The 57,671-nt window shown below is 61.7% G+C and carries 45 protein-coding genes, 2 tRNA genes and 1 pseudogene (1 of these 48 running past the window's edge); 31 read left to right on the top strand and 17 right to left on the bottom strand.

Translation table 11 applies throughout. From position 1 onward, the window contains the following. Positions 1–71: 71 nt before the first annotated feature. From cmoA to A6D6_RS11720, 3 genes are all read left to right on the top strand, one after another. Positions 72–803, top strand: a complete 732-nt coding sequence (gene cmoA / locus A6D6_RS11710) for a carboxy-S-adenosyl-L-methionine synthase CmoA (protein ID WP_236564090.1) — start codon at positions 72–74, stop codon at positions 801–803. Beyond that, positions 803–1,771 (top strand): tRNA 5-methoxyuridine(34)/uridine 5-oxyacetic acid(34) synthase CmoB, encoded by a 969-nt coding sequence (gene cmoB / locus A6D6_RS11715; protein ID WP_159660829.1) that lies wholly within the window; start codon positions 803–805, stop codon positions 1,769–1,771. Before cmoA ends, cmoB begins: the two co-directional genes overlap by 1 nt. Before the next feature lie 91 nt (positions 1,772–1,862). Beyond that, positions 1,863–2,174, top strand: coding sequence for a hypothetical protein (locus A6D6_RS11720; protein ID WP_159660830.1), 312 nt, complete (start codon positions 1,863–1,865; stop codon positions 2,172–2,174). A gap of 229 nt (positions 2,175–2,403) precedes the next feature. On the opposite strand, the gene A6D6_RS11725 is transcribed toward A6D6_RS11720, so the two are convergent. Next, complete coding sequence (locus A6D6_RS11725) at positions 2,404–3,159, bottom strand: hypothetical protein (RefSeq protein ID WP_159660831.1); 756 nt, start codon at positions 3,157–3,159, stop codon at positions 2,404–2,406. A gap of 296 nt (positions 3,160–3,455) precedes the next feature. Between A6D6_RS11725 and A6D6_RS11730 the strand changes: the two genes are divergently transcribed. From A6D6_RS11730 to A6D6_RS11740, 3 genes are all read left to right on the top strand, one after another. Further along, the gene (locus A6D6_RS11730) at positions 3,456–4,676 is read left to right on the top strand and encodes a DUF445 domain-containing protein (protein ID WP_133493547.1); all 1,221 of its coding nucleotides are present in this window, start codon (positions 3,456–3,458) and stop codon (positions 4,674–4,676) included. Positions 4,677–4,678: 2 nt separating this feature from the next. Continuing rightward, positions 4,679–4,963: a hypothetical protein gene (locus A6D6_RS11735; protein ID WP_236564091.1), complete on the top strand. Its 285-nt coding sequence runs from the start codon at positions 4,679–4,681 to the stop codon at positions 4,961–4,963. 119 nt (positions 4,964–5,082) lie between these two features. Next, on the top strand, positions 5,083–5,532 hold the full coding sequence (locus tag A6D6_RS11740) for a phasin family protein (RefSeq protein ID WP_133493548.1): 450 nt from the start codon (positions 5,083–5,085) through the stop codon (positions 5,530–5,532). A gap of 718 nt (positions 5,533–6,250) precedes the next feature. Here A6D6_RS11740 and A6D6_RS11745 read toward each other — a convergent pair. Next, complete coding sequence (locus tag A6D6_RS11745; RefSeq protein WP_133493549.1) at positions 6,251–7,120, bottom strand: SDR family NAD(P)-dependent oxidoreductase; 870 nt, start codon at positions 7,118–7,120, stop codon at positions 6,251–6,253. A 128-nt stretch (positions 7,121–7,248) separates the two neighbouring features. Between A6D6_RS11745 and A6D6_RS11750 the strand changes: the two genes are divergently transcribed. Beyond that, positions 7,249–8,193, top strand: a complete 945-nt coding sequence (locus A6D6_RS11750) for a LysR family transcriptional regulator (protein WP_133493550.1) — start codon at positions 7,249–7,251, stop codon at positions 8,191–8,193. 249 nt (positions 8,194–8,442) lie between these two features. Next, positions 8,443–9,231 carry an acetolactate decarboxylase gene (budA, locus tag A6D6_RS11755; RefSeq protein WP_159660832.1) on the top strand — a complete coding sequence of 263 codons (789 nt, stop codon included), beginning with the start codon at positions 8,443–8,445 and terminating at the stop codon, positions 9,229–9,231. 8 nt (positions 9,232–9,239) lie between these two features. Here the strand turns inward: budA and A6D6_RS11760 are convergent, their stop codons facing one another. Further along, on the bottom strand, positions 9,240–10,415 hold the full coding sequence (locus A6D6_RS11760; RefSeq protein WP_133493552.1) for a C4-dicarboxylate TRAP transporter substrate-binding protein: 1,176 nt from the start codon (positions 10,413–10,415) through the stop codon (positions 9,240–9,242). A gap of 192 nt (positions 10,416–10,607) precedes the next feature. Between A6D6_RS11760 and A6D6_RS11765 the strand changes: the two genes are divergently transcribed. Next, entirely contained in the window at positions 10,608–12,233 is a 1,626-nt protein-coding gene (locus A6D6_RS11765) for a class I adenylate-forming enzyme family protein (RefSeq protein WP_159660833.1), read from the top strand. A 70-nt stretch (positions 12,234–12,303) separates the two neighbouring features. Here the strand turns inward: A6D6_RS11765 and A6D6_RS11770 are convergent, their stop codons facing one another. The 8 genes and pseudogenes from A6D6_RS11770 to A6D6_RS11805 form a co-directional block, all read right to left on the bottom strand. After that, a complete protein-coding gene (locus tag A6D6_RS11770) occupies positions 12,304–14,133 on the bottom strand; it encodes a long-chain-acyl-CoA synthetase (RefSeq protein WP_133493555.1) in 1,830 nt (609 codons plus the stop codon). A 367-nt stretch (positions 14,134–14,500) separates the two neighbouring features. Further along, positions 14,501–16,453, bottom strand: a complete 1,953-nt coding sequence (locus tag A6D6_RS11775; protein WP_159660834.1) for an acetyl/propionyl/methylcrotonyl-CoA carboxylase subunit alpha — start codon at positions 16,451–16,453, stop codon at positions 14,501–14,503. Positions 16,454–16,704: 251 nt separating this feature from the next. Continuing rightward, on the bottom strand, positions 16,705–17,508 hold the full coding sequence (locus A6D6_RS11780) for an enoyl-CoA hydratase/isomerase family protein (RefSeq protein ID WP_133493557.1): 804 nt from the start codon (positions 17,506–17,508) through the stop codon (positions 16,705–16,707). A 193-nt stretch (positions 17,509–17,701) separates the two neighbouring features. Beyond that, positions 17,702–18,859, bottom strand: coding sequence for an acyl-CoA dehydrogenase family protein (locus tag A6D6_RS11785; RefSeq protein WP_159660835.1), 1,158 nt, complete (start codon positions 18,857–18,859; stop codon positions 17,702–17,704). A 176-nt stretch (positions 18,860–19,035) separates the two neighbouring features. Then, positions 19,036–20,646, bottom strand: a complete 1,611-nt coding sequence (locus tag A6D6_RS11790; protein WP_133493559.1) for an acyl-CoA carboxylase subunit beta — start codon at positions 20,644–20,646, stop codon at positions 19,036–19,038. A gap of 27 nt (positions 20,647–20,673) precedes the next feature. Beyond that, entirely contained in the window at positions 20,674–21,546 is an 873-nt protein-coding gene (locus A6D6_RS11795) for an SDR family oxidoreductase (RefSeq protein ID WP_159660836.1), read from the bottom strand. A gap of 247 nt (positions 21,547–21,793) precedes the next feature. Continuing rightward, positions 21,794–23,561, bottom strand: a pseudogene (locus A6D6_RS11800) (acyclic terpene utilization AtuA family protein). Between the two features lie 154 nt (positions 23,562–23,715). Continuing rightward, positions 23,716–24,675, bottom strand: a complete 960-nt coding sequence (locus A6D6_RS11805) for a LysR family transcriptional regulator (protein ID WP_159660837.1) — start codon at positions 24,673–24,675, stop codon at positions 23,716–23,718. A gap of 166 nt (positions 24,676–24,841) precedes the next feature. Between A6D6_RS11805 and A6D6_RS11810 the strand changes: the two genes are divergently transcribed. The 18 genes from A6D6_RS11810 (at position 24,842) to A6D6_RS11895 (ending at position 45,936) form a co-directional block, all read left to right on the top strand. Beyond that, on the top strand, positions 24,842–25,930 hold the full coding sequence (locus tag A6D6_RS11810) for a CaiB/BaiF CoA transferase family protein (RefSeq protein ID WP_159660838.1): 1,089 nt from the start codon (positions 24,842–24,844) through the stop codon (positions 25,928–25,930). A gap of 71 nt (positions 25,931–26,001) precedes the next feature. Continuing rightward, positions 26,002–26,874, top strand: coding sequence for a TauD/TfdA dioxygenase family protein (locus tag A6D6_RS11815; RefSeq protein ID WP_055100733.1), 873 nt, complete (start codon positions 26,002–26,004; stop codon positions 26,872–26,874). 202 nt (positions 26,875–27,076) lie between these two features. After that, positions 27,077–28,999, top strand: coding sequence for a TRAP transporter permease (locus tag A6D6_RS11820; protein WP_159660839.1), 1,923 nt, complete (start codon positions 27,077–27,079; stop codon positions 28,997–28,999). A 28-nt stretch (positions 29,000–29,027) separates the two neighbouring features. Then, positions 29,028–30,059, top strand: coding sequence for a TAXI family TRAP transporter solute-binding subunit (locus A6D6_RS11825; protein ID WP_159660840.1), 1,032 nt, complete (start codon positions 29,028–29,030; stop codon positions 30,057–30,059). 156 nt (positions 30,060–30,215) lie between these two features. Then, the gene (locus A6D6_RS11830; protein ID WP_159660841.1) at positions 30,216–31,394 is read left to right on the top strand and encodes a porin; all 1,179 of its coding nucleotides are present in this window, start codon (positions 30,216–30,218) and stop codon (positions 31,392–31,394) included. Positions 31,395–31,606: 212 nt separating this feature from the next. Further along, complete coding sequence (locus tag A6D6_RS11835) at positions 31,607–33,232, top strand: GMC family oxidoreductase (protein WP_159660842.1); 1,626 nt, start codon at positions 31,607–31,609, stop codon at positions 33,230–33,232. 34 nt (positions 33,233–33,266) lie between these two features. After that, positions 33,267–34,745, top strand: coding sequence for an aldehyde dehydrogenase family protein (locus A6D6_RS11840; RefSeq protein ID WP_159660843.1), 1,479 nt, complete (start codon positions 33,267–33,269; stop codon positions 34,743–34,745). A gap of 224 nt (positions 34,746–34,969) precedes the next feature. Beyond that, on the top strand, positions 34,970–35,581 hold the full coding sequence (locus tag A6D6_RS11845) for a TetR/AcrR family transcriptional regulator (RefSeq protein WP_159660844.1): 612 nt from the start codon (positions 34,970–34,972) through the stop codon (positions 35,579–35,581). Beyond that, positions 35,578–35,778, top strand: coding sequence for a hypothetical protein (locus tag A6D6_RS11850; RefSeq protein WP_133492458.1), 201 nt, complete (start codon positions 35,578–35,580; stop codon positions 35,776–35,778). The genes A6D6_RS11845 and A6D6_RS11850 overlap by 4 nt, the downstream gene beginning before the upstream one ends. Before the next feature lie 129 nt (positions 35,779–35,907). Continuing rightward, positions 35,908–35,983 (top strand) — tRNA-Val (locus A6D6_RS11855). Between the two features lie 46 nt (positions 35,984–36,029). Beyond that, positions 36,030–36,106 (top strand) — tRNA-Asp (locus A6D6_RS11860). Positions 36,107–36,668: 562 nt separating this feature from the next. Further along, positions 36,669–38,009: a coiled-coil domain-containing protein gene (locus A6D6_RS11865; RefSeq protein WP_133492459.1), complete on the top strand. Its 1,341-nt coding sequence runs from the start codon at positions 36,669–36,671 to the stop codon at positions 38,007–38,009. Between the two features lie 232 nt (positions 38,010–38,241). After that, on the top strand, positions 38,242–39,312 hold the full coding sequence (locus A6D6_RS11870) for a cyclic nucleotide-binding domain-containing protein (RefSeq protein ID WP_159660845.1): 1,071 nt from the start codon (positions 38,242–38,244) through the stop codon (positions 39,310–39,312). Between the two features lie 43 nt (positions 39,313–39,355). Continuing rightward, the gene (locus A6D6_RS11875; protein ID WP_133492461.1) at positions 39,356–40,243 is read left to right on the top strand and encodes an NAD(+) kinase; all 888 of its coding nucleotides are present in this window, start codon (positions 39,356–39,358) and stop codon (positions 40,241–40,243) included. 235 nt (positions 40,244–40,478) lie between these two features. Beyond that, on the top strand, positions 40,479–40,760 hold the full coding sequence (locus tag A6D6_RS11880; RefSeq protein ID WP_133492462.1) for a YeaC family protein: 282 nt from the start codon (positions 40,479–40,481) through the stop codon (positions 40,758–40,760). After that, positions 40,760–43,387, top strand: coding sequence for an aminopeptidase N (gene pepN / locus A6D6_RS11885; RefSeq protein WP_159660846.1), 2,628 nt, complete (start codon positions 40,760–40,762; stop codon positions 43,385–43,387). Before A6D6_RS11880 ends, pepN begins: the two co-directional genes overlap by 1 nt. Further along, positions 43,387–44,736, top strand: coding sequence for a DUF1329 domain-containing protein (locus tag A6D6_RS11890; protein WP_133492464.1), 1,350 nt, complete (start codon positions 43,387–43,389; stop codon positions 44,734–44,736). Before pepN ends, A6D6_RS11890 begins: the two co-directional genes overlap by 1 nt. Positions 44,737–44,919: 183 nt before the next feature. Then, entirely contained in the window at positions 44,920–45,936 is a 1,017-nt protein-coding gene (locus A6D6_RS11895) for a quinone-dependent dihydroorotate dehydrogenase (RefSeq protein WP_159660847.1), read from the top strand. Between the two features lie 21 nt (positions 45,937–45,957). Here the strand turns inward: A6D6_RS11895 and A6D6_RS11900 are convergent, their stop codons facing one another. Further along, positions 45,958–47,745 (bottom strand): hypothetical protein, encoded by a 1,788-nt coding sequence (locus A6D6_RS11900; RefSeq protein ID WP_080530827.1) that lies wholly within the window; start codon positions 47,743–47,745, stop codon positions 45,958–45,960. Between the two features lie 204 nt (positions 47,746–47,949). Then, complete coding sequence (gene rmf, locus A6D6_RS11905) at positions 47,950–48,156, bottom strand: ribosome modulation factor (protein WP_022994432.1); 207 nt, start codon at positions 48,154–48,156, stop codon at positions 47,950–47,952. Between the two features lie 415 nt (positions 48,157–48,571). Between rmf and rlmKL the strand changes: the two genes are divergently transcribed. Beyond that, positions 48,572–50,662, top strand: a complete 2,091-nt coding sequence (rlmKL, locus tag A6D6_RS11910) for a bifunctional 23S rRNA (guanine(2069)-N(7))-methyltransferase RlmK/23S rRNA (guanine(2445)-N(2))-methyltransferase RlmL (RefSeq protein ID WP_159660848.1) — start codon at positions 48,572–48,574, stop codon at positions 50,660–50,662. Continuing rightward, positions 50,659–50,895: a glutaredoxin family protein gene (locus A6D6_RS11915; RefSeq protein WP_159660849.1), complete on the top strand. Its 237-nt coding sequence runs from the start codon at positions 50,659–50,661 to the stop codon at positions 50,893–50,895. The genes rlmKL and A6D6_RS11915 overlap by 4 nt, the downstream gene beginning before the upstream one ends. 208 nt (positions 50,896–51,103) lie before the next feature. Here A6D6_RS11915 and A6D6_RS11920 read toward each other — a convergent pair whose 3' ends face one another. The 3 genes from A6D6_RS11920 to lexA all read right to left on the bottom strand — a co-directional run bounded on the left by A6D6_RS11920 (position 51,104) and on the right by lexA (position 53,361). After that, entirely contained in the window at positions 51,104–51,991 is an 888-nt protein-coding gene (locus A6D6_RS11920) for a TatD family hydrolase (protein ID WP_369412881.1), read from the bottom strand. Continuing rightward, positions 51,988–52,386 (bottom strand): DUF1499 domain-containing protein, encoded by a 399-nt coding sequence (locus A6D6_RS11925; protein ID WP_159660850.1) that lies wholly within the window; start codon positions 52,384–52,386, stop codon positions 51,988–51,990. The genes A6D6_RS11920 and A6D6_RS11925 overlap by 4 nt, the downstream gene beginning before the upstream one ends. A 360-nt stretch (positions 52,387–52,746) precedes the next feature. After that, entirely contained in the window at positions 52,747–53,361 is a 615-nt protein-coding gene (gene lexA, locus A6D6_RS11930; protein WP_022994437.1) for a transcriptional repressor LexA, read from the bottom strand. 400 nt (positions 53,362–53,761) lie between these two features. On the opposite strand from lexA, the gene A6D6_RS11935 reads away from it, so the two are divergent. Continuing rightward, complete coding sequence (locus A6D6_RS11935) at positions 53,762–54,412, top strand: cyclic nucleotide-binding domain-containing protein (protein WP_133492469.1); 651 nt, start codon at positions 53,762–53,764, stop codon at positions 54,410–54,412. A 66-nt stretch (positions 54,413–54,478) separates the two neighbouring features. On the opposite strand, the gene A6D6_RS11940 is transcribed toward A6D6_RS11935, so the two are convergent. Then, positions 54,479–54,937, bottom strand: coding sequence for a universal stress protein (locus A6D6_RS11940; RefSeq protein ID WP_133492470.1), 459 nt, complete (start codon positions 54,935–54,937; stop codon positions 54,479–54,481). 260 nt (positions 54,938–55,197) lie between these two features. On the opposite strand from A6D6_RS11940, the gene topA reads away from it, so the two are divergent. Next, a protein-coding gene (gene topA, locus A6D6_RS11945; protein WP_159660851.1) for a type I DNA topoisomerase crosses the window boundary here: on the top strand, positions 55,198–57,671 show its 5' portion. Its footprint extends 253 nt past the window's final position; only the first 2,474 of its 2,727 coding nucleotides appear in the window; the start codon lies at positions 55,198–55,200; its stop codon lies beyond the right edge, outside the window.

The following is a 57,671-nucleotide window of genomic DNA, read 5'->3' on the forward strand; positions in this document are numbered from 1 at the left end:
GTCCGGCGTCCGACTTTCGACCCTCCCGCGCTTCCGTCATAATGCGCTCCCCGAACGGCCGGGAGCGCCCCATGACCGAGCAACGAGACGACATCTACGCCCAACAGCGCGAACGCATCGAACGGTTTTCCTTCGATGAGCGGGTGGTGCGTGTCTTCCCCGACATGATCAAGCGCTCGGTGCCCGGTTACGCCACCACCATCGACATGATCGGGGTGCTGGCGGCACGGTACGCCCAGCCGGATACCTGCCTCTATGATCTGGGCTGTTCCCTGGGGGCCGCGACCCTGGCCATGGCGGCTCTGACGCCGCCGGATAAAGGCACGCTGGTGGCGGTGGACAACTCCCCGGCGATGATCGAGAAGGCGCGGGACCTGTTGCGGGATCAGGGCTTGCGGGACCGGGTCCAGTTGCGCCAGACGGATGTGGCGGGGATGAGCTTCGAGCCCACCTCGGTGGCGGTGCTCAATTTCACTCTGCAATTCATTCCCCTGGAGCAGCGCGATGGGCTGATTCAGCGTCTCGCCGATGCCACCCGCGAGGGCGGCATTCTGGTGCTGTCGGAGAAAATCCGCTTCGAGGACGCCGCCGAGAACGCCCTGCAAAGCGAGTGGCATCATGCGTTCAAGCGCAACAATGGCTATTCGGATCTGGAAATCAGCCAGAAGCGCAGCGCCATCGAGGACGTATTGTTGCCGGAAACTCTGGCTGCCCATGAAGAACGGCTGCGCCGGGCCGGTTACCATGAAGTGCGGGTCTGGTTCCGCTGCTTCAACTTCATGTCCCTGGTGGCGATACGTTGATGCGGACTTATCTGACCGTGTTGGGCGAGGCCCTGGAGCAACACCTCGGTGAAGCGGCGGAGTCGGTGTTGGCGCTCAGCCGGGAGCGTCTGGTCGAACGCCCCCACGGGGATCTGCCGCGCTGGCTGACGGCGCTGGAGCGGCTGCCGCCGGGGCCGGCACCCTGTGACTTTGCCCGGGATACGGTGACCATCGGCGAACCCGGCGCGGCCGGGGATACCGAGGCCCTGCACCAGGGACTTACCGGTCTGATCCCCTGGCGCAAGGGCCCTTTTTGCTTCTTCGGCGAGCATATCGACACCGAATGGCGGTCGGACTGGAAATGGCAGCGAGTGGCGCCGCACCTCAGCGACCTGCGCGGCCGGCGCGTGCTGGACGTGGGTTGCGGCAGTGGCTACCACGGCTGGCGCATGATCGGCGCCGGCGCCGACTGGGTACTCGGCATTGATCCCACCATCCTGTTTCTGGTGCAGTATCTGGCCGTGCGCCGCTACGCATCGGCGGCGCCGTTCTCGTTCGCGCCGTTGCGGATGGAGGAATTACCGGCGTCTCTGCAAGCCTTCGACACGGTGTTCTCCATGGGGGTGCTGTATCACCGCCGTTCGCCGCTGGATCACCTGCTGGAATTGCGTGATGCCCTTCGTCCCGGTGGCGAACTGGTGCTGGAAACCCTGGTGGTGGAAGGCGATGAGCGTACCGTACTGATCCCCGAAGGTCGCTATGCCGCCATGCGCAATGTGTTTTTCCTTCCCAGCACCGCTCAATTGTCGACCTGGCTGCGACGCACCGGCTTCGATCAGGTGCGCTGTGTGGATGAGTGCGTCACCACCACCGACGAGCAGCGCGCCACAGAGTGGATGCGCTTTCAGTCGTTGCCGGATTTCCTCGACCCGGACGACCCGTCCCGTACCCGCGAGGGGCTGCCTGCACCGCGCCGGGCAGTGATGATCGCGCGGCGAGCCCCCTGACCGCCGCTCTCGGCCGAGCCGTCCCGGCAGCCATGCCGGCGGCGGAACACAGGAGTATCATGGCGCTATTCACCCGGGGTGCGAGGTTGCCATGTTGTCCGTTCTGATCGTTGCGTTGTCCAGTTCCGCCCTGACGCTGATCGTGGTGTCGCTGTGGGGGCATTTCTATTTTCAGCCGAAGCTGCGCCAGACCCTGGAAAAGGATATGGAAAAACAGGCCCGCCAGGCCGCCGAAGTGATTGGCGAAAGCGTGGAAGCGGCGGTCAAACGCGGCCTCGCCGACGGCCTTCGCAACCTGCCCACCCGTGAAATCCTGGAAGAAACCAGCCGCAGCCTGGCCCGCTCCGGCAGCGAGATCGTCGGCGAGCGATTGGGGAAGTTCTTTGGGAAGAAGGAACGGTGAAGATAGTTGACAGTTGATAGTGGACAGTTGGCAACGGAAAGAAATGCGGAAGTGCAAAAACCATTTGCGTATCAACAAAGTCGACTCATGCCTTTTCTGTGGGAAGCTTGCTTGCAAGCGAATGTCGCCAAGCGCTTGAACGAACCCCATTCGCTTGCAAGCAAGCTTCCCACAGCGGCTAAAGTCCACCTGTTTTTGTTTTCCGCTGTCAACTGTCCACTATCAATTGTCAACTGTTCCTGTTTCCCCACAGCCTGCCCAGCAGCAGGGCCAGCCCCAGGCTGAGCAGGGTCAGGGACAGGTAGTCGTGGGACAGGGTTTGCCAGAGGCCGTGCCAGTCCCCCTGGACGCGTATGAACGCGGTGCTGATCAAGCCCAGGCCGATCAGCAGAAAAGCCAGGTCCAGCCGGCGTGACCGGCGCAGTTCCTGGCGCATTTGCCGCAACTCATTCAGCAGGTCTTCCTGCAGCAGCCGCTGATCCGCCAACTGAGCGGCCAGTTCGCCGACCTGGGTGGGAAGGGTGGCCAGGCGTTCCAGCCAGGCCGGGTCTTCCCGGCGCAGCAAGGCGAGCAGATCGTGCAGGCGCACGTGATCATCGAGCCAGTTCCGGACCAGCGGCCACAGGCTGAATTCGCTGATCATTTGCTCGAGCCGCAGCAGCAGATCCTCGGGGCCGGTGATGCGCAGTTCCTCACTGCTGCTGTTGGGGGCCAGCAGCCAGTGGAGCAGGGCGCCGAGAGGGGCGCGGATACGCACATCCACCTGGCCTTCATAATCGGTGAGCAGTTCGATACCGTCGGCGTAGATCAGCACATACAACACCCAGCGCGGTTGATCGCCACGTAAACGCACCACGGTGCCGTCCAGCGCCGCCAATTGATCACGGCCGCGGCCGTGGGCGGTGAGCACCTGATTGAGCAGGGTTTCCAGGGTGCCGTAGAGCAGCAGTCCGGAAAGTCCGGCGGTGGTGGGTGAAGCGGGCATGCCTGTCCTTATAACGTGTGCCTGATGGTATTGGGGAGAACCCCCGACAATGCAGTATGGCTTGTCGGCGGTGGAGTTGCCAAAAATTACGCGATAGTGGTGTCCGGAACGACCCTCGTGCCTATACTAGGACCTGTTCCCGGGACCTTAAACAGGCTTTTCGGACATCACATTGGCTGTTTTGACTCGGTACGGCGGTTACACGAACTGTTCGCCGGGAAGCTTGATCGTTAGAGTACTCCAGACTGGCGCCCGCCGTGCCGTTGGTAACCGATGCCAGGGGAGTCTTTACCCAGATGTTGGATTCTTTCTTTTCCCACCCGGACTTCTGGAAGTTATTCAGTATTCCGTTTATTGCCGGGGCGGTCGGTTGGATCACCAACTGGGCGGCCGTGCAGATGACGTTCTACCCCCTTGAGTTCATCGGTATCCGTCCAATCTTCGGCTGGCAGGGCATCATTCCGTCCAAGGTGGAGAAGATGGCCGGCATCGTGGTGGAGAAAACCCTGCAGAAGCTCGGCAGTCTGGATGAGTTCTTCCGCGAGATGGAGCCGGAGAAAATCGCCGCCCACCTGACCAAAAGCATCCAGGCGCGAATGGAGGAATACGTCGACGAGGTGATGACCGAGCGCAACTCCGTGCTCTGGGAGAACCTCCCCCTGGTGGTGCGCCGCCGTGTTTACAGTCGTGCCCGGCGAGCCATTCCCGCGGTGATGGACAATGTGGTCGAGGACATTAGCCGCAACCTGGAAAGCCTGGTGGACATGAAGCACATGATCGTCAGCCGCATGCGCGAGGATAAGGCGCTGATGGTGCAGATGTTCAAGGAAGTGGGTGAGCCCGAGTTCCGCTTCGTCACCAACTCCGGCTTCTATTTCGGTTTTCTGTTCGGTTTGATCCAGGTGCCGGTGTTTATTTTCGTGCCCGGCAACTGGGTGCTGCCGTTGTTCGGCTTTATCGTCGGTATCGCCACCAACTGGTTGGCCCTGAACGTGATCTTCCGGCCGCTGAATCCGGTTCGGGTGGGGCCATTCCGGGTCCAGGGGCTGTTCCTGAAACGCCAGAAGGACGTGGCGGAATCGTTTGCCCGGCTCACCACCGAGGAACTGGTGACGCTGCGCAATATTATGTATCAGGTGGTCAATGGGCCACGTGGTGACCGCACCAAGGCGTTGATCAAGCGTCATCTGAAGCCGCTGCTCAGTGGCGGCGTGGTGCGTACCGCGGCGCAGCTGACGGTAGGGCCGGGTGGCTACGCCGACCTCAAGCGCGCGGTGGAAGACAAGGCGGTGGATCTGGCGGTGGAGCCGTTCGAGGACGACAACTTCAACCGCGAACGCAGCTCCATCATCGAGCGCCTGATGTGTGACCGGATGCAGGCGCTCAGTTCCGAGGAATTCCAGGATCTGCTGCGCCCGGCCTTCCAGGAGGATGAGTGGATCCTGATTCTGGTGGGGGGGTTCCTTGGCGCCATGGCCGGGTTGGCGCAGTTGATCTTCGTGTTCGGGGTGGCCTGATCATGACCTCCCTGAGCCTGACTCCGGCGACCCTGGCGATGCTGCTGGTGGGCTGTGCCCTGATCTCCTCCCTGATCACGCTGAGCGTGGTGGGGCTGGCGGTGAAGTTCCGTCTCTGGCCGGCACTGGAACGTCATATCGACCGGCGCCTGGAGCAGGCGGGGCAGCGGCTGGAAGAGCGTCTGCGCCGCCGTGTCAGCGGCCTGGCCAAGGATCTGGCGAAGGGCGTGGGCGGTCTGGTGGTGGGGCGTCGGTCCCGCGAAGACGATCCCGGTCCGGACGCCTGAAGACGCCCTCTGTAGGACAATTCCCCCCGCCTTCCCAAGTGCTTTCCCTTATACTGTAAGGCGTTTTTCACAGCGTGCCGGTGAAGACCAGGGCGGTGCGCGCTTTCGGGAGAAGCATCATGTCCGATCAATCCAAGGACAATAATCAGGAAAAAAAAGACGAACGCGGCCCTCTGCGCAGCCTGTCCGGTGCTTCCCGGGATCTGCGTAAATACACCCATCAGATCTGGCTGGCCGGGCTTGGCGCCTTTGCCCGTGCGGAGGAAGAAGGCAGTGGTTTTTTTGATGCGTTGGTGGAAGCCGGTCGTCAGGTGGAAAAGCATACCCGTGAGAAAGCCCCGCGGGTGGAAGACATCAAGGAGCGGGTTCGTCATCACACCGGTGAGACCATGGACCGCATGGAAAAAGCCTTTGATGACCGTCTGAGCAAGGCGCTGTCGCGATTGGGCATTCCCAACAAGCGGGAAGTGGAGGCGTTGCAACGCCGGGTCCAGGAGCTGACAGATGCGCTGGAACGGATGGATGACGAGGAACCAGAGTCCGAATCCAAACCCCGGGACCCGGAATAAATCGTGTTCCCGGGATTGCCGTAGTCCCCCAAATTAGCGCCGTATTCGCTGGCAGGCGAGCTTCCCAGAGGGCTTATGGAACCGCTGTGGGAAGCTGGCTCGCCAGCGAATGGATTGGCCAGTGGATTGACTGTAAGCCGGTCATTCCAAACCGGGGACAGCCGCACGGCTCTTTTCCCCCGTCTATCGCCAGCTTATTCACATAGTTATCCACAGATGCGTTCGGTGTGCTTCACAAGGACGCGGCGAGTTATGAAAAATAACGCTTTTCAGCCACAGGGATGACCTGGAACAGGGCGGGGGCGAAAAATCGGGACCTTGGCGTCTGTTCACTATTGACATCGGCAAATCGGTCCGAAACTGTGCACAGCTCGTGGTGGGATGAGAAAGGCGGTAACAAAGCCGCCCAGAAGGTCTAAAGTGCTTAAAGATGGCCTTATAACTAATTGAAAAATAAAGAATTTCTTTAATTGGTCAAAAAAACGTCAAATTGCGCAACCTCCCCTTATTAAGCTGTCATGGGGTGTTTTCCTCACTTTCTCAACAGGGTTATCCACAGTATCTGTGGAAAACCAGTATGGCCGTTCCAACTCTCTGATTTTTCCTCCGCCGGGACGGTCAAAATCACACCAATAAACAAGTAGTGGCGTACTGTCTGGCATGTGAGTCTTCGCGCACCGGTTATGCACCGGATTATCCACAGAAGCTGTGGGTAATCTCAAGCGAAGCCGCTGAGTAATCCCCCGTCCACCAGGAACGATGTACCGGTGATGTAGGAAGCCTCATCGGAGGCCAGCCAGACCGCCACCCTGGCCACTTCCTCCGCCGAGGCAATGCGACGTACACCACGAACCAACTGATTGGCCCGCGCCACCGCTTCCGGGTTGCTGCCGGTGGCGCGCCGGAACATGGGCGTATCGGTGATGCCCGGCGCCACCACGCAGGCGCGCAGGCCCTGGGCGGCGTAGTCCAGAGTGGCGCTTTGCGCCAGCGCTTCCAGGGCGGCCTTGCTGCTGGCATAAGCGGCGCCACCCGGGCGCGTGGCATAGGCATGTTGGGAAGAGGTGATGATGATGCGCCCGGCGCCGCTCTCCAACAGTGGCGGGATCTGATACTTCATCGCCAGGAACACGCCGCGCAGATTGGTGTCATGGATGCGCTCCCAGTCCTCAAGCGTCAATTGATGCAGGGGTTTGAACAGCACCTCGCCGGCGTTGTTATAGCCCACGTCCAGACGGCCGTAGTGATCCAGGGTCTGCTCGATGAAGGCTCGGACCTGTTCCGGCCGGGTGACATCCGCTTCTATATAGAGCGCCTCGCCGCCCTGTCGGGTGATGTGTCGCTGTACTTGTTCGCCCAGCGCGGTGCGCCGGCCGCAGAAGGTGACCCGGGCGCCTTCGGCGGCGAACAGGCGGGCGGCGGCGGCGCCGATGCCGGAGGTGGCGCCGGTGATGGCGACGACCTTGCCGTTGAAACGGCCTCGCTGGCGCGGCGGTGTCAGGGGGGAGTCCGCCAGGGCGGAGCCGGCGGAGAGGGCGGCCAGTCCGGTGGTACCCAGCTTGAGAAAGCGGCGACGATCCGGGGTCATCGATTCATACCTTCGTGATGGTCAATGGGGTTCTCACTTTGCCCCTTGGCAAAATGGGGATAAATCGGTCCGTTCGCATGGTATTTTTGACGCCGAGTCATTAATGCGTGTTTGGCAAGGCGGTCTTCATGTCCCTGGAAACCACGGAAATCAGTGTCTTCGTCAGTGTGGTCAGGCTCGGCAGTTTCGCCCGCGCCGCCGAGGAGCATGGCATGACGCCATCCGGAGTGAGCCGTGTGGTGTCCCGTCTGGAGGAGCGGCTGGCGGTGCGTCTGTTGCAGCGGTCAACACGACGGTTGTCCCTGACCGAGTCTGGTGCCGCCTTGTTCCGGCGCGGCCAGCGTGTTCTGCATGAGCTGCAACAGGCGGAAAGTGAGGCCACCGCCGCCAGCCGGCATCCCAAGGGGGTTATCCGCGTCAACGCACCGGTGGTGTTTGGGCGGCAGCATATCGTGCCGTTGCTGAAGCCGTTGCGTGACCGCTATCCGGAGCTGTCGATCGAGCTGGAGTTGAGCGATCGCTTCATTGATCTCATCGACGAGGGGGTGGATCTCGCCATTCGCATTGGCGCGTTGGAGGATTCCCGTCTGGTGGCGCGCCGGCTGTGCTCTAACCGGCGTTTGCTGGTGGCCAGCCCGGCCTACATCCGCCGCCATGGCGCACCCCGCGAACCGAGCGAATTGAGCGAGCATCATTGCCTGATTTTCACCGCGCTGGAGCGGCCCCGCCAATGGCGTTTGTCGGGGCTGGAAGGGGTGGTGTCGGTGCCGGTCGCCGGCCCCGTGGTCTGTAATAACGGGGAGGTGCTGACCGAGGCCGCCAAGGCGGGGCTCGGTATCGCCATGGGGGTGACGTTCTCCATTGCCGACGCGCTGCTTTCCGGTGATCTGGTGCGGGTGCTGCCGGAGTATGAATTCGAACCCTCGGCGGTGCATGTGGTTTACCCGTCGGCACGGCAGCTCTCGCGTAAAGTGCGGGCGGTGGTGGACTTTCTGGCGGAGTCCTTGCCGGGGCCGCCGTCCTGGGATCTGGCGTTGCGCGGCAAGGTAGTGGGCTTCGAGCCGGCGCCCTGAGTCGCGATAGGTTCAACGACCGCCTGTTCTGAAGGCACGAGTGTGTTCTGCATTCGCTGCCAAGGCAGCTTCCAACAGCAGCTTCGTAGTTCCCTTTGTGGGAAGCTGCCTTGGCAGCGAATGGTGTGCCGGCGGATTGTGAGATAAAAGATTAATGAGCCTCCGGCAAGAATGCCTTGAGGTACTGGGGCTGTTTCATGGTTCCGCCGCCGCCTAGTCTGGGACCTCATGAACCTGGAGGAGAAACGGATGAGAAAAGCGGCGGGTATTTTTCTACTGTCGACAGGGTTGGCAACGGGCGCCCGGGCGGAATTGGCGCCGGAAGATCTGGTCTATCAGTTGGCGCCGACCACCGCGTTGAGCGCCGGTCTACTTGAAGGTAATACCCGCTTCAGCCGCATGCTGGCACTGGGGGACTTTGGCCTGGGCGCTTTGAGCCCGGTGGAAGGCGAGATCATCGTGCTGGGCGGCGAGGTGTATCAGGCTGATCCGGAAGGCCGTATCAGAGCCGTGTCGGATCAGGAGCAAACCCCGTTTCTGACGGTAAAGCGGTTTACCCGGGATCAGCGCTTCACTTTGTCGCAAGTGCGGGGAATGGCGCACCTGGCCCGTGCTCTGGATGCCCGGCTGCCATCGGCCAACGGCGTTTACGCGGTGCGGCTGGACGGGCGGTTTGAGACTCTGAGGTTGCGCAGCGTGCCCCGGCAAAAGCCGCCGTATCGGCCCATCGATCAGGTGGTGGCCGGGCAGAATCTGTATGAGCTTACCGATGTGGAGGGGACGCTGGTGGGATTCCGGTTGCCGGCTTACCTGGCGGCGGTCAGCGGTGCCGGCTATCACTTCCACTTCATTGACCGGGCGCGTCGCCGGGGCGGTCATCTGCTGGATTTGCGAGGCGAGGCGCTGACCGTGTCGGTGGACCAGGGAGCCGGAGTGACGTTGCTGTTGCCGGAAGACGAGGCCTTCGCCGACGCCGACCTGCGTTTGGACCCGCAAAGCACGGCCCGCTTTCAGCGAGCCGTGCGGGGGGAGAAGTAACGACGCGTTTATTGGCCGTACTGGCTGACATCCACTTTTGAGTAAACCTCGTCCCAGTACAGGTCCGCCAATGCGTCGCTGCTGTCCACGTCCTTGACCAATGTCATCCATTTTTCCAGCAGAGGGCGGAAGGTGGCGATCATCTCCGCGGCATCGTCCACGCCGTATTTCTTCTGGTAGTTGGTGGCGATGGTTTCCATGTCTTTTTCGATGAACTGTTCGGCGGTGCTGACCAGGGCATCGTCGGCCTCGTGCATGGCGATGCCTTTTTCTTTCGCCTGTTTGAGTGCGCGCTCGTCATCCACCCGGTAGTTCCAGGTGGTGTGTGCGTTGGAGTCGGCGGCGGCGTGCAGCAGCGCTTTACGTTGTGTCTCGGTGAGCCCCTGCCAGACTTTCCGGTTGGTGCTCAGGGACAGGCCGCCATAGATACCAAGGGGCGCGCCCAGGGTAATGTCGGTGGTGACCTCCATCAGGTTGAAGCTGATCAGCTCCGCGGCCGCTTGCATGGTGCAGTCCACTGCACCCTGGCTCAGGCCCTCGTAGATCTCGTTCACCGACATGGTCACCGGCGTGGCGCCCAGCGCTTCGGCCGCCCGGGCCCACTGCGCGCCGCCCACGCGGACCCGCTTGTCGCTGAGGTCCTTGAGAGTATCCACGGGCTTGTTGCAGAGAAAATAGTAGGGAGACGCCGCCGAGCCGCCGCTGAACACATGATCGTGAGCTTCCCATTCCGCGACGCATTCCGGGCAGTGCTCGAAGACGAACTCGCTGACCGCGCCAGCGTAGGCCAGGTTGGACAGGGATTTCGGGGCGCCCATCAGATCGGTGAGCATGGTCAGTTCGGCCACCAGATTAGTGCGCGGATACTCGGACGGGAAATAGGGGTAGATCATCGAGCCGATGTCGGTCATGCCTTTTTCCACTCCGCCGGACATCTCCGCGAAGCTGAGCAGCGACATCATATAAACCTTGGCGGTGAGATCGCCATCGGAGTATTCCTTCAGGGACTTGGCGAAATGTTCCGCCGACAGGCCGCCGATGGAGTTGGGCGCTGATCCGGTGGCGAAACGCAGCTGTTCCGCGTTGGCGCCGGAAGTCAACAGCAGGGCGGCGAGCGTGACAAGCAGGGTGGGGAAAGCGGGGCCGCGACGGGAGGTCGCGCCCCATGAACGAAATACCGACATGGGAATGTTCTCCTTCTTATATGACCCGGGATGGGCCTTTCATCCTGTCGGTGGAGAGAGGCAATTAACGTCGTCGGAATGGACGATTATCCGGCTCTGGTGACATCCGCGCCGACATCGTTCGATCCGACGATGGTCACGGCGTGGCCAGGGGGTTTAATGGGACAGGCAGGGCAATAACAAGGACAAGTCATGATTTTGCATTCCCGGCAGTGGATCGATCACTACCTCGATGAGGGGCGTTGGGGCCAACGCACCTTATTGGAGCAATTCGACCAGAACCGCGCGGCCAACCCGGATCGTGAGGCGGTGGTGGATCCACCTGACCGGCCGGATCTGGTCGGTACGGCGGCCCGGTCATTGAACTACCGGACGTTTGGCCGGGCGGTGGACGCCACCGCCGCGGAACTGGCCCGGCGTGGACTTGGAAAGGACGATATCGTGGTGGCCCAGCTTCCCAATGTCTGGGAACTGGCCATGCTCTATCTGGCGGTGGCCCGCGCCGGTGGGGTTCTCACCGCACTGCCGTTGCAATGGCGAGCCACCGATGTGGGCTATGTGCGGGAGCTTACCGAAGCCCGCCTGTACATCGCCGCCGATCACGCCAAGGGCTTTGACTACATCGCCATGGGCAGGACGCTGGGCTTCGAGCAGTGTCTGTCCCTGGCGGAGCTGACCGCCATTGCCGAAGGGCCGGTGGGGCCGCCGCCGCCGGTGACGGTGGACGCCAATGATATCTTCACCCTGTGCTGGACCTCCGGGACCGAGTCGCGACCCAAGGGCTGTCCTATGAGCCACAACAGCTGGTTCTCCCATATCGGTCCGCTGATGCGGACCTCCGGGCTGCGGGAAGGAGACCGGCAACTGTGCGTGGCGCCGCTGGTCAACATGACCGCTCTCGGTGTCAATTACGTGTCCTGGTTGGTCTCCGCCGGTACCTTGGTGCTGCATCATCCTCTGACCATGCCGGTGTTGTTGGAGCAACTCTCCGAGCAGGACATTCACTTCACCATTCTGGTGCCGGCGGTATTGAACATGATCGCCAAGCTGCCGGACGTGGACCGGATTGATCTGTCCTCGGTGCGCGCCATCACCACCGGCTCGGCGCCGCCGTCACTGTGGACGCTGCGGGAGTTCAAACGCCGCTGGGGCATTGAGATCATCAACATCTGGGGGCAGAACGAAGGCACCTGCCTGATTGCCGGACCGGCGGATGTACCGGAATTGGAGCGGCGGGTGGATCACCTGCCGTTCTGGGGCAGGGCCGGCTGCCACTGGCCGTCCGGCGTGGATGGGGTAAGCGTCAAGCTGCTCGATGACGACGATCGGGAAGTGACCGGGCCGGGGGAGATCGGTGAATTGTGTTACCGGGCCCCCAGTTTGTTCGCCGGTTATTTCAAGCGGCCGGATCTGACCGAAAAAGCGTTCACCGACGATGGTTACTTTCGTACCGGTGATCTGTTCATGATTCGGGATCGGTCCCATGTCGGTTTCCATGATCGAAAGAAGGACATGGTGATTCGGGGCGGCTTCAATATTTCCAGCGCTGAAGTGGAGAACGCGGTGCAGGCGCACCCGGCGGTACTGGACGCGGCGGTGATTCCGCAACCGGATGAAGTGATGGGGGAACGGGTATGTGTCTGCGTGGTGCCGCGGGAGCCGGCGTCGCCGCTCTCCCTGGAAGACATCCGCGGTTTCCTTCGTGAGTCCGGGATGAGCCTGTACAAGCTGCCGGAGGCGTTGCGCATCGTCGATGCGATCCCCCGCAATCCGGTGGGCAAGATACTGAAACGACAGTTGCGGGATGAGGTGGGGTAGGGACGGCGGTTGTTTTCACCCTCTCCCTTGAGGGGTTAGGGAGAGGGTGAAAGAATAACGACAAACAGACTCAGAAACGATATTCGCCGCCGTCGATGCCTTTCTGCGTGTCTTCGTTGAGGCGCTGGTAGCAGCTCTCGCCGGGCAGCAGCACGTAGACCGGATCGCTGTGCTTGCCGAGATCGTACTTTTCGTCCTTCAGCTTGTTTTTCTGGTGTTTGAAGGTGCCAGTGGTTTCTACTTCGTGATCGGTGATGCGCAGAAACACCGGAATGGCGTAGGGCGGCAGCTCGCGTTTGAGGTAGTCGCACAGAGCCTGGAAGTCCACGTCATCATGGGGGCGGTCCAGACGCAGCTCGGCCATGCCGGCGCGGCCGTTGGTGTCGGGGATTTCCACGCCGTACACCACGGACTCGACGATGGACTCAAAGCCGTCCAGTATCTGCTCCACTTCAGTGGTGGAGACGTTTTCCCCTTTCCAGCGGAAGGTGTCGCCGAGGCGGTCCACGAACTGGGCGTGTCGGAAGCCGATATCGCGCATCATATCGCCGGTGTTGAACCAGGCGTCGCCTTTCTTGAACACGTCGCGGAAAATCGCCTTTTCGGTTTTTTCCTTGTCGGTGTAGCCGTCGAACGGGGTCTTGTCGGTGATCTCGCCGAGCATCAGGCCGGATTCGCCCTTGCCCACCTTGATCATGAAGCCCTTGGCGTCGCGCATGGGCTGGTCCGCTTCCTTGTCGTACTTGACGATGGCGTAGCTGACCGGGGAGAAGCCCACGGTGTTGTCGAAATTGAATACGTTGGTGAAGGCCACGTTGCCCTCGGAGGAAGCGTAGAACTCCTCCACGCGCTCGATACCGAAACGTGCCTTGAAGTCTTTCCAGATACCCGGACGCAGACCGTTGCCGACAATGGTATGCACGCGGTTGTTGCTGTCGTCGGCTTTGCGCGGCTGTTCGTGCAGGTAACGACACAACTCGCCGACATAGCCGAACGCGGTGCAGTTATGCTGACGGATATCGTCCCAGAAGCGGCTGGCGGAGAACCGGCGTGCCAGCACCAGGCCACCACGGGCGGCGATCACCGAGGCCCAGCAAATGACCATGCCGGTGGCATGGTAGAACGGCAGGGTACAGTAGAGGCGGTCGTCCTTGTCCAGGCGCACGGCGGAATAGCCGAAAGCCCCGAACGCCTTTTGCCAGCGGCCGTGGTTGAAAACCACCGCCTTCGGCAGACCGGTGGTGCCGGAGGTATAGATGTAGAACAGCGGATCCTTGAGGCGGCTTTGATTGGTGCCGGCCGGGTTCTCGCTGGAGCAGTTCTGGATCTCGGTGGCCAGGTTCTTGTAGCCCTCCGGCGCTTCGCCCGGGTTCTGCAGGGTGTCGGCATCGGCCAGGTAAAAGAAGTTGGTTTTCAGATCCAGCTCGTCGCGGATTTCCTCGACGGCGTCGATCAGTTCGCCGCCGATGATGGCGGCCTTGGGTTCCACCAGATTAATACTGTGGGTGAGGACCTTGCCACGCTGGGAGGTGTTCACCAGGGCGGCGCAGATGCCCAGTTTGGCGCAGGCCAGCACCGTGGCCACCAGTTCCGGACGGTTCTCGATATCCACCACCACGGTGTCGCCTTTCTTCAGGCCAATGGAGGCGAAGTAATCAGCGATACGGTTGGCCCAGGCGTTGAATTGCCGGTAGGTGAGTTCGGTGTCCTGATGGATAACGGCAATGCCGTTGGGGTTGGCGGCGGTGGCGGCCTCGAATTCGACACCCAGCCCCAGCGGCTTGGTGGTGTCGGTGATCTTGCTCATTTTTGAGCCCTTCAACAGCCCGGGCAGGTTGGCAAGGATCTCGGGAACCTTCGACAGAATCTTCGGCAACGTAATGACGTCGGCGCTGCTCATGGCATCTCCACTCTCTGATTCTCTAATGTTCTTGGAATACCCGGGTCGCGCCGGGAGTCCACTACCAGCAAAGGGCTGAAAAGGGCTTCTCCGAGGGCGCGCGGCCGCCTTCTCCGGCGATGGAGGAGGGGGCTCGTGATAACTCGGAGATGACCAAATATTCGCGGCGAACAATCGTAAGTTGACCGCTAATGGGGGCTACCATAACCGGCGCTCCGGAGGCGGGCAAGCAGTGATCGAACGGACCCGCCGGTCACCGCGTTGATTGGTTAAAACTTCACCAAACATGGCAAGGAAACCCCACGCCAGTCGCCATTCAAACACAGCCCGCGGATCAGAGCATTTGCCCGACCGCCGGGCAACCGCGTCAGGCCGGGCCGGTGTCCGCTTCCAGGAGCACCAGCAACTGCTGGCGCCGCACCTGATCGCCCATCGCCACCGCTACCTCGGTCACGGTGCCGTCGCAGTCGGCCTTGAGCACGTGCTCCATCTTCATCGCCTCCATCACCGCCAGCACCTGGCCGCGCTGTACCCGGTCGCCAACGCTGGCGGACAGGCTCACCACGGCGCCGTCCATGGGCGCGCTCAGCCGGCCGGAGCCGGGGCCGTCCAGGCTGGCGGCGGGCAGGTGGGTCAGATCCTGGAAGGACGCTTTGTCGGCGCCCTGTTGCAGCCACAGTTGGTCGCCGTGTTGGCACCATTGGAAGCGGCGGCGGATGCCATCCACTTCGGCGATCACGGAGTGGTCATTCACCTCCCGCGGAATCACCGTCATTTCACCGTCGACCCGGTCCCCGCGAAGCGTGAGGGTCCGGCTGTGCTCGCCACATCCCAATGTCAGCGGCTGTGCGCCAAGGATACTGGATTGCCAGCCACGGCCGGGCCCGGCCGGGCGCCGGTCCTGTTGCCGGGCGAGCAGTAGTGCCGCCACCGACCACAAGGCATCGCCGGGCGTTGTCGGCGTGAGACTGGGGTCGTCGGCGAAATCGGCGCCAATAAAGGCGGTGGTGGCGTCACCGGCGGCGAACACCGGGTGGCGTAAAATGGCGGCCAGGAACGCGCGGTTATCGTTGACGCCGGCCAGCACCGTGTCTTCCACCGCCCGCAGCAAGCGGCGCCGGGCTTCGTCACGGGTGGCGCCGTGGGCGATGATCTTGGCCAGCATCGGGTCGTAGTGGCTGCCCACCTGATCCCCTTCACGCAGGCCGTGATCCACCCGCACGCCTTCGCCACCGGCGGGACGCCAGCGTCGTACCGGGCCGGTCTGGGGCAGGTAGCCCTGGGCCGGGTCCTCGGCGTAAAGGCGAACTTCCATGGCGTGGCCGTTCAGAACAACCTGATCCTGGGTCAGCGGCAGGCTTTCCCCGGCGGCCACTTTCAATTGCCAGGCCACCAGGTCCTGGCCGGTGACCAGTTCGGTAACCGGGTGTTCCACCTGCAGACGGGTGTTCATCTCCAGAAAGTAGAACTCACCGTCGGTGCCGAGCAGGAATTCCACTGTGCCCGCGCCCACATAGCCGCAGGCGCGGGCGGCGTTGACGGCCGCGTCGCCCATGCGTTGCCGCAGGGCGTCATCCAGGGCCGGGGAAGGGGCTTCCTCCACCACTTTCTGATGACGGCGCTGTACCGAGCAGTCCCGTTCCCCCAGATGAATGACGTTGCCATGGCGGTCGCCGAACACCTGAATTTCCACGTGTCGCGGCGTGCTCACCGCCCGCTCCAGAATCAGCTCGTCGTTGCCGAAGCTGTTGCGGGCTTCCTGGCGGGCGCTGTTCAACTGCGCCGGAATCTCCGCTTCGTCGGTGACCACGCGCATGCCACGGCCGCCACCGCCGGCGCTGGCCTTGATCATCAGCGGCAGACCGATCCGCCGCGCTTCCCGCAGCAGCGTCTCGTCGCTCTGGTCCTCGCCCTGGTAACCGGGTACACAAGGCACACCGGCTTCTTCCATGGCGATTTTCGACAGCCGTTTCGAGCCCATCAGCCGGATCGCGGCCACCGGCGGGCCGATGAAGGTGATACCGGCGTCCTCGCAGGCCTGGGCGAAGTCGCCGTTCTCGGAAAGGAAGCCGTAACCCGGGTGTACCGCATCGGCGCCGCTGCGGCGGCAGGCATGGAGCAGAGCGTCGATGTTGAGGTAGGAGGCGGTGGCATTGGCCGGCCCGATACAAAGCGCTTCATCCGCCAGCCGTACATGGAGGGCATCGCGATCCGCCTCGGAATACACCGCCACCGTGCGATACCCCAGAGCCTGGGCACTGGCGATGACGCGGCAGGCGATTTCGCCACGGTTGGCGATCAGAATTTTGTCGAAGCTCATGGCGTTGGTTTCCTTTGCTTTATGTCATCGCGGTTCTTTCTGGTATGGAGAGGAGCGCTGGTGTCTGGTAATTCGCTTGCACGCAACACGCAACACATAAAAAGACATACTGGGGCAAAGACTTGTGGTTGCCCGGCGCTGCCGAGCAGTGTGTCGTTTCCAGGCCCGTATTCGCTGCAAGTATGGCGTGAAAGCGTGTTGCGTGTAGGCGTGCAAGCGAATTGCAGGCCCTGTGAACCGCTCGTCCGGCATCACGTCCAATCCGGTGCCCGTTTCTGCACGAACGCCAGTGTGCCTTCCTGGCCTTCCTCGCTGGTGACGGCGTCGGCGAAGTCCCTGGCGGCCTGATCGAGCACCGCGTCGAGGGGCCGCTCCTGCACGCTCAGCACCAATTGCTTGGTCACCCGGTTGGCGTGGGGGGCGCAGCGAAGGATTTGTTCCAGGGTATGCCGCAACCGCTGCTCCAACTCCTCGGTGGAATCGGCGACTTCATGCACCACGCCCAGGGCCCGGGCGCCGTGGCCATCAAAGCGTTCGCCGGTGAGTGCCAGCCGGCGGGCCTGGGTCAGGCCGATGCGGCGTACCACGAACGGGGCGATCTGCGCCGGGATCACGCCGAGGCCGGTTTCCGGCAATCCGAAGCGGGCATCACCGGCGGCCAGCGCCACGTCGGAAACGCAGGCCAGACCAAAACCGCCGCCGAGCACGGCGCCTTCCAGCACGCACACCAGGGCCGCTGGCAGCCTTTCGGCGCGGCTGACCATGGCGCCGAAACGCCGGTTCAGGGTGAAGAACGCCTGATCGTCGCCGGCCGCCGCCTGCTGACGGGCGCCGGCCATGTCCTTGATATCGCCGCCGGCGCAGAAATGGCCGCCGGCGCCACGCAACACCACGGCGCGAACCTCCGGATTGGCTTCCACCCAGTCGAACGCCGCCATCAGCTCATCGACCATGGTCAGGCTCATGGCGTTGCGGCTTTGCGGCCGGTTCAGGGTGACGAACAGGACAGAGCCGTCAGGGTTCAGGGTGATCGTTTCGGTTTCAGGTAGCGTCATAGTTGGTCTCGTTCGTGGGTTATTCTCTTGCACGCATCACGCTTGCACGCTGGCACGCCATACTTGCAGCGAATACGGGCCTGGAAACGGCACATCGCTTGGCAACGCCGGGCAACCACAAGTCTTTGCCCGAGTATGTCTTTTTGCGTGTTGCGTGTTGCGTGTAAGCGTGCTGCGTGCAAGCGTGTCCCAATCAGCGTTTCTTGCCCGGCAGCGTATTCATGGTCTTACAGATGATGCCCAGCATGATCTCGTCGGCGCCGCCGCCGATGGAGCCGAGCCGGCCGTCGCGGTACAGCTGGCTGGCGGGGTTGTCCCACATGAAACCGTTGCCGCCCCAGAACTGCAGGCAGGAGTCCGCGACTTCCCGGGCCAGGCGGCCTACTTTCAATTTCGCCATGGACGCCAGCTGCAGCACATCCTTGCCGTTGATGTAGAGCTCACAGGCGCGGTAGGTGAGGGCGCGCAGAGCTTCCACCTCGGTTTGCAGTTCAGCCAGGCGGAAGTGCACGGTCTGATTGTCCAGCAGACTCATGCCGAACACCTTGCGCTCGCGGGCGTACTCGATGGTTTCGTCGATTACGTGTTCCATGCCCTTGAGGCTGTTGGATGCGGCGAACAGACGCTCTTCCTGGAACTGCATCATCTGCATCATGAAACCCATGCCTTCCTGGCCGATCAGATTGCGTTGCGGCACGCGCACGTTGTCGAAAAATACCTGGGCGGTTTCCGAGGAACGCATTCCCAGTTTGTCCAGTGGTTTGTCCACGGTGATGCCGGCGGCGTCCTTGGGGACCACGATCAGGGATTTGTTGATGTGCGGCTTGTCATCGGAGGTGTTCGCCAAAAGGCAGAAGAAATCGGCGCTGGGCGAATTGGTGATCCACATCTTGGTGCCGTTGATGACGTAGTCATCACCGTCTTTTTTCGCCGTGGTTTTCACCGCCGCCACATCGGAACCGGCCTGCGGCTCGGAAACGGCGATGGAGGCCACCATGTCACCGGCGATGGCGGGAGCGAGATAGTCCCGACGCAATTCATCAGAGCCGAAGCGGGCCAGGGCCGGCGTCGCCATGTCGGTCTGCACGCCCACCGCCAGCGGCACACCGCCGCAATGCACCGTGCCCATCTCCTCGCTCATCACCATGCCGTAGGAATAGTCCAGCCCCATGCCGCCGTACTCCACCGGCTTGGTGACGCCGAGCAGACCCAGGTCGCCCATTTTCTTGAACACGTCATGGATCGGAAAACGGCCCGCCGCCTCCCATTCCTTTACATGCGGGTTGATTTCCTTGTCGACGAATTGGCGTACCGTGCGGCGCAGTTCTTCATGTTCTTGACTGAATTTCATGACACACTCCTGCTATGTGTTCTATTCGATTTGACTGACGTCCAGGCTGATTCTTTAGCCACTGTGGGAGCTTGCTTGCAAGCGAATATCACTAAACGTCCGAGCGAACCCCATTCGCTTGCAAGCAAGCTCCCACAGCGGCTCATTAACTATTCACTGTTAACTGTCAACTTCATTCATAGTCTTGCCACGCCAAAGGTGTTGCCATTGAGCTGGCGGTGTTCCGCCTGACGGCAAATATCCAGAACATAGGCCAGCACCCGGCGGGTATCGCGCGGATCGATGATGCCGTCGTCCCATAAGTGGGCGGTGCCATAGAGCGCGGTGGATTGCGCGTCCAGTTTCTGCGCGGTGCTTTGCTGCAGCATCTCCAGCACTTTCTCATCCGGTTCGATACCGTTGGCCCGCTGTTTGGCTTCGGCGACGATGCGCAGCACCATGCCGGCCTGCTGGCCGCCCATCACCGCCACGCGGGAATTGGGCCAGGCGAAAATAAAGCGCGGATCCAGGCCCCGGCCGCACATGGCGTAGTTGCCGGCGCCATAGGAGCCGCCGATGACAATGGACATTTTCGGCACCCGGGCGTTGGCCACCGCCTGGATCATCTTCGAGCCGTGCTTGATCACGCCGTTGCGTTCGGCGTCGGTACCGACCATGAAGCCGGTGGTGTTGTGCAGAAACAGCAACGGTCGACTGCTCTGGTCACACAATTGAATAAACTGGGCCGCCTTGGCCGCGCCGCGCGGCGTGATCGGCCCGTTATTGCCCAGTACGCCCACGGGTTGACCTTCGATAGCGATCCAGCCGCATACGGTGGCGCCGTCCCAGTCGTTCTTGAAGTCGACGAAGTTGGAATCGTCGGCGATCCGTGCGATCACTTCGCGTACGTCGTAGGGTTTCTTGGCGTCGCTGGGCACCACGCCCAGCAGTTCCTCTTCGTCATAGCGGGGCGGTACCCAATCCCCGGCGGCCGGCGCATCGTCGCGCCAGCCGAGTACCCCCATCAGGTCCCGCGCCTGACGGATGCCGTCGGCATCGTCATCGGCCAGATATTCGGCGGTACCGGCCACTCCGGTGTGCATTTCAGCGCCACCCAGCGCCTCGTCGGTGGCGATCTCACCGGTGGCGGCTTTCAGCAATGGCGGGCCGGCCAGGAACATCTTGGCGCGGTCACGGACCAGAATGACGTAGTCGGAAAGACCCGGCTGATAAGCGCCGCCGGCGGTGGCGTTGCCATGCACCACGGTGATTTGCGGAATACCGGCGGCGGACAGCCGGGCCTGGTTGGCGAAGGTCCGCGCGCCTTCCACGAAGACCTCGGCGGCGTAGTTCAGATTGGCGCCGCCGGATTCCACCAGACTCACCACGGGGAGTTTGTTTTCCAGAGCGATACGTTGCAGGCGCAACGTTTTGTTCAGGCCGGAAGGGGTAATGGTGCCGCCCTTGATGGCGGAATTGGAGGCGGTCACCAGACAGCGCACGCCGGCCACATAACCGATCCCGGCAATACTGCCGCCGCCGGCCTCGGTTCCGTCCTTGTCATCGTGCATGCGATAGCCGGACAGATTCATCAGGCTGAGAAACGGCGAGCCTGGATCGAGCAGACGGGCGACCCGCTCATGGGGCAGCAACTGGCCCCGTTTCTCGAATTTAGCGCGCTTGGCTTCCGAGGCGTCCACCACGCCCTGCTCGATGGCGCGGAACTCCTCCACGGCCTTTAGCATGGCCTCCCGGCTTTCGCGGAAGCTGTCGCTGTTGACGTCCAGGCTGGTTTCCAGTACGGGCATGATCGGGTCCTGTCAGTATTCGCGGATTCAGTCTTGTTTGAAAATGGCGGGCGTGATGGCGCGGTGGAAGCCGTCGAAGGGCTCGCTGCGCTTATGTTCCGGCAACGGGAAAATCGCCACGTTGCCCTGGCTGGCGCCGCCGTCGATACGCAGCGTGTCGCCACTGATGAAGGCCGCGGCATCGCTGAGCAGGAAGCAGATCGCCGAGGATACTTCCGCTTCCACGCCCATGCGTTTCAACGGCACCGCGGAGCGCAGCGTTTTGAGAATGTTCTGGAACGCTTCTGGATAAGTGTCCATGCCAGAGGAGGCAATCCATCCCGGGGCTACTGCGTTCACCCGCACGCCGCAGCATCCCCATTCCACCGAGGCGGTCTTGGTGAAGTTGTCCATGCCGGCGCGGGCGGCGCCGGAGTGCCCCATGCCGGGCATGCCGCCCCACATGTCGGCGACGATGTTGACGATGGCGCCGCCGTGTTGGTTCATACCTTGCGTGAACACTTCCCGGGCCATCACGAAGCCGCCGGTGAGGTTGGTGCGGATCACCGTTTCCCAGCCTTTCTGGCTGATCAGCGCCAGCGGTGCGGGAAACTGGCCGCCGGCATTGTTGACCAGACCATGCACCTGGCCCACCGCCTGGTAGATCTCCGCCACCGTCGTGCGCACCCGTTCCTCTTCCCGGATGTCGCAACTGAAATACAGGGCTTCGCGGCCGGTGTCCTGCTGTATTTCCTCGGCCACCTCGCGCAACTTGTCTTCGCCGCGGCCGATCAGTACCACCCTGGCGCCGAGCGCCGCCAATTCATGCGCGGTGCAACGACCAATACCGGAACCGCCGCCGGTGACAATGATGTTGCGGTCGGCGAACAGGTTTTCCCGAAAGACGGAACGGTAGGGCATGGGTAACAGTCCTTTATAGCTGTGTGGTCGGCTGAAATGTCACTGCGCTTGGCGCTGGGCTGGGCCAGACGCCAGGCGCTAAAGTCAAAACCCGGAGCTGCTGGCGTTGCGGAAATAACAAAGCGTTTTCGTGCTTGCCAGGGCATTGGGGCTGGTTTTGCATTATCGGCGTCCGGCGTCCCTAATATTCCCTGGGCCGGCGGCAGGCGCGGACTCTTAGCGGCCAGCGAACCTTGAAATCGCCCGCTCATGACACCCGCCTTGCTATTTCTTCACTGACCGCCACCGGCATGTCCAGCAACTGCTGCGCGAACGCCTTGCCCTGCGGATCAATGCGCAGACTGGCGATGCCGCCGCCGCCCAGCGCGTTGCGCAGCGAAGGCGTGCATGCCGGGCAGCTCCCAGCGGCTGACCGAGCCGGTTTCCGGATCGAGCACATGCCGCATGTAGTCCGCCACCGCGGCCTCACTCAGCGCCGCGCGTAAATAGGGCAGGTAAACCGGGTCCCGGGCGATAACGCCGATGTTGGCGTGGTTGCCCTTGTCGCCGGAGCGGGCCCAGGCCAGTTTCACCAACGGCACCTCGGTGTCGCCGGAGGCAGTCTCGCCGTCCGTTTGCGGGGCCGGTTTCGTCAGCGGCTCGCCGGCGGGAATGGCCACCGGCAGGGTTTCACCGTTGACGTCCACCGTGACCGGCACCTTCTGTTTACCGATAAGGGTGGAATAAAGACGAATACGGGGCATCGGCTTGGGCCGGCCGCCGACCAGACCGGACAAGCCCGGGGCCATGCCGGTGGCGGCCTGGGCGATTTCCCGGGCGAACAGACCCAGGGCCTTGCGGTCGTCGTGCAGGGCGGCGATTTTCACCACGACTTCGCGGCTGTCCTGGCGGCGCGCCTGGTTGCCGTAGGTGGCCTCGCTGCCGAGGATTTCCACGCTGACATCCCGGAAGGGCGCCAGCCCCGCCTGTTTGAACTGCGCCGCCACCTTGCCGAGGATGGCGTCGGCCACTACTTGGCCCTTGGCGGGGGCGTCGATGCCGCCCATCAGGAAAGAGGCGGTGATGCGTTGGCCGTCGGGGTAGGTAGCGGACACCTTGTAAGTGTCGGTGGGGGGCAGCCCGCGCGCGCCGCTGACTTTGACACGATCCGGCCCGTCCTGGGTGAGAGTGACGTTGGTGAAGTCGCAGACCACGTCGGGAAGGATGTACTGGCGCGGATCGCCGATTTCATAGAGCAGTTGCTCACCGACGGTGGCGGGGGTGACCAGTCCCCCGGTGTCCGCCGGTTTGGTGATCACCACGGTACCGTCCCGGTGGCATTCGGCGACCGGGAAGCCCATGTTGTCGAAGCCGGGCACATCGCGCCAATCGGTGAAGTTGCCGCCGGTGCATTGGGCCCCGCACTCGATCAGATGGCCGGCCAGGGAGCCTTGGGCCAGCCGGTCATAATCGTTGTCGGCCCACTGGAACTCATGCAGCAACGGGCCCAGCACCAGAGCGGAGTCGGCGATACGGCCAGTCAGCACCAGGTCGGCGCCAGCGTCCAGAGCGGCCTTGATCGGCAGGGCGCCAAGGTAGGCGTTCATGGTCACGGTAATTGGCGGCAAGGCCGCGCCGGTGTCCATTTCCCGGCAGTCGGTGAACTCGGCCCGGCGCGGATTAAGATCGTCGCCTTCCACCAGGGCGATGTTCAGCTCGACGCCGGCCTCGGCGAACACCTTGCTCAGTGCATCCCGGCAGGCCCTGAGATTCACGCCGCCGGCGTTACTGATCACCTTGATGCCCTTGTCCTTGATCTCCCGGGCCAGCGGCGCCATCACCTGGGTGACAAAATCGTGGGCGTAGCCGGCGTTGGCGTCCTTCATGCGCGCCCCGGCCATGATCGACAGGGTGACCTCGGCCAGATAGTCGAACACCAGATAGTCGATATTGCCCTGGCGGACCAGTTGGAAGGCGGCGCTGTTGGTGTCGCCCCAGAAGCCGGCGGCGCAACCGATGCGGGTGATGTCGCTCATGATTGTAGGGGCCTGATTCCCGTTGCTTTGGATGAGTTCGTAAGCTACCAAGCAAGCGCTTGGTTTGGCAAGTAGGGAAATGCCTTGATGATCCCGTGCGAGAGCGGGTTCCATGGCCTGGCCATGACTGGCCATGAAGAGAAGCGTGGCCGGTTCACTTAGGCAGGTAGTTTGCTCCGTGCCGTTTAAAGGCATCCGCCAATACGCGCAGGCCCGCCATCCTGGGACCTTGTTTGTGGGTAATGAAGAAAACCTGATTGTGTAATGGCGCGGTTTTCAGGACCAGGGCATGCACTTGCCCTTCTTTTTCTGATCGCCGTACTGCTGAGGTGGGGGCCATGGTGAGCATGGAGGTTGCATTGACGATTGCCAGATTGGCGTAGAACGCGGAAGACTCCAGTTTCGCCTGTGGCGGTGGCAGCTCCGCGGCCAGGAACATCCCCTCGACCATCCGCCGGGTATGAGTGCTGTGCTCAGGCAATATCCATTCCTCGGCCAGTAGCTCCTGCAACCTGACGTTGCGGCGTCTCGCCAGAGGGTGATCCGGAGCACAGGCGACAAGCAGCCCGTCGGTAGTGATGTATTCGAAGTCAAGGTCGGCGAATCGCTCGGATTCGATGGTCCCGGCATTCAGCACCCCGAGAACGCAATCCAGTCTGCCGCGATGCAACAGTTCCAACATGGATCCGGCGGAGGCCTGGTGGAAAGACATGCGCGGCAGAGTGCCTTGTTCCTGCAGGTCTCTTACCACGGCGGGCACCAGAGAAATAGAGGTTACCGGCAGAACACCAATGCGGATCAGCGGCTCCACCACGCTCGCGTTGCTGGCGGTAACCGCCGCATCGAGGGAGGCCAGGGAATGACGCAATCGCTCCAGGGCCATACGGCCGGCGGCGGTGAGGCGGGCACCGCGGGTGGTGCGTTCAAAAAGGGTGGCATTGAATGCCGCTTCGAGGTCGTGGGCCATCCCGGTCACAGCAGGTTGGGTGAGGGATAGCCGATTGGCGGCGGCGGTCAGGGAGCCCGTCTTATCGACCAGTTCGATCAGCCGTAAGTGCTTGATTCTGAGGTGGTCGAGTCGCGACCCGCGTTCAGCCGTGGAAAACTTTGACATAACAATCTCTTATGAATCCATATAATCATCCTAATTTACTCTGATGTCCGGGCTTCGCACAATGCGACACAAGCTTGATCGGGCGGACTCTTTGAATCCGCCCCGGGCAAGGCCATTGAGAATAGCGCCGACTTCGCCACCGGCCGCCAAGAACAAAGGAGACAATATGGAATTTATGCCCCTGAAAGGGATCCGGGTGCTTGATTTTTCGCATGTGATCGCCGGCCCCTTCGCTTCTCACTATCTCGCCCAGATGGGGGCGGATGTCCTTAAGGTGGAAAACGTCAACGGTGGCGATGTGATGCGTCGTAATGCCAAGGGTCCCAGGTCCTACCTGGCCTTTAATGCCGGCAAGAAGCATCTGGCGCTGGACATCACCGGCGAAGAAGGTCGTAAGCGAGTGCTCGATGAGGTGGCACGAGCGGATATCCTGCTGGATAACCTGAAACCCGGCACCCTGGAAAAAAATGGTTTCGGTCCGGACGACTTGAGCAAGATCAACCCGCGTTTGATCTATTGTGCGATTTCCGGATTTGGTCGCGAGGGCACCTGGTCCAAGCGATTGGCCTATGACCATGTGGTACAGGCGGCGACCGGCATGATGCTGATGGCGGGTGGGGAAGGTGACCCACCGATCAAGACCGGATTTCCGGTGATAGATACGGCCACCGGCATTATCGGAGCTCTGGCTATCGTCAGTGCTTTGCACGAGCGCGAGCGGACAGGCAAGGGCACCTTTCTGGATGTTTCAATGACCGGTGCCGCCATGCAACTGATGTATCCATTTGCCTGTGAGGCCATGACAACGGGGGAGTCACCGTCCCGCGTGGGGAATCAAGGGTACTCCGGCAGCCCGGCCGCGGATCTGTTCTCAACAGCGGATGGGCGTATCGCTTTGGGCGTCAATACCCCCAAGCAGTTCCTGGCTCTGCTTGGTGTTCTGGGAATGCTCGACGCCGCTGAAAATCCAGACTTCTTCGAAATGCCCATTGATGCTTCGGCACCGGCGTCTTTTTTACGGTCCAGGGATCCGGCGGCGCTCAAGGCGGCGCTCGCCGAGCGAATTTCAGTCTGGAGCGGAGAGCAGCTGGAGCGTGAGCTCATGGAGGTCCAGGTGCCCGCTGCCCAGGTACAGCGTATCGGTGAATTTGCCGAGCAGGCACTAAGACAAGGTGGCCTTGCCAGAGTCCGGCTTGAGGAGGGTGAGGATTATGTCCATAGCCCCGGGCTTGGCTTCCGCACCAGACAGCTCTAGAAGCAACCCTTCGCCATTTCGATCGACCACCACGATTTTGCCTGTAAGGTTACAGCCGGGAGGAGAACACAATGACCGCTAATGCCCTGCCCATGGAATTAATTGATATCGAAAGCCGTTACCAGCACATCAAGCCGGTACCGCGCATGCCCAATTTCGCCGCCTGGATCGAAGGGGTTGATTTGACCCAGCCTTTGAGTGAGCCAGTGAAGGAAGAACTGCGCCAGGCCCTGAATGATTTTGAAGTGATCTTCTTCAAACCGCAGAAACTGACAACGGAACAACACATCGAATTGGGTAAAGTGTTCGGGCCGATTTCCGACGGGTCGTATTTCGACAGGCATGCGGACACCCCGGAAGTGGAAGTGCTTGAGAACAACGCGGATCGCCCGCCGACCATCGATAACTGGCATAGCGATATTTCCTGGAAAGAAAAGGCGCCCCTGGGCACCGCGATCCAGATCACCGTGACACCGCCGGCAGGCGGCAATACCTGCTGGTCCAGTATGAGTAAGGCCTACGAGTATCTGTCTGAGAATATGAAAGCCTACCTGCGGGACCTGCGTGCGGTGCACACCTGGGAAATCGGCCCGTTCCGTGAGTATCTGGCGTCGCAGGGAGAAGAAAAGCTGTTCTGGGCCTTGCGTAACTTTCCTCCGGTGGAACACGACGTTGTCAAGGTCCATCCCGAATCCGATCGTCACTGTCTGTACGTCAACAGTGGATTCACGAAACGCATTGTCGGGCTGGATAAACGGGAAAGTCAGGCCATCCTGCAGTTTCTTTTCAACTGGGTACAGCGCCCTGAATTCATGGTTCATCACCAATGGGAAGCGCATGGCATTGCCATTTGGGATAACCGGAGCACCCAGCATTATGCGGTAGCGGACTATTGGCCTTATCACCGGATCAATCAGCGCGTGACTTTTGACGTTCCCGAATAACGGGAACGGATTGGTGTGAATGCGTGATCCGGGACCAGGCCCTGTGCGCGGCGCGACCGATTCCGCCAACAAGCCGGTGGAATGCGGATCGGCGTTGCTCTGAAGTGGGCCTGGATTTCCAGGTTCATTCCTGTTTCGGAAATGATGTGCCCGAGGCACACAATAAAAATAGCAAAGGCCGCCAGCGCGGCAGGAGGAGAGTGTGTTTGCAGCGTCCGTCCGTCAGATAGGACTGACCATGGGCATCATCTTGTCCCTGGTTACTCTCTACACGTCCCTGACAGGTATTTTTGATCCCAGCTACCAGCGGCCGCTCACCTTCGCCGCCTGTATTCTGGTAGCCGTTCTGGTGAAGCCTCTTGCCTCACGTTATCCCGATGGCAGCCGGAGTCTGAAGGCCCTGTGCTGGCTGGTGGATGCGTTGTTGCTGGGCCTGATTCTTCTCGCGGTGCAACGGTTCGTGGCCCAGTCGGCGGGTATGGAGAACATGCTCGTGGACTACAGCTTCGCCGATCAATGTATTGCCTTGGCCGGATTGATCGCGTTGGTGGAATTGACCCGCCGTGAGTTTGGGCTCGGTCTGTCATTGTTCGCCGGTATCACCCTGTTGTATTGCCTGTTTGGACATTACCTGCCGATGGGGTTGCCTGAGTCCGGGTTCACGCTGGATCAGGTAATGCAGGGGACCTGGTATGGATTCACCGGCGTTTTTGGTCAGCCAGTGGCGGTGATGATCAGCCTGCTTTACATCTATATCATCTTCGGCGTGATACTGGAGTTCACTGGGGCCGGCCCGGCGCTGGTTCGTATGGCTATCCGCGCCACGGGCTGGTTGCCCGGCGGGCCGGCTCACGCGGCAATATTTGCCAGCATGTTGTTTGGTACCATGTCGGGCAGCGTCGCGGCCAATGTGGCCGGCACCGGCGCTTTTACCATTCCGATGATCAAGCGGCGCGGTTTCAGTCCGGCCTTCGCCGGCGCGGTGGAAGCCGCGGCGTCGACCGGTGGACAAGTCATCCCTCCGGTTATGGGCGCCGCTGCCTTCATGATGGCCCAACTTACCGGCACGCCCTATCTGTTGATTTGTCTGGCTGCGCTATTGCCGGCGTTTTTCTATGTCGCGGCACTGTTCGTGGCGGTGTACTACGAGGCTCGCCGTCTCGGTATAAAGCCCACACCAAAGGACGAACTGCCAGAGCTGACCCGCGCTGACTGGTATCGTTCACTGATGTTCGTTGTTCCGGTACTTACCGTGATCGGGGTATTGGCATCCGGGCGCTCGCCGGCCATGGCGGGTGGATTGGCGACGGTATCGGCGCTGATCTTCGGCTTTATCAACCCGGAAATCCGCCGTGCCCCACACAAATTGATTGGTGCCCTGGCCCATGGCGGTGTCGCCGGCGCCCGAATCATGATCGCAATCGGTGCTATTGGCATTGTTATCGCCGGTATGGATCTCACCGGCCTGGGGCTGTCCTTCGCTCAGTCCGTAGCTTCGTTGGGCGACAGCAGCCTGTTCCTGAGCCTGTTGTTGACCGCCGCCGGTTGTCTGGTTCTGGGGATGGGGATGCCGACATTGCCGGCCTACTTGATCATCATTCTGGTGATGGGGCCGGCATTGGAAAGTTTTGACGTGCCGGTTATCGCGGCCCATCTTTTTGTGTTCTATTTTGGGGTTCTTTCTGCGAATACTCCGCCAGTCGCGATTGCCGCTTTCGCCGCCGCGCCTTTGGCGGGCGCGAACCCTGTCCATATCAGCCTGGTTTCGATACGCCTGTGCCTGGTCGGATTCATTGTTCCGTTCCTGTTCGTCTTCAACCCTTCACTGCTGCTCATCAACGCCCATTTCGATCCAATGGAACTGGCGTTGGGGGTTGCCCGTATCCTGCTTGTGATATGGGCTCTGACTACCGGTTTGGCGGGTTTTGGCGCTGTCCGTTTGAGCACCCTGGGGCGCGCCTTCAGGATCTGTCTGGCAATTCTGCTGATGGCAAAGGGAACCTGGTTCGCTTATGCCGGGTTCGCGTTGGCGATTGGCACCTTGCTGGCGGGTTGGTGTTGGCCGCGACAGAGCAGGGCGGAGAAAAATGGTGTCACCCTCGGAGTACACGAGCAAGGCTCCTGATTATCCCAACAAAATGGAGAACTCATCAATGAACAGACGTTTCTTTAAGGCCGGGTTCATCGCGCTTGTCGCGATACTGGCTTCATTGATCACGACCCCGGCCCGAGCCGAGACCACGATTCGGATGGAAGCGCCCTCTCCAGGATCATCGCCTTACGTCTTGCAGGTCTCCATGCAAAGCGTGTGGCAGAAGTATCTCCCGGTGAAGGTCAATGTCACCTCCAACATGGCCTCCTCCCGATCCGCGTTGAACGCGGCCAAGGGGAATGTGGATTTCTATCTCAGCTCCCCCACGGTGAACCGGTACATGGCGTCCGGAACGCAAATGTACGCGGGTATGAGTAATGCGCCGGAACTCTACAAGAACCTGCGAGAGGTATTTCATTTTCCTTTGGGGAAATACCATATCGTGGTTCACGCTGACTCCGACATTACTTCTCTCAAGCAGATCAAGGGTAAGCGAGTGTTTCTCGGGCCTCCGGGCGGGGCGGCTACCGATACGGCGATAAAGATCGTCAAAGCCGTCACCGGATACGAGCCGGGCACTGACTATCAAATGGCCAGGTTGGACTGGCAGTCCGGCAACCAGGCGTTTCAGGACGACCAGGTCGCTTTACTGATTGCTCCTCAACAAGTTCCCGGACCGAGCTTTCAACAAGTGGCGTTGCTGCATAAAGTCCGTTTCCTGCCGATCCCAGAAGAAGCATTTGAACATCCGGAACTGAAAGAAGTCCTCAATGCGACCGGCTTTAGCCGGGAACAGATACCGGCCGACGCCTATGGTGACAATCAGGTAAACACCACCCCGGTGGACACGATTGGATCCTGGGTGGGTATTGGTACCAGCAAATTCGTGGATGAGGAGCTGGTCTATCAGTGCACGAAGACCATCTTCGAGCATATCGACGAAGTACAGGCGCCCGCCAAGTTTCTTGGTTCGGTGAACATCGAGAACGCCCTTAAGCAAATGAGCACACCCTTGCACGCCGGCGCGGTGCGTTACTATCGGGAGAAAGGTATTTCCATTCCTTCGAATCTGATTCCGCCGGAAGTCGACTAACCGGCAGGGCCGGCTCCCGGCCTGTCTTTCTTGGCCCATGTTTTCTTACCCAAAGCCCGATGAGGACTTTGGTGGGAGGCTTGTGCCCTGAAAAGGCGAAGGGGCGCCACTTACTTATCAATGAGATAACAAAAAGCGGATTATCAGGTGATTATCATGACAAAAAAAGCACGCTACTTCTCTGTCCGCGCCGCCGCGATGAGTTGCGCCGCATTGTTTCCGATCACGGCTCAGGCCGCGACGCTGGCGGCTGTTCCGGAAGGCCAAAGAGGGGCCATGGAGTCCTTGAACCAGGCGATCTCTCCGGAGCAGGCGATTCATCAGCGCATCGAGCTGTATGGCGCACTGCGATTCTCCGTGGACTACGCGGATTCCGATGTCAGCAAAAGCGAAGCGGATACCAGCTCATTGTTGTCCGATGGCGATGTCAGTGTATCCAGTAACACCAGCATGATCGGATTTCGGGGCATGATTCCGATCAATGATCGATATCGGGCGATCTGGCAGTACGAGCAGCAGGTGGATCTTGACGACACCGACGCCGGCGATGTCTGGACCACTCGTGACAGCTTTCTTGGTTTGGACAGCCCTTATGGTGTTTTCCTGATCGGCCGGGTGAACACGCCGTTCAAGAATATGGGCGTGGCCTATCTGGGGTACTTCAACACTACCGTCGGCGACTCACATGCGATTCTGGGGGCGGCATCCAATAGTACCGGGCGCCTGGATCTGCTGGGCTCGAACGCTCTGACCTGGCGTTACAGCAGCGGACGCCTTTCAATGCAGGCACAGTTCGCCGCCGATCAGGCCGGCTCCATTCGTCAGGTGGACGACAACGATCGGGCCAGTTACAGCGCTTGGGTGCGTTGGCGGCCGGGGCCACTGGATCTGAACGCCGCCTGGATCAAGTATGCGGAGTATGGCGGTATTGATGAGGTAGAGGCTTATCGGGCCTCGGCCAAATACAGCGTGGGTGGCGTCACCGTGGGTGCCTTGTACGAGAACATCGATACCGATGGTGCCACTCTCGTCGGCCTTGATCGGCCGGCTTATGGCGTTCAATTGGAGTACAACATTCTGCCGCGCTGGACCACCGTGGCGCAGTGGAACCATGCGGAAGAGAGCGATATCGGCAATGACGAAGCCGATCAGTACAGCGCGGCGTTGTTCCACTCGATTAACCGGCAACTGTTAGTGTATGTGGCCTACACCATGACCCGAAACGACGGCAACGCGGCGTATCGGGGGGTGGATTACGCCCATGGCGATCATCTTGGCACCTTGCCAGGCCGGAATCCACAGGCCATTTCCGTGGGCGCGCAACTTAAGTTCTGAGTGATCCGTGGCCGATGGTCGCGCGTTCTTCATGGCCGGCCTGCATTCCAGGCCGGCACTCTGGCAGTGCGAACGTAACGGAGATCAGCCCGGTTCTGATTCGCCAAAGGTGATGGCGCACGGCCCTTCTCGATCCGGAATCACGATCCGACGCCATCGGAACCGAAGATGGCGAGGATGGCGCGGCGGGATACGAACGGAGAGTTTACAAGATGGAGAGTTTTGATTTTGTCGTCATCGGCGCGGGATCCGGCGGTTCGGCCGCGGCGAGCCGTTTGTCGGAGAGTGGCAAGTACAGCGTGTTACTGATCGAACCCGGAGGTAAGACCGAAACCTTTAATCACCGGCTTCCTCTTGGTGTCGCCAATCTGGTTCGTGACCGCCGCTATAGTTGGCAGATGAAAACCGGGCCGGAGAACGCGTTGGGTGGATATGACGTGTTTTCGCCGCGTGGTCTTGGCCTGGGGGGCTCTTCGGCCATCAACGGCATGATCTGGTCGGTCGGGGCCGCCGAGGGTTGGGATGAGTGGCTACGTCTCGGACATGAGGGCTGGGGGTGGAAGGACATTCAACCGGTTCTGCAACGTGTCGAGAGTTTCGCCGAGGGGAAGCCCGGAGAGCGTGGGCATAATGGGCCGATACATATTGAATGGCAACGTCCGGAAGCTCTGGGTAAAGCCTTTCTTGCCAGTTGTGAGCAGGCGGGGTTTCAGGCCGCGATAGACTACAATAATGGCCAGGCTGAAGGCTTCTCACCCCTACAAACCAACACCCGCAATGGCTGGCGCTGCTCCGCCTATACCGGGTATCTGAAACAAGCCGCCCGTCGCTCGAATCTGGTGATACGGACCGGCCTTTACGCTCACAGGCTGATTATGGAAGGGCGCCAGGTCACTGGTGTGCGATGCCTGTTCCGCGATGGGGAGCGTGAAGGCGGAGTACTTGATGTTCGTGCACGGCGAGAGGTGATCCTTGCCGCGGGAGCCTATCACTCGCCAATGCTGCTGGAACGCTCCGGCATTGGCGATCCGGTTATTCTCAATAAACATGGCATTAAAGTGCTGCACGCCAACGCTCATGTCGGTGCGAATTTGCTGGACCACATGCGGCACTGTATCTGCTATCGGGTGAATGGGGCCCTGACGGTTAATGACATCGCCACCGGGTTTACGGGCAAGGCCCGTGGCGCGGCGGACTTCTTTTTGCGCCGCCGTGGCTGGCTGCGCACCGCCAGCATGAACGCTCAGCTTATTACACGCTCGGGCGTGGACGGTGACAAGGCGGATCTCAAGCTTCAACTGAACGGCGTCAGTAATGACTTCTCCCGGCACGGACAGCTTGGCTATCCGTATGAGAGTCAGCCGGGTCTGTCGCTGCTCAGTTTCCCGATCTACCCGCGCTCTCGCGGCCGGATCCACATCACCGGAGACAGGCCGTGGGACCACCCGGAAATCCACACCGGATTTCTGGAGCACGAATACGATCAGGCGGTCACCGTGGAAGGATTTAAGCTGGCGCGCCGTATCGGTGCCCAGCCCGCCTTTTCCCCATTCCTTGTCGACGAAACGTTCCCCGGCGTTGATGTGCGCTCGGATCAGGAGTTGCTGGATTACGCCCGTGGTACCGGGCTCACGGTGTATCACCCGGTGGGAACCTGCCGCATGGGAGGAGAAGGGGAGGGGGTCGTGGACCGGCGTCTGAAAGTCCATGGCATCGATGGTTTACGCATCGCCGACGCTTCCATCATGCCGACGTTGCCGGCCACCAATACCAATGCGCCGTCGATCATTATCGGCGAGCGCGCCGCTGAATGGGCGTTGCAAGACAACGGCCGTTGAACGAATCGACCATAGCAATGGAAGAAGACGCATTATGAGTAAAATTGATATTGAAACCGGATATTTGAATCGCGCCAACCATTTCATTGACGGACGTTGGCAGGCCGCCGACGGTCAGCAACGTCGCGAGTTGGTGAACCCTTATGATGAGTCCGGATTCGGCTCGGTGGCTCTCGGCACCGCGGAGGATGTTGACGCCGCCGTGAAGGCAGCTCGGGCGGCACTGCCGTCCTGGTCGGCTTTGCCCCGCCACCAGCGCGCGAAGTGGTGTTACGCGATCGCCGAGGCGCTGAAGGAAAAGGCCGAGCTGCTGGCGCGCCTGGAAAGCCTCAATGTGGGTTCTCCGATCAGCTTTTCGCGTATGGCACACGCACAGGTGGCGGTGGCCATTACGGCATCTTATGGGGAATTCCTGGAACGGGGGGGGCACGATGAGGTGATCGGTAACTCCCGCGTTGTGCGTGAACCCATCGGGGTGGTGGGGGCGATCGCCGCGTGGAACTATCCGCTGATGCTGTTGTTGGGTAAAGCGATTCCGGCTATTGCCGCCGGCTGTACCGTGGTAGCGAAGCCCTCTGAAGTGACGCCACTGACTTCCATGGTCGTGGCGGATGTGCTTCAGGAAGTCGGCTTGCCTGCCGGGGTGATCAACATCGTCAATGGCGATGGGCCCACGGTGGGTGAGGCACTGGTTAATCATCGGGGCGTGGATATGGTGAGTTTCACCGGCTCCACGGCGGTGGGGCGGCGTATCATGGCCAATGCCGCGACCCAGGTGAAAAAAGTGGCTCTCGAACTGGGGGGTAAATCCGCCACGGTCGTGCTTGACGACGCTCCGCTGGAACAAGCGGTACGTGGTGCGGTGCGTGGAGCCTACCCGAATGCGGGGCAGACCTGCATCGCGTTATCACGGCTGATCGTACCCGGGAACCTTATCGACCAGGCATTGGACATCGCCGCCGACGAAGCTGGTCGTTTCATTGCCGGGGATCCGATGGATGAGCGCACGACTCTGGGACCCCTGGCTTTTGCCGGCCACCATCAACGGGTTGCCGAGTACATTCGCCTTGGTCAGCGGGAAGCGACACTGATCGCCGGTGGGGAAGGCCTGCCCGATGGCGTTGAGCGCGGGTTTTTCGTCAAGCCCACGGTATTCGGGCGGGTCGATCCGCAGGCACGGATTGCCCAGGAAGAGATTTTCGGACCGGTGCTGAGTGTTATCGCGGCGGGTAGTGAGGAGCAGGCCATTGATATCGCCAATGGCACGATCTATGGCCTCAACGGCGCGGTGTGGTCCGCGGATCCGGAGAGAGCGGTGCGGGCCGCCCGTCGCATGCAATGCGGCAAGGTCGACATCAATGGCGGCGGTTTTAACCTGGACGCGCCAGCCGGAGGCTTCAAGCAGTCGGGAATCGGGCGCGAGCGAGGCCATTATGCGCTGGAAGAATATATGGAGGTGAAATCCCTGCAGTTTGCGGATGCCGATCTGGCCCGTGCTTCGGCTTTGGAGTAGCACCGGAAGGGAGCGACAGACACCGAAAAAATGAGGCCCCGCCACACAGGGAGTGCGGCGGGGTTCGGTGTGGGCGGCTGACATGTCGTTGATTCGATCGTTATGATGCGAAAGAGTCAGGCGGTGTGGAGTATGCCTAGCAAGCGCTTGGTATGTTACTGTTTGGCCTGTAAAGACCACATTCACTGCCAGAACACCCAAGTCCGCTTCAGGAGATCAGTCTGATGCCCCAAAGCATAGCCGTCCACGGTATCGATAACTCGCCCCGGGGACGTCTCCTCAGCGCCGCCGCCCGGTTGTTCCGTGACAAAGGGTACGAACGCACCACGGTTCGGGATATCGCCGCGGTGGTGGGCATCCAAAGCGGCTCGATCTTTTATCACTTCAAGACCAAGGAAGACATCCTGTTCGCGGTGATGGAGGAGGTGATCCACTTCAATACCGAGCGTCTGCGCGCCGCCATCGCCGCCGAGGAGCGGCCAGTGGAGCGGTTACGGGCGCTGGTGCGCGCGGAACTGACCGCCATTGTCGGTGATACCAGCGAGGCGATGACGGTGATGGTCACCGAGTGGCGCTGCCTCAATACCGACAAACAGCGCGAGGCGCTGGCCCTGCGGGATATCTATGAGCAGCTCTGGTTGGATGTGCTCACTGATCTGCACCAGGAAGGCCGTTTCCGCGCCGACCCGTTCATCATGCGACGGCTGATCACCGGCATGACCGGGTGGACCCATAACTGGTTTGATCAGTCCCGCAGTCTGTCGGTGGAAGGGTTGGCGGATCTGATTGTCGACCGGGTGGTGGGTGAGGATGACGGCGAGGAGGGCGCGGCGTGATCGGTAACGGCTTCGCTTGGGGGCGCACCGGCTACACCATCATGGAGGAAGGGGAGCTGGATCCGGCTACCTGGCAATTAAAGATCAGTCATTACCTGGTGGCCGAGCCCAGTGGCCACACCGTGCCCGGGCGCTTCACTCTGGAGCAGGCCAGGGCCTGGATCGAAGAGCGCGAATCGGAGGCGGATTCCGGCTGAAATGCAGCCAAAATGGGCGTTTATTCGACAGTGCGACGAAAATATGAACGAACGGCAGGTTTTTTCGCAGAAAGCCGTTGACACTCCGGGGCCAATCCCTAAAATGGCGCCCACTTCGCAACGCGATGCGGGTGGTTAGCTCAGCTGGGAGAGCATCTGCCTTACAAGCAGAGGGTCGGCGGTTCGATCCCGTCACCACCCACCAGTTTCCCGAAAGGACGGCGTATAGGCCACCCTTTCACGGAAAGTTCGGAGCGGTAGTTCAGTTGGTTAGAATACCGGCCTGTCACGCCGGGGGTCGCGGGTTCGAGTCCCGTCCGCTCCGCCAACATTTTTCATGATCTTAGCCTTTTTCCATGTATTAAGGAGCCGCATCGAGTATTTCGATGCGGCTTTTTCTTTTGTGGCGCCGGGCCACCGCGGAACTTCCCCCTCTCCTGATGTTCTTATCCTGTAAGCGCCTTTTGACCCCTGTCATGAAAGGGTCACCAAGGGGACGCTAAAGTTGATCCGACAATCTTTGATTTGAAAATACAGAATGAAACGTAAAGGAGAATAACCATGGATCATTACTTCGAAGAACGGATGCAGGAAAAGCTCTGGCTGGAGACCCTGGAAGAGCTGGTGGAAGGCGACTGGGAAAGCGATGACGACGGTGTGGAGCTCTGATCCCCCGTTGTCCCCCCTCCGGCCCGATGGGCCAACCCCTCCCGATTCTGTGAAGCACTCAGCGTTCTGATTACCTTTCCCGAGCAACCCCTTTCTTTTACCTAAAAGCCGGTTCACACTTTTGTCGTAGCTGCCCGCGATCGGCGGATTGTGACGAGCCTGGTCACCTGACGGTTCGCGAGGCGGATAAAACGATAAGGACATGATCCGGGGAAGGCGAGATGGCGGGGTCCTCCGTTACCTCTGAAGCAATAGTGTTCTTTGCCGAGCACCGCATCACCAAAAGCATGCTCCACGCCGATTTCGAGGCGATTCTGGATGGCATGGTGGGGGTACCGGAGTTCGCTCGCAAAGAGATGCGTGGTGCCTACTGTCTGGTCAACGGGCAGCTGAAGGTCAAGGCGCTGGTGTTGTTTCTGATCGGCTTCGACGAAGACGGCATGGCCGATACCACCTGGAATATTCCGTTGCGCCATCTGGCCGAGCACGGCGGCCCTGGCCCGGACATGGGCAGCGGTCCGATCCGGCTGGCCTGCCGCAGCCAGTGCCCGGTGGCGTGGCACCAGGACCAATTGTGGGATCCATCGATGAAGCCCGGCGCCAACGACTTCGTCGCGGTGCGGGATCTGTTGCGCCAGCGCGGGCCGAAGATGGGCCTGGAAATGGACGAGGGCCTGCCGCCGCCCACGGTGCCGCCGATGCTGTCCGAGGAGGAAATCCCCACGCTGGGCGCCACTGATCCGGACCCGGAGCGGGTAAGGCTGGCCCGCACCATCAAGGAATTGCGTCTGCGTATTCACACCCTGGAGAGCGGGCAGAAGGAAGAAATGGCGCAACTGCGCTATGCCCAGCAGCAGAAAGAGGAAATTCTCAATACGCAGCTGGAAAAGGTGCTGATGCAATTCAAGACCCTGAAGTCCCAGAACGCGGCGCTGCGCGAGCAGAGCGGTTCACTCAAGGATCAAGTGACGTCGTTGCGCCGGGATCAGCAGGAACAGGACCGTCAGCAGGGGGGGGAAACGGAGCGCCTGCGTCAGCAGTATCAATTGGAACTGGAGCAGCGCCTGGAAGAAGAGCGGGCGCGGCTGGCCGACGAACTGCACAGCAAGGAAATGGAGGTGCTCAACCGGGACGATCTGATCGCCCAACTGCGCAAGGACGTGGCTGGTCTCAAACACCAACAGATGAAAGTGAGTAACGCCGGTGGCGAGCAGATGTTGCGCAAACTGGAGAGCCTGGGCCTCAGTTTCATTGCCTTCCATCCCGGTGCCGGCCACGTCTCCATCGGTGCTGACCAGATTTCCGATTACATGGAAAACCCGTTGGCGTTCGCGGCGCGTAAATGCCTGGTGACCGAGGATCACTACCGTGCCTGGCTGGCTCACTATGAGAATCCGGTATGCCAGGTGGCGGTGGGGCCGGAGGCGCGTGCCTGTGGCAAAAGAGTGATCCGGGTGGACGTACCTAATCAGTTCAAGCCGGGCGTCTCCGATTGCAATTCCAACCGCTGTCCGCACTGCCGTTCGGATGCCGCCATCGATAATGTGCTCAAGTTCCGGTAATTATGCCGCGAACTGGTAAGTATCTTGCTTCAAGAATCCGCCAGGGAGCCCCTGAAAAACACCCATCATCCCGGGCTGACCCGGGACCTCCCTCGGCATGGCCCGCGGCTTCGTGGAGGGAGATGCCGGATTGAGTCCGGCATGACGTTGTTTAGAGGTTCCTTAAGCGCCATACCGGATCGTGAGGGTCGGGGGGACTCGCGCGATCGAATAATAAGGGGGGAAGCCATTCATGGCTCAAGAATCCATCGATAAGCGTTTATTGCAGGCGTTCGTGCCGGTCAATGCGCTGTCCAATGATCAGCTCGACTGGTTGTTGGACCAGCAGGAGGTTTGTCGTTACGAACCCGGCGACATTCTGTTCCGTCAGGGGGATCGTGATAACGCCACCATTTATCTGCTCAGCGGTGATGTGGAGCTATTCAACGAGAGCGGCCAGCGCAGCGTGGTTCGGGCGGGGGATGCTACCTCCTGGCACCCGCTTGGTCATTTCCAGCCGCGCCGGGATGACGCCCGGGCGCTGACCGAAGTCAGCGTGGTGCGTTTCGACAGTTTCCGGTTGGACACCATCTTGTCCTGGGATCAATCCGCCGGTTACGTGATTCTCGACATCAACGCCAATGCCGCTTATCAGCATGACCGTGACTGGATGATCCGGTTGCTGAAGTCCAATTTGTTCCACCGGGTGCCACCAGCCAACATTCTGGAAATCTTCCGCCGCCTGCATGCCCGCCGCTGCAAGGAAGGTGAGGTGATCATCCGCCAGGGCGAGGAGGCGGATTGCTGTTACATCATCAAGGAAGGGGTCTGCGAGGTGTCCATCGAACTGGGTAACCCCGGAGTGGCGACGCCGGTGGCGATGCTGGAGGAAGGGCAGTGGTTCGGTGAGGAGGCATTGCTGTCCGGCACACCGCGTAACGCCACCATCACCATGGCCACGGACGGGGTGTTGATGCGTCTGGGGCGGGACGATTTCGACGCGCTGCTGCGGGAACCGATCATCCACACCCTGCCGGTGGACAAGGCCCGGGAGAAGATCGCCGCCGGCGCCCGCTGGCTGGATGTGCGCACCGGCGACGAGTTTGACCGCCATCGGCTGTCCGGAGCCGCTAATATGTCGTTGAATGTGCTGCGCCTGAAGTCGCGGTTGCTGGACCCGAAACAGGCCTACGTGGCCTACTGTGATACCGGTCGGCGTAGCGCCACGGCGGCATTTTTGTTAAAAAACGCAGGCTTGGACGTGTTCGTGCTGGAAGGCGGCCTCAATGGTAACGCCGACCCTCTGCACGAGTATCTCGAATAGCCCGTCCCGGGGATCCGGGGCTGGGGCCCAACCCGGGACTAATGTGGCGCAAGACAAATTTCGCAATATCGGCCTGATCGCCCGTTCCGAAAGCGAGCAGGCGCTGTACTCCATGCGCCAGCTGATTCACTTTCTGCACGGTCGTGACTGCACTGTCATTCTGGAAAAGGGCATTGCCGGCAGTCTCCCGGAAATGGGACTGCAGGCGGCCAGCGCCGCTCAGATGGGCGAATCCTGTGATCTGGTGATCGTGGTCGGCGGCGACGGCAGCCTGCTCGGCGCGGCCCGTACCCTGGCCCGTTACGATGTGCCGGTGCTGGGGGTGAACCGGGGGCATCTGGGCTTCCTCACCGATATTCTGCCTTCGGAAATCGAATCCCGGGTCGGTCAGGTGCTGGACGGTGAATACACCACCGAGCGTCGCTTCCTGCTGGATATGGAGGTACGGCGCGGCAATCTGGTGATGGGCGAGGGCAGCGCGCTTAATGACGTGGTGCTGCTCTCCGGTGACAGTGTCCACATGATCGACTTCGAGCTGATCATCGACGGCCATTTCGTCTATGGGCAGCGTTCCGACGGCCTGATCATCTCCACGCCCACCGGTTCCACCGCCTACGCTCTGTCCGGCGGCGGTCCGATCATGCATCCCCGTCTGGATGCCATGGTGCTGGTGCCGATGAACCCCCATACCCTGACCAGCCGGCCCCTGGTGGTGGACGGTAACAGCGAGATCAAGATCCAGATCACCACCGAGAAAGTGAACCCCCTGGTGAGCTGCGACGGCACTTCCGGAGTGCGATTACAACTGGGCGACGTCATCGCCATTCGCAAAAAGCCCCATCGTTTGCAGTTGATCCACCCGCCGGGGCACGATTTCTACCAGGCCTGCCGTTCCAAACTGGGCTGGAGCACCCGTCCGGGGGATAATTGAGGTTCGTCTCGGAGTAAAGCGGGTGGACCACCGCTGGCACGGAAGGGGCCACGAAGTCGCTGTGGGAAGCTTGCTTGCAAGCGAAGGGCTTCCGGGCCCCATGATTCGCTTGCAAGCAAGCTTCCCACAGCGGCGTTGTAGCGGCCTTTTTATGTCTCCAAGGCCGACAACACCACCACGATGAACCATAATTGATGGCCGACCGCCGTCCCAACCATGTCACAACCCGAGAGGGATGATGAATTTTTCCAATTTCGAGCAGTTGATTGATTCCATGACCCTGGAAGTGTGGCACGGCCTGCGTCGTGCCGTGGAACTGGGGCGCTGGCCCGATGGCCGCCAGGTTTCCGCCGAGCAGCGGGAACTGTGCCTGCAGGCCATCATCGCCTGGGAAGCCAGGAACCTGCCTGAAGAAGAGCGTACCGGTTATGTGCCTTCCCATTGCAAAAGCAGTGAAGCGGACAGTGATCAGCCAGTGGATCTGCAACCGGCCCCCGAGCGGAAAGGAGAGCACTGATGCGTGATGGCAGCCCGGCCAATGTTACCCGCCTGGCGGACTATCTGCCGCCGGCCTATCTGGTCCCGCGTACCCATCTGGACGTGGATATCCGTGACGGCCACACCCTGGTCACCGCCACCCTGACGCTGGAGCGTAATCCGGCCCGGGAAGACCAACCGGAAGACCTGGTGCTCGACGGCGAGCACCTGGAACTGGTGTCACTGAGTCTGGACGGTGCGCCGTTGCCGGCTTCCCGCTATCGCGAGGCGGAGGGCCGCCTGACCGTGTTCGCGGTGCCGGAGCGTTTCGAATTGACCTCGGTGGTTCGCATCGAACCGGAAAAGAACACCGCTCTGGAGGGGCTGTATCGCTCCAACGGCATGTATTGCACGCAATGCGAGGCGGAAGGGTTCCGCCGCATCACCTGGTTCCCGGATCGCCCGGACGTGCTCAGCCGGTTCACCACCACGGTGCGGGCCGACCGCGAGCACTACCCGTTGCTGTTGTCCAACGGTAACCCGGTGGCCAGTGGGGAAGAGGGCAACGATGACAAGGAGAGCGGCCGGCACTGGGTCACCTGGGAAGACCCGTTCCCCAAGCCCTGCTACCTGTTCGCCCTGGTGGCTGGCGATCTGGCCTGCCTCAAGGACACCTTTACCACTGCTTCCGGTCGCGCAGTGGCCCTGCATCTTTACGCTGAACACCGGGATCTGGACAAACTCGACCACGCCATGGTGTCACTGAAAAAAGCCATGGCCTGGGATGAAAAGGTGTACGGCCGTGAGTACGACCTGGACATCTTCCAGATCGTCGCCGTCAGCCATTTCAACATGGGCGCGATGGAAAACAAGGGCCTCAACATCTTCAACACCGCCTGTGTGCTGGCCCATCCGGCCACCACCACCGACGCCGCTTTCGAGCGGGTGGAATCGGTGGTGGCCCACGAGTACTTCCACAACTGGAGCGGTAACCGGGTCACCTGCCGGGACTGGTTCCAGCTTAGCCTCAAGGAAGGTTTCACCGTATTCCGGGATCAGGAATTCTCCTCGGATATGAATTCGCGGGCGGTGGTGCGGGTGGAGAATGTGAATTTCCTGGTCAATCACCAGTTCCCGGAAGACCAGGGCCCTCTGGCCCACCCGGTGCGTCCGGCGCAGTATCAGAAGATCGACAATTTCTACACGCTGACCGTGTACGAAAAAGGCGCGGAAGTGGTGCGCATGCAGCATGAGCTGCTGGGCGCCGGGGATTTCCGCCGCGCCACGGATCTGTACTTCGAGCGCTTCGACGGAAAGGCGGTGACCTGCGATGACTTCGTCGCCTGCATGGAGGAAGTGTCCGGGCGGGACCTGACTGGGTTCAAACGCTGGTACAGTCAGGCCGGTACCCCCATCGTCAGTGCCGAGGACACCTATGTGGATGGCCTCTACAGCCTGACTCTGAGCCAGCATACCCCGGCGACCCCGGGGCAGGCGGACAAACAGCCGCTGATGATTCCGGTCAAATTGGCGCTGTTGGATCCGCAAGGTAAACCGCTGGCGCTGAACGACCAGGGTGACACCGAAACCGTGGTGATTCTGGAGCGGGCCACGCAGACTTTCTCGTTCCCGCTGCCGATCCAGCCGACGCCCTCCCTGCTGCGCGGGTTCTCGGCGCCGGTGATCCTGCGCTACGACTTCGACGAAACCCAACTGCGGACGCTGCTGGCTCACGACAGCGACGGCTTCTGCCGCTGGGATGCGGCCCAACGTCTGTACTTTTCGGCGCTGGCGCGAATGATCGAGCAGGGTGAGAGCGCCGGGCAGCAACTTGAACGGCTGCGTCCGGCCCTGGAGGGAGTGATCCGGCGTGCCGCCGAGGATCCGGCCCAGGCCGCGTTGCTGCTGACTCTGCCCACCGAGACCGCCATCGGCGACCGTCATTCGCCGCTGGATCCGGGCCGGGTGCACCGCGCCGCCCATGCGTTCAAGGTGGCTTTGGGGCAGGCTTTAAGCGAGGACTGGTGGCGCCTGGCCGAGTCCCTGCATGAGCCGGAATATCGCGCCGACGGTGATGCCATGGGCAAACGCCGTCTGCGTCTGCTGGCCCTGTCCTACCTGGGCCTGGCCGAAGCCGACGGTATCGCCGACGAGTTAGGGCGGACCTTCCGTGATGCCGCCTGCATGACCGAGGAGATCGGAGCCCTGGGGATTCTGGTGAGCAATGCCCTGGACGGCGCCGGGCCGGCGCTGGAGCAGTTCGCCGAGCGCTGGCGGGACGAAGAGCTGGTGATGGACCAGTGGTTCGCGGTACAGGCGGCGGTGCCCGGGCCGGCCACCGTGGCGCGGGCGAGGGCGCTGATGTCCCACCCCGCCTTCGAATGGACCCAGCCCAACCGGGTACGAGCGCTGATCGGTACCCTGGTCAACGGCAACCCCTCGGCCTTCCACGCCGAGGACGGCAGCGGCCATCGCCTGTTCGCCGAGACGCTGAAGACACTGGATGCCATCAATCCACAAATCGCCGCCCGGCTTGGTAACGGCGCGGCGCGGCTGGATCGTCTGCGGGAGGACCTGTCGACGTCGCTGCGCACGGCCTTGAACGAGGTGCGTGAAGGGGCCTCCGCCAATCTGGCGGAAGTGTTGGATCGTATTCTCGGGGCCTGATGAAACGCTATCCGTTGCTCTTGCTGGCCGGGCTGATCGTCGGGCTGGCGGTGCAGCCGGCCTCGGCGGCGGTGAGTGAGCAGGACGCCCGGCGGTTGTCCGCGGACCTGACCCCGCTGGGGGGTGAACGGGCCGGCAATACCGAGCCGTCCTCATCGCCGCTGGCGATTCCCCGATGGCGCGGTGATGGCTGCCGGGCCCCGGCGACGGATCAGCCTTTGCTGCGCATTGACGCGGGCAACCTGAACCAATACGAGGCCGACCTGCCGCAAGGGGTGGCGGCGATGATTCGCCGCTATCCCGACAGCTTTTACCTGCCGGTCTACCGCAGCCGCCGCACCGCGACGGCGCCGGAGTGGGTTTATCGCAATACCGCTCTTAACGCGGTGCGCGCGAAGCTTTCCGGGCGCGGGGTGGCCGGGGCCTTTGGCGGTATCCCGTTCCCCATACCGCACGGCGATGCCGGCGCCCGTGGCCGCCAGGCAATGTGGAATCATGTGCTGCGCTGGCGGGGTGTGTTGATGGAGCGCCAGTCCAGCCAGCTGTCGGTGCGCGCCAGTGGTGGCTATCGCCGCGTCAGTGCACGACAAAGTCTGTACTTCCCCTATTACGATCAGCGCCTGAACGGCGAGCGCCTCGGGCCCCGCTATCTGTACTACTACTCGCGGATCCTGGCGCCGGCGCGGCTGGCCGGCGGCGCGGTGTTGATGTACGACACCCTCGACCCGGCGCGGATGCCACGCCAGTCCTGGGGCTATGATGTGGGGCGGCAGCGCGTGCGCCGGGCGCCGGAAATCGCTTACGACGCCGTGCTGGCCGGCAGTGACGGTCTGCGCACCGTCGACGACGCGGATCTGTTCAACGGGGCCCTGGACAAGTACCACTGGCGGTTGCTGTATCCGCGGCCGGTGGAACGCTTCATCCCTTACAACAACGATTTCCATATCGATCTGGAGCGGGAGGGTAAACTCCTGCGCCGGGGGCATTTGAATCCGGCACGAACCCGTTGGGAGCGGCACCGGGTGTGGGTGGTGGAAGGGCGCCTGCGGGAAGGCGAGCGGCACATTTATTCGCGCCGCCGTTTCTATATCGACGAGGACAGCTGGCAAATCGCGGCGGCGGACCAGTACGACCTCAGCGGTGCGCTGTGGCGGGTCAGCCTGGCCTACAGCAAATGCTATCCTCGGATTCCGGCGGTGTGGACCGCTCTGGATGCCTATCACGACCTGCGCGAGGGGCGCTATCATTTGCGCTTCACCGAGACTGGCGCAGCCGGCGCGCTGGTGTTTCCGGAAACGTTACCGGACGAGAGGGATTTCCTGCCCTCCGCCTTGCCTGACCGGAGGTAGGATAAAACGAGAGACTACTGCTGCCCCAGAGTTCGCTGCCAAGGCAGCTTCCCACGGCGGCTTCGTGGCTTCCTCTGTGTGAAGCTGCCTTGGCAGCGAATGCCGGCTTCGCAAACCGGGCAGGACGGCTTGGTTCCCGATATAATCCCGGCCGTTGTCGCCCACGAAGGAACCGGAACGCCCATGCTTTATTCCCTCGCTCGCCCCCTGTTGTTTTCCCTGTCCGCCGAACGCAGCCACGATCTTACTCTGGCGGCCCTGCGCCATGGCGCTGGCAAGCTCTATCCGGGCCGGATACCGGACCGGCCGGTGCGGGTGATGGGGCTGGACTTCCCCAATCCGGTGGGGCTGGCGGCGGGGTTGGACAAGAACGGAGACTGCGTCCGGGGTCTGGCGGATCTGGGTTTTGGTTTTCTCGAAATAGGGACGGTGACACCACGTCCGCAGCCCGGCAATCCGCGGCCGCGTTTGTTCCGCTTGCCCCGCTCCCGCGCGGTGATCAACCGTATGGGGTTCAATAACAAAGGCGTGGACTACCTGGTGGAAGCGGTCCGTGGCAGCGGCTACAAAGGCGTGCTCGGCATCAATATCGGCAAAAACAAGAACACGCCGATGGAGCAGGCGGTGGACGACTACCTGCACTGCCAGCGCAAGGTGCATGCCCTGGCCAGCTATCTGGTGGTCAACGTGTCCTCGCCGAACACACCGGGCCTGCGCGAGCTGCAGCATGGCGAGGCATTGAATGCGCTGTTGGGCACTTTGCGCGAGGAGCAGAGCAAGCTCGACCAGCGCAATGGCTGGAAGGTGCCGCTGGTGGTCAAGATCGCTCCGGACAACAGCGACGAGGAACTGGCGTCCATGGCGGAAGCCTTCGTGCGGCACGGTATTGACGGGGTCTGTGTCGGTAACACTACGTTGGAGCGGCCTCTTGTCGCCGGCGAGCCACAGGGTGACGAGCAGGGTGGCCTCAGCGGTGCCCCGCTGAAACCGATCGCTCACCGCGCGCTGGACGTGGTCAGCCGCGGCTTGAATGGCCGCGTGCCGTTGATCGGTGTCGGCGGCATCATGAGTGGCGAGGATGCCCTGGAAAAGCGGCGTCTCGGTGCCGATCTGGTGCAGATCTACAGTGGCCTGATTTACCGGGGCCCGGAACTGATCGGCGAGATCGCCCGGGCCTGGCCGAGGGCAGGTAAGCGCTAGTCCGGCTCGGTGGTATCCGGCTTACTGTTTCAGTGCCACGTCAAAGTGATACTCGACCTGCTGTTCGCGGCCGGGGCGCACAAGTAACAAGCGCTCCGGCGTGCCGTAAAAATGGTGCGCCCATTGCGGAGGTCGTGACTGGTCGCGGTGATAATGGTAGCCCACGGTGGCGAGATGCTTGAGGTAACGTCCACTGTCATCCTGCGCCAACACCAGCAACTGGCGATTGTCGTGTGAGGGTGCGGTGACGAACATATTATCGAGTAACCGGGCCCCTTCCGGGAGGGCCTGCGCCCGCACCCACCGGGATTGGATCTCCGGACGCTGATTGATCAGCAGACGTCCGCGAACCCGCGCGGGCGGGGTCGGAAAGGCTTGGGGATGGTACTCCAACCGGTTCACGGTGAAGCGAAACCATTGCTCGCGCTGGTCCTGTTCGTCCGGTAACGGAATCAGCTCCCCCTCGGAGTCCAGGAAGGCCACCTCGATCAGTTTCTCGAAACGATCAAAAGCGGAAATAAAGTGGTCGCTGGGCACGGAGGGGTAATGGAACCGCACCGAGGCGGGTGTCCCCTGGTGGCCGGCCACCTCGCCAAGACCCACCAGGGAAACGGTGATGATCCGGCTCAAACGGTCGGGCGGCCACTCCCAGGGCCGGGTCTCATCGAAACGCCGGAGCGTCGGATCGTACACCGTGGCGGTGGTGGGAATGGCGATCGGAGTAGGCGTATTGGTGGCGGCCTGGAATTGCACCGGGGTGAGCGTCAGCGTTTCTTCGCGGTGCTGATAACCGTTCACCCCCACCAGCAGAACCTCCAGTTCGGCGATGGGCCCGGCGAACGTGGCCTGATGGTAAGACGTGTCGCCATGTTCTTCACGCAGAGCCTGTTGGCGGGCTTCCACCCGTGACTTCACGCTCTCCGGGTCGATCCCGTTGCCATCGATGGCATCATCAATGGTGGCGTCGAGCAGATCCAGCATGGCCGCTTCAAGACCCGGTGGCCCGGTGTTCACCCCCAGTGTGGCCAGAGTGCGTCCGCTATCATCGCGGGCGTTGAGGATCACCGAGTCCCCGCCGGGGAAGGCGCTGTCCGCATCGGTTTTCACCGCCACCGTGGCCTGGTGATGATCCACCGAAACCAGGGTCACCTCGATGTCGCCGACGGTACGGCTTTCCCCCTGCTGGTTTGCCTCGAAGGCAAGGTGTTCAACGCCTCTTGGCACGGTCAGGGCAAGCCGGCCCTGCAGCATTGCCACCGGCGGTGCTTCCTGGTTGCCCGGCATTACGGTGCGCAGGCCGGAACGGCGTTCCTGATAGATAGCGGGCCGGTCGATCATGCCGGGGCGGCTTGCCGTTGGCGTCAGCCGGGTGCCGTCGGAGAGTGTGGCGGCTGTCCACGACAGGGCATGCTCGAAGGGGTAGTCGAACGGCAGCACGATCTGGGTCCGTTCCGGCATTAGTCTCGGGTTGTGTTCGATCAACAAACCGCGCACATAATTGTCGGCCATAGCCTGGGGGGAGCGGTAGTCGGCGAGGATCGCGAGCGATGGGGAGGCGTACTCCGGGGTTGCCGGCGGCAGGCTTTGCCGCAGTTCGGCCCGGCGCATCCAGAAGGCGGTATCGACGAGCCGGGATAGCTGTTCGCGTACGGTATCGTCCGGTACTTCCGCCAAACGTTCCTGATAGCGTTTCTGTTCGGCGTCCAACTGACTCAGTTGCTCATCGACGGAGCCGGGATCGCAGGCGGTCAGAACGAGTACGCCACAGAGTAGGGCGAGGATTTTCAACGGCGGCATGGTGGACCCCATCCGGTTCCTTGGATACCGGGTCATCTTACACGGGAAAGACGGTGTTGCCAGAAGTCCCGGCCAGCGCCGCCGTCTTCAACAAAAATGCCAGGCAAAGAAAAGGGCCCGGGTGGGGCCCTATGGGGTCGGCGCCAAGAGCGCCGGCGCTGTGGAGAACGGGTTGCTTTATCGGTTCATCATATCCGGTTCATTTCCCCCTTACGTTCAGCGGAGATCCTTGAGGTTGTGGATGCCGGCGACACCCACCAGGCCATGTAATTGATCAACGCGTCCTTCACGCCATCCGTTCAGCCAACTGCTGCGCGCCTGTAAAGCGTCGAAGGGACAAAAGTCTTTGGATTTTCCTTTGTAACCGGCCTGGTATCCGCGGCTGTAGGCCCGCTCCTCACGACTCCGTTTCTGTCTTTTCATGGACACTTTCCTCTTTCCTTCATCGTAATGACTGGGAATATCCTGCTGATCCTCTCTGTGTCACAATGCGCCGCCCTGATTCCATACGGAATCTTCTCCGGCGGGGCGAGCCATCTGTCCGCCCGGATTCGTATTCCGGGCATTAATCCCCTGGCTCAAAGGCCCGTGATGCCGGTGGCGAGCACGAGTGATCAGGTGTTGGTAGTGCCTTGGTCCGCGCTCGTTATCGCGCAAACCATTCTTCGAGTATGGGAAAGGGGGCCGCCCGTGTCGAATAACGAACGGCAATATGTGACGGCGTGGTTAAACGGATGCCGCATATTTGACGGTTTCGTGAAAGTTAGCCCATCCCATTGATTTGGCTGATAATTGTTCCGAGGCACCAAGCTGTGCAAACACCGATGAGGCATTTCCCATGGAGTTCGTGACCACTTGCCTGCCAGGCCTGGCCCCGCTGCTGGCCGAGGAACTGGAGGAACTGGGCATATCCGTAACAGAGACCGGTAACGCCCATGTCATCATCGACGGGCGCCAGGAAGACGGCCTGCGGGTATGCCTGTGGTCGCGGTTGGCGGAGCGGGTGTTGCTACCGCTGGTGACCCTGGAGATCAGCGCGGAGGAAGCCCCCGAAGCACTGGCGGCGGCGCTGGACTGGCCGGCCCTGGTGGCGGCCGGCGCGCCGCTGTTCCTCAATCTTGAGCACGGCAAGGGCGTGCGTGGTGATAACCGTATCAGCACCCGGCGGTTGGCGCGGGCGCTGCCGCCATCGTTGCGTGTCTCGGACAGTGAACTGGGGGCATGCTGTGTGCGCGGGCGTCTGGACGAGAATCAGGCCCACTTGTGGCTGGATCTGGCCGGCACGCCGTTGCATCGGCGCGGCTATCGCCTGCGCGAGAATCTGGCCGCCGGCATACTCAGAGCCGGTGGTTGGCACCATCCGGACCGTCCCTCCATGGTGCTGGATCCGTTCTGCGGTAGTGGCACCCTGCTGATCGAGGCGGCCTGGATGGCCGGCGGCGTGGCGCCGGGCGCCTTGCGTCAGGACTACGGCTTCATGGCCTGGCGCGGGTGCCGGCGGGCGTTGTGGGAAGGGCTGCGCGAAGAGGCCGCCGCCACCTTGCATAAGCTGCCGTCGTTACCGCCGCTGAAGGGCTTCGACGTGGACAACCGGGCGATTCAGTTCGCCATGGATAACGCCGAGCGGGCCGGGGTACGGCGCCTGCTACACCTGGAGCGGCGCGAACTGGGCGCCCTGCGTCAGCGGGACCTGGGCGACACCGGTCTGCTGGTGACCAATCCGCCCTGGGGCGAGCGCCTGGAAGAACGGGAGCGTTCCGCCTGGCTGCACGCCGGTCTCGGTCGTTTGATGGGGCAAAGGGCACTCAACTGGACCGCGGTGCTGTTGGGCACCGATGTCACCACTCTGGATCGTTGCGGCATGGCGCTGCAAAGCCAGTATCGCCTGCTCAACGGCCCGCTGAAGAACTATATCCGCGTCTACCGCCCACGGCCGCCGGTGGCGGAGTCACCGCTGCGGGTGGCGGCGGAGCCCGGTTTCGCGCCGCCGGAGGGGGCGGTGCCGCTGCTGAACCGGCTGCGCAAGAACGGTAAACACCTGCGCCGCTGGCTGGAGCGTGAGGATATTCAATCGTATCGCCTCTATGATCGTGATCTGCCGGAGTTCAATGTGGCGGTGGATATTTATGGCGATCAGGCGCTGGTACAGGAATTCAAGGCGCCGTCCTCGATTGACCCTGAAAAGGCCAAGGAGCGCCGCCAGTGGGCGGTGAGCGCGGTGCGCTCGGCGTTGGCGGTGCACCGAGAGCAGGTTCATCTGCGCACCCGTGAGCGGCAGAAAGGGCACAGTCAGTATCAGAAGCTGGACAGCCGGGGCCAATACAAGGTGGTGCGCGAAGGGCGTGCCCATCTGCTGGTGAATCTCAATGATTATCTGGATACCGGCCTGTTCCTGGATCATCGGCCGATGCGGCTGCGGCTGGCTGAGGAGTCCGCCGGCAAACGCGTCCTGAATCTGTTCGCCTATACCGGTGCCGCCAGCGTTCATGCCCTGGTGGGCGGTGCCCGCCGGGTGGTGACGGTGGATGCGTCGCGCCGTTATCTGGACTGGGCCGCCTGCAACCTGGCCCTGAACGGCTTTTCCAGTGACGCCCACCCGCTGGAACGGGCCGATGTGATGGGCTGGCTGGAAACCTGCCGCGAGCAGTTCGACGTGGTGTTTTGTGACCCGCCCACCTTTTCCAATAACAAAAGCCGCCAGGATTTCGTGGTCCAGGAGCATCATGGCGAATTGATCCGCCGTATTCTCAAAAGGCTCGAGCCCGGCGGTGTCCTGTACTTTTCCTGCAACTTCCGCCGCTTCGAGATGGATGAAAGCATTCGTCGCTGGTATCAGGTGGAAGACCTTACCCAATGGAGCACCCCGGAGGACTTTCGCCGTCACGGGTTGCACCATTGCTTTGCCATTCGTCACGGAGAGACACCATGAGCGTCACGCTTTACACCACCTTGGGATGCCATTTGTGTGAGCGGGCCCGGGACATGCTGCTGACCGTGGATCCGATGCTGGCCATCGAGGCCATCGACATTGCCGAGGACGACGATCTGATCGTCAGGTACGGTGAGCGTATTCCGGTATTGCGCCGGGGCGACCAGGAGCTGGCCTGGCCGTTCGGACTGCTGGACGTACGCGCGTTTCTGATGGGTGAGCGGTTGCTCTGATCGCTTCGAATCCACTCTGGGCCACGAAGCCGCTGTGGGAAGCTTGCTTGCAAGCGAATTGTTACTTTTATCCAAAGAATTCGCTTGCAAGCAAGCTTCCCACAATGGCTTTAGCAGCTAAGGGCTAAGGGCTAAGGGCTAAGGGCTAAGGGCTAAGGGCTAAGGGCTAAGGGCTAAGGGCTAAGGGCTAAGGGCTAAGGGCTAAGGGCTAAGGGTGTGCCGGCGTAGTGTGTGTCAGCGCGGCCGGCCAGTCCCGTTGCAAAAACGCCAGGGTGTTGGCCAGGGTTTGCTGGGCCAGAGCCTGCGTTGTTTCCCCCCGCAGGGTCGCCACCCGTGCGCCGATCCAGGGGAGCAGGCAGGGCTCATTGCGGCGTTTTTTCGCCGGCGGTTCCGGCAAGTCCCGGGGCAGCAGGTAAGGCGCGTCGGTTTCCAGCAGCAACCGGTTACCGGGAATGTGCGGCACCAGTTCGGCCAGCTCCCGTCCGCGCCGTTCGTCGCAGACCCAGCCGGTGATGCCGATGAAGCAGTCCAGGTCCAGATAGTCGAATAGCGGGCGGCGTTGGTCGGTAAAGCAGTGCACCACCACGGCGGGCAAACGGTCCCGCCAGGCCTTCAGTATTGGCAGGAAGCGGTCATGGGCATCCCTTTGGTGCAGAAAGACCGGCTTGCCATGGTCCACCGCCAGCGCCAGCTGTGCCTCGAAGGCGTTCTCCTGATCCGGGCGTGGGGAGAAATCCCGATTAAAGTCCAGGCCCATCTCGCCGGCCGCGGCCACCGCCGGTTGCTCCAGCAGTTCCCGTAATTCCGACAGGACGTCGTCGTTACAGAAGCGGGCACTGTGTGGGTGCAGGCCGGCGGTACAGAACAGGCCCTGGTTCGGGTAGCGTTGACACAACGCCACTGCTTGCCGGGATTCCTCGACGTTGGTGCCGGTCAACAACAGACGGGTTACCCCGGCCTCGCGGGCCCGTTGTAACACCGCTTCACGGTCTTCGGCGAATTGACGGTCGGTCAGGTTGACACCGATATCGGCCCATTGGCACTCATCGGCTGGACATTCGCTGGACGGAAACGTATTGGATCCCGGCATACTCATCCGGCGCCTTGGCCCTGAACCGGCGTCAGGCCGCCCAGCCGTTCTTCAAGCCGCTCACGCAGATCCTCCACCCGGCGCCGGTTGGCGCCGAAATCGTAGTATCCGACCCGGGACGCGGAGCGCACTTCAATACCGCCATTCTCGTGCACGTAAAAAGTGACGTCATCAACGAAGCGGAGGACGCGGCTGGTGAAACGGGCCTGCAAGCGGGCCGGTCCCACCTGCTCGAAGCTGACGCGGGGCAGGGTGGCCAGCACCTCGCTCAGTAATTTGAGACTGCCGGCGCGATCGGCGTAGCCTGGAAGAGGTTCCACCCGATGCCGTTCATCCGTGGCCAGGCTGGACACGCAATTGGGGGAGGACGGGCAGGGCGCTAACAAACGGGTGTCGTTCATGGCAAAGCTACTCAGCAATAACAAACCACAGACACAGAGAACACGGCGGACATGCCGTGAGAGAACCCGTGATGCGCCCCCGGCGCTTGGCATCCATTGGGATGCCCGACCCTCCCTGGCACGTCGACTGATGTCGCCGTTATCACTGTGCTTCTTAGGTCCTGACCGTCCGTTCATGAAGGTTCCGTCTCAGGCTACGTTCCATGGTGCCTCCATGGCCGCTACGGAAGGTCATGGCTTTTCATTCCCCGGCCATCAAGGTGGCGACAACAGGACCACGGGTGCCGCGGAGAAAACGCAAATGCGTGCGTAGTGTAACTGGTGGCCACGCATTTTGTCTCCCCGGGGGAAAACCGGGGCTTAATGCGCGTTCGGATCGCGGATCAGGCCGACAAACACCCCTTCGATGATCAGTTGATCCGCGGGCACCTGGATCGGCTCGTAGTCCTCATTGGCGGGCAGCAAGGTGGCGTCGGACTTGTTCAGCCGCAGGGTCTTCACCGTCACCTCCTCGCCAATGCGGGCCACCACGATTTCACCGGAACGGGCCGTTTCGCTCTTGCGCACGGCAATCAGATCGCCGTCGAAGATGCCGGCGTCGATCATGCTGTCGCCCTGCACCTGGAGCAGGTAGGTGGGCCGCTGGCGAAACAGTCCTCGCGGCACCGGTACCGTGCGCTGCACGTTTTCCACCGCTTCGATCGGGGTGCCGGCGGCCACCTTGCCCACCACCGGAAGCTCGTCCTCGTCACCGAGGGCGGACTCCAAAAGCTGAATGCCGCGGGAGCGGTCGCTGTGCAGGCGGATATAGCCCTTACGCTCCAGAGCCCGCAGGTGATCGGAGGCGGCGTTCTTGGACTGGAACCCCATTCGTTCGGCGATTTCCGCCCGGGTGGGGGCCATGCCGGTGTCCGCCTGGGAGTCACGGATGCAATCCAGTACCTGCTGCTGGCGGAGGGTCAGTTTGCTGCTCATGTCGGTCTCCTGTGGGTCGCCACGACGGGAATGGAGTACTGATAATACGAACAGTACAATATGTCCAGTATTTTTGTCATCCCCGATGTTGTTACAAAGCGCTCTCCACTCGCCTTGCATGGCCATCCAGGCTAGGCTATGCGCTCGGCGCTTCCCGGGGGGGAGGCGCCGTCGTGGTGTTGTATTCGCTGCCAATGCAGCTCCCACGGTGGCTTGTGGCACCTCTCCGTGGGAGGCTGGCTTGCCAGCGAATAATACAAACACCCGGACCTATCCCATTCGCTTGCAAGCAAGCTCCGACAGCGGCTTCGTAGTTTCCTTTGTGGGAGCTGCCTTGGCGGCGAATGGCGTGCGGACAAGCGGTTCCAAGACTGTGGGGCCGCCGTGGGTTGGGGGAGAAATGAATCAGGCCGAATGGCAACGTTCTCAGCAGGCGAGGGTGGCGTCGTTACTTTCCGGCGTGCCGTTTTTCAATGAAGTGTCCCGTGATGATGCCGATCAGCGTGCCTTGTTGCTGGCCGCTACCCGGATTCTGGAAGCCGCTCCGGGCGAGCTGGTGATCAAGGCCGGTGCCGAGGCCCGCGGGCTTTATTTTCTGCTGCGCGGCGAACTGTGGGTGCTTGGCGAAGGCTCACCGCCGCCGGTGGTCTACCGGGTGTCTCCGGGAGAAGTGTTCGGCGCGTTGTCGCTATTGCTGGAGACGCCGCGCAGCGCCTCCTTGAAGGTGGCGGAGGGGGATCAGGCGAAACCGGCGGTGCTGGCGCGTTTGTCCTTCGCTGATTTCGATGCGCCGAGCTTGGCCTTGTTCAGTCTTGCAACCCGCCTGGCGCTGTTTCACATGCTGGTGCATCAGATTCGCTGGGCGGTGGAGGTGCAGCGCCTGGCGGCGCCGGATGCGGAACTGGAAGCGGCTCTGCGCAAGATCCCGCTTTATCAGGGCGAGAAGGAAACCGTGCGGGAGCTGGCGGCGCTGCGTGAACAGGCGCGGGCGCTGGCGGCGCTGCTGTGCCGTTGGAATGACCACCCCCGCGCCGGCCCGGCGATGACATAGTGAAACCCCGGCCGGCCCGCTGGCCGGCCAGTCGCATGGCTCACGGACCGATCAGGCCGCGAACCGTCAGTCCGATTTCTTGTCCTTGCGCTGGACTTTCACCGCCAATACGTCGCAATGGGCGCCGGGCACCAGACCGCGGGCGGTGGAACCCAGCAACAGAGCCAGACCGCTGCGGGTATGACTGCCCACCACGATCAGATCCGCGCCCAGGGCATCGGCCTTGTCGACGATGGTCTTCTCGATGGAGCCGAGTTCCACATGGATGCGGTCCTCGCTGATCTGGTACTGGCGGGCGTATTCCAGGGCGGTTTCGCGTGCCTGTTTGACCAGGCCGCTTTGCAGGTCGGTGACGTCCATCGGCACGTCGGCGCCGTAGGCCAGTGCCAGCGGCTCGATCACATGGATCAGGTGCAACTCGCCGGAGGCGTTGCCCTCCAGTACCCCGGCGGCACGGCACAGGATGTCGGCGGACTCGTCACTGCAGTCGATGGCGACAAGAATTTTCTGATACGGAGCGGTCACGGCGATCTCCCTCGAACGCTTTTTATCGAGTATAGCCCGGTCCCGGGAAGCGGTCGATTGATGCGGGTCAAGGCCCGCTGAAAGGCCCCCAAAAGGGATTGTGGCCCCCCGAAGCTTGACCGGACGTTAGCGCCGCTGTCTAAATAGGCGCCCCTGAGGGCCCCCGAAACGGGGCCTGGACATCGTATCCGGCCTTTCCCGGCAAGGCGAAGGCCGGATCGACCGACTTCTCGGTAATTCAGTTGTGGGTGACGAACGTAATGGGTAAGTCCCTGGTAATTGTGGAGTCGCCGGCCAAGGCGAAGACCATCAACCGCTATTTGGGCGATGACTTCATCGTCAAGTCCAGCGTGGGCCACGTGCGCGATCTGCCGGTCAGCGGCGGCGGCAAGAAGTCCACGCCCCAGGAACGGGCCAAGGAGGCGGCCTATACCCGTTCGCTGCCGAAGGAAGAGCGCGAGGTTTATAAAAAGAAGAAAGCGCAGTCCCAATTGATCAACCGCATGGGCGTGGACCCGGACCATGGCTGGAAGGCGCACTACGAGATCCTGCCCGGCAAGGAAAAGGTCATCGATGAACTCAAGCGTCTGGCCGCCAAGGCCGAGCGCATCTATCTCGCCACTGACTTGGACCGCGAAGGGGAGGCCATTGCCTGGCACCTGCGGGAAGTGATCGGCGGTGACGATGACCGTTTCGACCGGGTGGTGTTCAACGAGATCACCAAGAAGGCGATCCAGGCCGCGTTCCAGGAACCGGGCAAGCTGGATATGAGCCGGGTGGAAGCCCAGCAGGCACGCCGTTTCCTCGATCGGGTGGTGGGGTTCATGATCTCACCGCTGTTGTGGGAAAAGATCGCCCGCGGCCTGTCCGCCGGCCGGGTGCAGTCGGTGGCGGTGGAGCTGGTGGTGGAGCGCGAGCGGGAAATCCGCGCCTTCACCCCGGAGGAGTTCTGGGAGCTGCACGCCGACACCCACGACAGCAAGCAGCAAGCGGACCAACTGCGTCTGCAGGTGGCCCGTTACCAGGGTGAAAACTTCCGGCCAAACAACGCAGAGGACGCCGAGCGCCACCGTGAGGCACTGCATCGCGCCGGCCAACTGACCATTTCCCAGCGCGAGGAGCGGCCGACCCGGTCGAAACCCTCGGCGCCGTTCATCACCTCCACGCTGCAGCAGGCGGCGAGTACCCGTCTGGGCTTCGGGGTAAAGAAAACCATGATGATGGCCCAGCGCCTCTACGAGGCCGGCCATATCACCTACATGCGTACCGATTCCACCAACCTGAGCGCGGACGCGGTGACGGCGTGCCGGGCCTGGATCGATGACAAGCTGGGCGAGAAATATCTGCCGGCGAAACCACTGTCCTATTCCAGCAAGGAAGGCGCCCAGGAGGCCCACGAAGCGATCCGGCCTTCCGATGTCAATCGCACCTCCGAGTCGCTCAAGGACATGGAGCGCGATGCCCAGCGCCTGTACGAATTGATCCGCCGCCAGTTCATCGCCTGCCAGATGCCGCCGGCGGAATACCTGAGTACCACGCTGACCGCCGAGGCGGACGGTTACGAGCTCAAGGCCAAGGGCCGCATCATGAAGTTCGACGGCTGGACCCGGATCCTGCCGCCGGCGGCGCGCAAGGGGCAGGAAGATACGGTGCTGCCGGATCTCAAGCAGGGTGACGTGCTGGTGATCGATCAGGTCGACGCCACCCAGCATTTCACCAAGCCGCCGGCCCGTTACACGGAAGCCAGTCTGGTCAAGGAATTGGAGAAGCGCGGTATCGGCCGGCCGTCCACCTACGCCTCGATCATTTCCACGATCCAGGATCGCGGTTATGTGCGGCAGGAAAGCCGCCGCTTTTACGCGGAGAAGATGGGCGATATCGTCACCGATCGCCTGGTGGAAAGCTTCCCCAATCTGATGGATTACAACTTCACCGCGCGGATGGAGGAAACCCTCGACGAGATCGCGGAGGGCAAACGCCACTGGCGTGATGTGCTCAACGATTTTTACCAGGATTTTCAGGCCAAACTGGAGGCCGCTCAGGGCGAGGGCAGTGGCAAGCAGGCCAAGGGCGGCATGCGTGCGAATCTGCCCACGGACACCGACATCGCCTGTCCCACCTGCGGCCGTCCGATGCAAATCCGTACCGGCTCCACCGGTGTCTTCCTGGGTTGCTCCGGTTATAGCCTGCCGCCCAAGGAACGCTGTACCGCCACGCTCAATCTGCTTCCCGGCGAGGAGGCGGTGCGGGCCGACGATGACGAGGCGGAAACCCAGGAGTTGCGCCGCAAGAAGCGTTGCCCCAAATGCGGTACGGCGATGGAATCCTTCCTCATCGACGAGAAACGCAAGTTGCACGTCTGTGGTAACAACCCGGATTGCGACGGCTACGTGGTGGAGCAGGGCGAGTTCCGCATCAAGGGCTACGATGGTCCGACCCTGGAGTGTGAAAAGTGCGGCAGCGAGATGCAGTTGCGCACCGGCCGGTTCGGCAAGTTCTTCAAGTGCACCAACGATGACTGCGGCAATACACGCAAGCTGCTGAAGAACGGTGAGCCGGCGCCGCCCCGTGCCGACCCGATCCCGATGCCGCATCTCAAGTGCGAAAAGGTGGACGATCATTACCTGCTGCGTGACGGTGCGTCCGGCCTGTTCCTGGCCGCCAGCAAGTTCCCCAAGAACCGGGAAACCCGGGCGCCGCTGGTGGAGGAGATCCAGTCCGTGGCGGAGCAACT

The sequence above is a fragment of the Alcanivorax xiamenensis genome (assembly GCF_009846745.1).
Taxonomy (GTDB): Bacteria; Pseudomonadota; Gammaproteobacteria; order Pseudomonadales; family Alcanivoracaceae; genus Alloalcanivorax; species Alloalcanivorax xiamenensis.

Excerpts from the sequence above, each read along its gene's own strand:
- cmoA (WP_236564090.1), top strand. The coding sequence starts at position 72 with ATGACCGAGCAACGAGACGACATCTACGCCCAACAGCGCGAACGCATC.
- cmoB (WP_159660829.1), top strand. The coding sequence starts at position 803 with ATGCGGACTTATCTGACCGTGTTGGGCGAGGCCCTGGAGCAACACCTC.
- A6D6_RS11720 (WP_159660830.1), top strand. The coding sequence starts at position 1,863 with ATGTTGTCCGTTCTGATCGTTGCGTTGTCCAGTTCCGCCCTGACGCTG.
- A6D6_RS11725 (WP_159660831.1), bottom strand. The coding sequence starts at position 3,159 with ATGCCCGCTTCACCCACCACCGCCGGACTTTCCGGACTGCTGCTCTAC.
- A6D6_RS11730 (WP_133493547.1), top strand. The coding sequence starts at position 3,456 with ATGTTGGATTCTTTCTTTTCCCACCCGGACTTCTGGAAGTTATTCAGT.
- A6D6_RS11735 (WP_236564091.1), top strand. The coding sequence starts at position 4,679 with ATGACCTCCCTGAGCCTGACTCCGGCGACCCTGGCGATGCTGCTGGTG.
- A6D6_RS11740 (WP_133493548.1), top strand. The coding sequence starts at position 5,083 with ATGTCCGATCAATCCAAGGACAATAATCAGGAAAAAAAAGACGAACGC.
- A6D6_RS11745 (WP_133493549.1), bottom strand. The coding sequence starts at position 7,120 with ATGACCCCGGATCGTCGCCGCTTTCTCAAGCTGGGTACCACCGGACTG.
- A6D6_RS11750 (WP_133493550.1), top strand. The coding sequence starts at position 7,249 with ATGTCCCTGGAAACCACGGAAATCAGTGTCTTCGTCAGTGTGGTCAGG.
- budA (WP_159660832.1), top strand. The coding sequence starts at position 8,443 with ATGAGAAAAGCGGCGGGTATTTTTCTACTGTCGACAGGGTTGGCAACG.
- A6D6_RS11760 (WP_133493552.1), bottom strand. The coding sequence starts at position 10,415 with ATGTCGGTATTTCGTTCATGGGGCGCGACCTCCCGTCGCGGCCCCGCT.
- A6D6_RS11765 (WP_159660833.1), top strand. The coding sequence starts at position 10,608 with ATGATTTTGCATTCCCGGCAGTGGATCGATCACTACCTCGATGAGGGG.
- A6D6_RS11770 (WP_133493555.1), bottom strand. The coding sequence starts at position 14,133 with ATGAGCAGCGCCGACGTCATTACGTTGCCGAAGATTCTGTCGAAGGTT.
- A6D6_RS11775 (WP_159660834.1), bottom strand. The coding sequence starts at position 16,453 with ATGAGCTTCGACAAAATTCTGATCGCCAACCGTGGCGAAATCGCCTGC.
- A6D6_RS11780 (WP_133493557.1), bottom strand. The coding sequence starts at position 17,508 with ATGACGCTACCTGAAACCGAAACGATCACCCTGAACCCTGACGGCTCT.
- A6D6_RS11785 (WP_159660835.1), bottom strand. The coding sequence starts at position 18,859 with ATGAAATTCAGTCAAGAACATGAAGAACTGCGCCGCACGGTACGCCAA.
- A6D6_RS11790 (WP_133493559.1), bottom strand. The coding sequence starts at position 20,646 with ATGCCCGTACTGGAAACCAGCCTGGACGTCAACAGCGACAGCTTCCGC.
- A6D6_RS11795 (WP_159660836.1), bottom strand. The coding sequence starts at position 21,546 with ATGCCCTACCGTTCCGTCTTTCGGGAAAACCTGTTCGCCGACCGCAAC.
- A6D6_RS11805 (WP_159660837.1), bottom strand. The coding sequence starts at position 24,675 with ATGTCAAAGTTTTCCACGGCTGAACGCGGGTCGCGACTCGACCACCTC.
- A6D6_RS11810 (WP_159660838.1), top strand. The coding sequence starts at position 24,842 with ATGGAATTTATGCCCCTGAAAGGGATCCGGGTGCTTGATTTTTCGCAT.
- A6D6_RS11815 (WP_055100733.1), top strand. The coding sequence starts at position 26,002 with ATGACCGCTAATGCCCTGCCCATGGAATTAATTGATATCGAAAGCCGT.
- A6D6_RS11825 (WP_159660840.1), top strand. The coding sequence starts at position 29,028 with ATGAACAGACGTTTCTTTAAGGCCGGGTTCATCGCGCTTGTCGCGATA.
- A6D6_RS11830 (WP_159660841.1), top strand. The coding sequence starts at position 30,216 with ATGACAAAAAAAGCACGCTACTTCTCTGTCCGCGCCGCCGCGATGAGT.
- A6D6_RS11835 (WP_159660842.1), top strand. The coding sequence starts at position 31,607 with ATGGAGAGTTTTGATTTTGTCGTCATCGGCGCGGGATCCGGCGGTTCG.
- A6D6_RS11840 (WP_159660843.1), top strand. The coding sequence starts at position 33,267 with ATGAGTAAAATTGATATTGAAACCGGATATTTGAATCGCGCCAACCAT.
- A6D6_RS11845 (WP_159660844.1), top strand. The coding sequence starts at position 34,970 with ATGCCCCAAAGCATAGCCGTCCACGGTATCGATAACTCGCCCCGGGGA.
- A6D6_RS11865 (WP_133492459.1), top strand. The coding sequence starts at position 36,669 with ATGGCGGGGTCCTCCGTTACCTCTGAAGCAATAGTGTTCTTTGCCGAG.
- A6D6_RS11870 (WP_159660845.1), top strand. The coding sequence starts at position 38,242 with ATGGCTCAAGAATCCATCGATAAGCGTTTATTGCAGGCGTTCGTGCCG.
- A6D6_RS11880 (WP_133492462.1), top strand. The coding sequence starts at position 40,479 with ATGATGAATTTTTCCAATTTCGAGCAGTTGATTGATTCCATGACCCTG.
- pepN (WP_159660846.1), top strand. The coding sequence starts at position 40,760 with ATGCGTGATGGCAGCCCGGCCAATGTTACCCGCCTGGCGGACTATCTG.
- A6D6_RS11890 (WP_133492464.1), top strand. The coding sequence starts at position 43,387 with ATGAAACGCTATCCGTTGCTCTTGCTGGCCGGGCTGATCGTCGGGCTG.
- A6D6_RS11895 (WP_159660847.1), top strand. The coding sequence starts at position 44,920 with ATGCTTTATTCCCTCGCTCGCCCCCTGTTGTTTTCCCTGTCCGCCGAA.
- A6D6_RS11900 (WP_080530827.1), bottom strand. The coding sequence starts at position 47,745 with ATGGGGTCCACCATGCCGCCGTTGAAAATCCTCGCCCTACTCTGTGGC.
- rmf (WP_022994432.1), bottom strand. The coding sequence starts at position 48,156 with ATGAAAAGACAGAAACGGAGTCGTGAGGAGCGGGCCTACAGCCGCGGA.
- rlmKL (WP_159660848.1), top strand. The coding sequence starts at position 48,572 with ATGGAGTTCGTGACCACTTGCCTGCCAGGCCTGGCCCCGCTGCTGGCC.
- A6D6_RS11915 (WP_159660849.1), top strand. The coding sequence starts at position 50,659 with ATGAGCGTCACGCTTTACACCACCTTGGGATGCCATTTGTGTGAGCGG.
- A6D6_RS11920 (WP_369412881.1), bottom strand. The coding sequence starts at position 51,991 with ATGAGTATGCCGGGATCCAATACGTTTCCGTCCAGCGAATGTCCAGCC.
- A6D6_RS11925 (WP_159660850.1), bottom strand. The coding sequence starts at position 52,386 with ATGAACGACACCCGTTTGTTAGCGCCCTGCCCGTCCTCCCCCAATTGC.
- lexA (WP_022994437.1), bottom strand. The coding sequence starts at position 53,361 with ATGAGCAGCAAACTGACCCTCCGCCAGCAGCAGGTACTGGATTGCATC.
- A6D6_RS11935 (WP_133492469.1), top strand. The coding sequence starts at position 53,762 with ATGAATCAGGCCGAATGGCAACGTTCTCAGCAGGCGAGGGTGGCGTCG.